This window comes from Mesorhizobium sp. M4B.F.Ca.ET.203.01.1.1, assembly GCF_004791025.1.
Lineage (GTDB): Bacteria > Pseudomonadota > Alphaproteobacteria > Rhizobiales > Rhizobiaceae > Mesorhizobium > Mesorhizobium abyssinicae.
Window position 1 is genome coordinate 576,717 of the sequence record NZ_SRUO01000001.1, and the last position, 56,138, is coordinate 632,854.

Annotated in this window: 53 protein-coding genes and 1 riboswitch (2 of these 54 cut by a window edge); of the genes, 19 read left to right on the top strand and 34 right to left on the bottom strand. The window is 65.2% G+C overall.

Annotated elements, in window-relative coordinates:
* Both EN846_RS02640 and EN846_RS02645 read right to left on the bottom strand, forming a co-directional pair.
* Nucleotides 1-684 carry the 5' portion of a tetratricopeptide repeat protein gene (locus EN846_RS02640; protein WP_127393431.1) on the bottom strand. It extends 639 nt beyond the left edge of the window, so only the first 684 of its 1,323 coding nucleotides appear in the window; it begins with the start codon at nt 682-684; the stop codon falls past the left edge of the window.
* Nucleotides 685-797: 113 nt separating this feature from the next.
* Nucleotides 798-1,421 (bottom strand): LysE family translocator, encoded by a 624-nt coding sequence (locus EN846_RS02645; protein ID WP_127393432.1) that lies wholly within the window; start codon nt 1,419-1,421, stop codon nt 798-800.
* Between the two features lie 299 nt (nt 1,422-1,720).
* Between EN846_RS02645 and EN846_RS02650 the strand changes: the two genes are divergently transcribed.
* From EN846_RS02650 to EN846_RS02675, 6 genes are all read left to right on the top strand, one after another.
* Nucleotides 1,721-2,407, top strand: coding sequence for a L,D-transpeptidase (locus EN846_RS02650; protein ID WP_187331357.1), 687 nt, complete (start codon nt 1,721-1,723; stop codon nt 2,405-2,407).
* A 121-nt stretch (nt 2,408-2,528) separates the two neighbouring features.
* A complete protein-coding gene (locus EN846_RS02655) occupies nt 2,529-3,695 on the top strand; it encodes a diphosphate--fructose-6-phosphate 1-phosphotransferase (RefSeq protein ID WP_127393434.1) in 1,167 nt (388 codons plus the stop codon).
* Entirely contained in the window at nt 3,695-4,429 is a 735-nt protein-coding gene (locus tag EN846_RS02660; RefSeq protein ID WP_128347077.1) for an MBL fold metallo-hydrolase, read from the top strand. Before EN846_RS02655 ends, EN846_RS02660 begins: the two co-directional genes overlap by 1 nt.
* A 197-nt stretch (nt 4,430-4,626) precedes the next feature.
* Nucleotides 4,627-6,171, top strand: a complete 1,545-nt coding sequence (locus EN846_RS02665) for a DegQ family serine endoprotease (RefSeq protein WP_135857934.1) — start codon at nt 4,627-4,629, stop codon at nt 6,169-6,171.
* Between the two features lie 122 nt (nt 6,172-6,293).
* Nucleotides 6,294-6,905, top strand: a complete 612-nt coding sequence (locus EN846_RS02670; protein WP_127392628.1) for a molybdopterin-dependent oxidoreductase — start codon at nt 6,294-6,296, stop codon at nt 6,903-6,905.
* A complete protein-coding gene (locus EN846_RS02675) occupies nt 6,902-7,648 on the top strand; it encodes a ferredoxin reductase (RefSeq protein WP_127392629.1) in 747 nt (248 codons plus the stop codon). The genes EN846_RS02670 and EN846_RS02675 overlap by 4 nt, the downstream gene beginning before the upstream one ends.
* Nucleotides 7,649-7,660: 12 nt before the next feature.
* Here EN846_RS02675 and EN846_RS02680 read toward each other — a convergent pair whose 3' ends face one another.
* From EN846_RS02680 to EN846_RS02710, 7 genes are all read right to left on the bottom strand, one after another.
* Complete coding sequence (locus EN846_RS02680) at nt 7,661-9,133, bottom strand: nucleotidyltransferase family protein (protein ID WP_187331349.1); 1,473 nt, start codon at nt 9,131-9,133, stop codon at nt 7,661-7,663.
* Entirely contained in the window at nt 9,133-9,810 is a 678-nt protein-coding gene (locus EN846_RS02685; RefSeq protein ID WP_127392631.1) for a glycosyltransferase family A protein, read from the bottom strand. Before EN846_RS02685 ends, EN846_RS02680 begins: the two co-directional genes overlap by 1 nt.
* Nucleotides 9,810-10,562 carry a glycosyltransferase family A protein gene (locus EN846_RS02690; protein WP_127392632.1) on the bottom strand — a complete coding sequence of 251 codons (753 nt, stop codon included), beginning with the start codon at nt 10,560-10,562 and terminating at the stop codon, nt 9,810-9,812. Before EN846_RS02690 ends, EN846_RS02685 begins: the two co-directional genes overlap by 1 nt.
* A complete protein-coding gene (locus EN846_RS02695) occupies nt 10,559-11,605 on the bottom strand; it encodes a serine kinase (RefSeq protein ID WP_127392633.1) in 1,047 nt (348 codons plus the stop codon). Before EN846_RS02695 ends, EN846_RS02690 begins: the two co-directional genes overlap by 4 nt.
* 36 nt (nt 11,606-11,641) lie before the next feature.
* Nucleotides 11,642-12,070, bottom strand: coding sequence for a PqqD family peptide modification chaperone (locus EN846_RS02700; protein ID WP_127392634.1), 429 nt, complete (start codon nt 12,068-12,070; stop codon nt 11,642-11,644).
* A 149-nt stretch (nt 12,071-12,219) separates the two neighbouring features.
* The gene (locus EN846_RS02705; RefSeq protein WP_127392635.1) at nt 12,220-13,320 is read right to left on the bottom strand and encodes a hybrid-cluster NAD(P)-dependent oxidoreductase; all 1,101 of its coding nucleotides are present in this window, start codon (nt 13,318-13,320) and stop codon (nt 12,220-12,222) included.
* Nucleotides 13,321-13,338: 18 nt separating this feature from the next.
* Entirely contained in the window at nt 13,339-14,586 is a 1,248-nt protein-coding gene (locus EN846_RS02710; protein WP_127392636.1) for an aromatic ring-hydroxylating dioxygenase subunit alpha, read from the bottom strand.
* Between the two features lie 121 nt (nt 14,587-14,707).
* Nucleotides 14,708-14,911, bottom strand: a riboswitch (cobalamin riboswitch).
* Between the two features lie 509 nt (nt 14,912-15,420).
* On the opposite strand from EN846_RS02710, the gene EN846_RS02715 reads away from it, so the two are divergent.
* The 3 genes from EN846_RS02715 to EN846_RS02725 all read left to right on the top strand — a co-directional run bounded on the left by EN846_RS02715 (nt 15,421) and on the right by EN846_RS02725 (nt 16,250).
* Nucleotides 15,421-15,627, top strand: coding sequence for a DUF680 domain-containing protein (locus tag EN846_RS02715; protein ID WP_127310075.1), 207 nt, complete (start codon nt 15,421-15,423; stop codon nt 15,625-15,627).
* Between the two features lie 68 nt (nt 15,628-15,695).
* Nucleotides 15,696-15,905 carry a DUF680 domain-containing protein gene (locus EN846_RS02720; protein WP_127392637.1) on the top strand — a complete coding sequence of 70 codons (210 nt, stop codon included), beginning with the start codon at nt 15,696-15,698 and terminating at the stop codon, nt 15,903-15,905.
* 105 nt (nt 15,906-16,010) lie between these two features.
* The gene (locus tag EN846_RS02725; protein ID WP_127283627.1) at nt 16,011-16,250 is read left to right on the top strand and encodes a DUF680 domain-containing protein; all 240 of its coding nucleotides are present in this window, start codon (nt 16,011-16,013) and stop codon (nt 16,248-16,250) included.
* 89 nt (nt 16,251-16,339) lie between these two features.
* Here the strand turns inward: EN846_RS02725 and ugpC are convergent, their stop codons facing one another.
* The 5 genes from ugpC to EN846_RS02750 all read right to left on the bottom strand — a co-directional run bounded on the left by ugpC (nt 16,340) and on the right by EN846_RS02750 (nt 22,975).
* Nucleotides 16,340-17,452 carry a sn-glycerol-3-phosphate ABC transporter ATP-binding protein UgpC gene (gene ugpC / locus EN846_RS02730; protein ID WP_127392527.1) on the bottom strand — a complete coding sequence of 371 codons (1,113 nt, stop codon included), beginning with the start codon at nt 17,450-17,452 and terminating at the stop codon, nt 16,340-16,342.
* 33 nt (nt 17,453-17,485) lie between these two features.
* The gene (locus tag EN846_RS02735) at nt 17,486-19,150 is read right to left on the bottom strand and encodes an alpha-glucosidase (protein ID WP_127392526.1); all 1,665 of its coding nucleotides are present in this window, start codon (nt 19,148-19,150) and stop codon (nt 17,486-17,488) included.
* A 4-nt stretch (nt 19,151-19,154) separates the two neighbouring features.
* Nucleotides 19,155-20,309, bottom strand: a complete 1,155-nt coding sequence (locus EN846_RS02740) for a carbohydrate ABC transporter permease (protein WP_127283624.1) — start codon at nt 20,307-20,309, stop codon at nt 19,155-19,157.
* Nucleotide 20,310: 1 nt separating this feature from the next.
* A complete protein-coding gene (locus tag EN846_RS02745; RefSeq protein ID WP_127283623.1) occupies nt 20,311-21,324 on the bottom strand; it encodes a sugar ABC transporter permease in 1,014 nt (337 codons plus the stop codon).
* Between the two features lie 295 nt (nt 21,325-21,619).
* Entirely contained in the window at nt 21,620-22,975 is a 1,356-nt protein-coding gene (locus tag EN846_RS02750) for an ABC transporter substrate-binding protein (RefSeq protein ID WP_127392524.1), read from the bottom strand.
* Nucleotides 22,976-23,337: 362 nt separating this feature from the next.
* Between EN846_RS02750 and EN846_RS02755 the strand changes: the two genes are divergently transcribed.
* A complete protein-coding gene (locus tag EN846_RS02755; protein ID WP_127392523.1) occupies nt 23,338-24,360 on the top strand; it encodes a substrate-binding domain-containing protein in 1,023 nt (340 codons plus the stop codon).
* 22 nt (nt 24,361-24,382) lie between these two features.
* On the opposite strand, the gene EN846_RS02760 is transcribed toward EN846_RS02755, so the two are convergent.
* The 16 genes from EN846_RS02760 to puuE all read right to left on the bottom strand — a co-directional run bounded on the left by EN846_RS02760 (nt 24,383) and on the right by puuE (nt 41,018).
* Nucleotides 24,383-25,213 carry an alpha/beta hydrolase gene (locus EN846_RS02760; RefSeq protein ID WP_127310073.1) on the bottom strand — a complete coding sequence of 277 codons (831 nt, stop codon included), beginning with the start codon at nt 25,211-25,213 and terminating at the stop codon, nt 24,383-24,385.
* 416 nt (nt 25,214-25,629) lie between these two features.
* Nucleotides 25,630-27,078: a S8 family serine peptidase gene (locus tag EN846_RS02770; RefSeq protein ID WP_127283618.1), complete on the bottom strand. Its 1,449-nt coding sequence runs from the start codon at nt 27,076-27,078 to the stop codon at nt 25,630-25,632.
* Nucleotides 27,068-27,736 (bottom strand): anti-sigma factor, encoded by a 669-nt coding sequence (locus EN846_RS02775; protein WP_128346217.1) that lies wholly within the window; start codon nt 27,734-27,736, stop codon nt 27,068-27,070. The genes EN846_RS02770 and EN846_RS02775 overlap by 11 nt, the downstream gene beginning before the upstream one ends.
* Nucleotides 27,733-28,299 (bottom strand): sigma-70 family RNA polymerase sigma factor, encoded by a 567-nt coding sequence (locus EN846_RS02780; protein ID WP_127310071.1) that lies wholly within the window; start codon nt 28,297-28,299, stop codon nt 27,733-27,735. Before EN846_RS02780 ends, EN846_RS02775 begins: the two co-directional genes overlap by 4 nt.
* Before the next feature lie 268 nt (nt 28,300-28,567).
* A complete protein-coding gene (locus EN846_RS02785; protein ID WP_127287200.1) occupies nt 28,568-29,407 on the bottom strand; it encodes an alkaline phosphatase family protein in 840 nt (279 codons plus the stop codon).
* 102 nt (nt 29,408-29,509) lie between these two features.
* Nucleotides 29,510-31,165 (bottom strand): ABC transporter ATP-binding protein, encoded by a 1,656-nt coding sequence (locus tag EN846_RS02790; protein ID WP_127311196.1) that lies wholly within the window; start codon nt 31,163-31,165, stop codon nt 29,510-29,512.
* Nucleotides 31,165-31,992 carry an ABC transporter permease gene (locus EN846_RS02795; protein WP_127285658.1) on the bottom strand — a complete coding sequence of 276 codons (828 nt, stop codon included), beginning with the start codon at nt 31,990-31,992 and terminating at the stop codon, nt 31,165-31,167. Before EN846_RS02795 ends, EN846_RS02790 begins: the two co-directional genes overlap by 1 nt.
* A gap of 13 nt (nt 31,993-32,005) precedes the next feature.
* A complete protein-coding gene (locus EN846_RS02800) occupies nt 32,006-32,965 on the bottom strand; it encodes an ABC transporter permease (RefSeq protein ID WP_127285657.1) in 960 nt (319 codons plus the stop codon).
* 16 nt (nt 32,966-32,981) lie between these two features.
* Nucleotides 32,982-34,568: an ABC transporter substrate-binding protein gene (locus tag EN846_RS02805; protein ID WP_127285656.1), complete on the bottom strand. Its 1,587-nt coding sequence runs from the start codon at nt 34,566-34,568 to the stop codon at nt 32,982-32,984.
* A gap of 149 nt (nt 34,569-34,717) precedes the next feature.
* Nucleotides 34,718-36,703, bottom strand: coding sequence for a CocE/NonD family hydrolase (locus EN846_RS02810; RefSeq protein WP_128346219.1), 1,986 nt, complete (start codon nt 36,701-36,703; stop codon nt 34,718-34,720).
* Nucleotides 36,704-36,782: 79 nt separating this feature from the next.
* Nucleotides 36,783-37,193, bottom strand: coding sequence for a type II toxin-antitoxin system MqsA family antitoxin (locus EN846_RS02815; protein WP_245493328.1), 411 nt, complete (start codon nt 37,191-37,193; stop codon nt 36,783-36,785).
* A 2-nt stretch (nt 37,194-37,195) separates the two neighbouring features.
* Complete coding sequence (locus EN846_RS02820) at nt 37,196-37,501, bottom strand: type II toxin-antitoxin system MqsR family toxin (RefSeq protein ID WP_127393540.1); 306 nt, start codon at nt 37,499-37,501, stop codon at nt 37,196-37,198.
* Nucleotides 37,502-37,563: 62 nt separating this feature from the next.
* Nucleotides 37,564-38,157, bottom strand: a complete 594-nt coding sequence (locus tag EN846_RS02825; RefSeq protein ID WP_127393539.1) for a nucleoside deaminase — start codon at nt 38,155-38,157, stop codon at nt 37,564-37,566.
* A 16-nt stretch (nt 38,158-38,173) separates the two neighbouring features.
* A complete protein-coding gene (locus EN846_RS02830) occupies nt 38,174-38,665 on the bottom strand; it encodes an ureidoglycolate lyase (protein WP_127285653.1) in 492 nt (163 codons plus the stop codon).
* Nucleotides 38,662-39,525: a bifunctional allantoicase/(S)-ureidoglycine aminohydrolase gene (locus tag EN846_RS02835; RefSeq protein WP_127311419.1), complete on the bottom strand. Its 864-nt coding sequence runs from the start codon at nt 39,523-39,525 to the stop codon at nt 38,662-38,664. The genes EN846_RS02830 and EN846_RS02835 overlap by 4 nt, the downstream gene beginning before the upstream one ends.
* Before the next feature lie 68 nt (nt 39,526-39,593).
* Nucleotides 39,594-41,018 (bottom strand): allantoinase PuuE, encoded by a 1,425-nt coding sequence (puuE, locus tag EN846_RS02840; RefSeq protein ID WP_127311420.1) that lies wholly within the window; start codon nt 41,016-41,018, stop codon nt 39,594-39,596.
* A gap of 175 nt (nt 41,019-41,193) precedes the next feature.
* Here puuE and uraH point away from each other — a divergent pair, with 175 nt between their 5' ends.
* From uraH to EN846_RS02865, 5 genes are all read left to right on the top strand, one after another.
* Nucleotides 41,194-41,568 (top strand): hydroxyisourate hydrolase, encoded by a 375-nt coding sequence (gene uraH, locus EN846_RS02845; RefSeq protein WP_127285650.1) that lies wholly within the window; start codon nt 41,194-41,196, stop codon nt 41,566-41,568.
* 3 nt (nt 41,569-41,571) lie between these two features.
* Nucleotides 41,572-43,053: a xanthine dehydrogenase small subunit gene (gene xdhA, locus EN846_RS02850; RefSeq protein ID WP_127311421.1), complete on the top strand. Its 1,482-nt coding sequence runs from the start codon at nt 41,572-41,574 to the stop codon at nt 43,051-43,053.
* Between the two features lie 190 nt (nt 43,054-43,243).
* Nucleotides 43,244-45,586: a xanthine dehydrogenase molybdopterin binding subunit gene (gene xdhB / locus EN846_RS02855; RefSeq protein ID WP_127391960.1), complete on the top strand. Its 2,343-nt coding sequence runs from the start codon at nt 43,244-43,246 to the stop codon at nt 45,584-45,586.
* A gap of 62 nt (nt 45,587-45,648) precedes the next feature.
* Nucleotides 45,649-46,677: a xanthine dehydrogenase accessory protein XdhC gene (gene xdhC / locus EN846_RS02860; protein ID WP_127391961.1), complete on the top strand. Its 1,029-nt coding sequence runs from the start codon at nt 45,649-45,651 to the stop codon at nt 46,675-46,677.
* A gap of 136 nt (nt 46,678-46,813) precedes the next feature.
* Entirely contained in the window at nt 46,814-47,650 is an 837-nt protein-coding gene (locus EN846_RS02865) for a PhzF family phenazine biosynthesis protein (protein WP_127311801.1), read from the top strand.
* On the opposite strand, the gene EN846_RS02870 is transcribed toward EN846_RS02865, so the two are convergent.
* The 3 genes from EN846_RS02870 to EN846_RS02880 all read right to left on the bottom strand — a co-directional run bounded on the left by EN846_RS02870 (nt 47,647) and on the right by EN846_RS02880 (nt 50,866).
* The gene (locus EN846_RS02870; RefSeq protein WP_127391962.1) at nt 47,647-48,915 is read right to left on the bottom strand and encodes an LLM class flavin-dependent oxidoreductase; all 1,269 of its coding nucleotides are present in this window, start codon (nt 48,913-48,915) and stop codon (nt 47,647-47,649) included. The genes EN846_RS02865 and EN846_RS02870 overlap by 4 nt on opposite strands.
* On the bottom strand, nt 48,912-49,868 hold the full coding sequence (locus EN846_RS02875; protein WP_127311315.1) for an LLM class flavin-dependent oxidoreductase: 957 nt from the start codon (nt 49,866-49,868) through the stop codon (nt 48,912-48,914). The genes EN846_RS02870 and EN846_RS02875 overlap by 4 nt, the downstream gene beginning before the upstream one ends.
* A 77-nt stretch (nt 49,869-49,945) precedes the next feature.
* Nucleotides 49,946-50,866, bottom strand: coding sequence for a LysR family transcriptional regulator (locus EN846_RS02880; RefSeq protein ID WP_127285407.1), 921 nt, complete (start codon nt 50,864-50,866; stop codon nt 49,946-49,948).
* A 285-nt stretch (nt 50,867-51,151) separates the two neighbouring features.
* Between EN846_RS02880 and EN846_RS02890 the strand changes: the two genes are divergently transcribed.
* The 4 genes from EN846_RS02890 to EN846_RS02905 all read left to right on the top strand — a co-directional run bounded on the left by EN846_RS02890 (nt 51,152) and on the right by EN846_RS02905 (nt 55,510).
* The gene (locus EN846_RS02890) at nt 51,152-52,369 is read left to right on the top strand and encodes a urate hydroxylase PuuD (RefSeq protein WP_127391963.1); all 1,218 of its coding nucleotides are present in this window, start codon (nt 51,152-51,154) and stop codon (nt 52,367-52,369) included.
* Between the two features lie 2 nt (nt 52,370-52,371).
* Nucleotides 52,372-53,685: a guanine deaminase gene (guaD, locus tag EN846_RS02895; protein ID WP_127391964.1), complete on the top strand. Its 1,314-nt coding sequence runs from the start codon at nt 52,372-52,374 to the stop codon at nt 53,683-53,685.
* 65 nt (nt 53,686-53,750) lie between these two features.
* Entirely contained in the window at nt 53,751-54,254 is a 504-nt protein-coding gene (locus EN846_RS02900; protein ID WP_127391965.1) for a heme-degrading domain-containing protein, read from the top strand.
* Nucleotides 54,251-55,510, top strand: coding sequence for a glycerate kinase (locus EN846_RS02905; RefSeq protein WP_127391966.1), 1,260 nt, complete (start codon nt 54,251-54,253; stop codon nt 55,508-55,510). The genes EN846_RS02900 and EN846_RS02905 overlap by 4 nt, the downstream gene beginning before the upstream one ends.
* Nucleotides 55,511-55,787: 277 nt before the next feature.
* On the opposite strand, the gene EN846_RS02915 is transcribed toward EN846_RS02905, so the two are convergent.
* Nucleotides 55,788-56,138: the 3' portion of a UdgX family uracil-DNA binding protein gene (locus EN846_RS02915; protein ID WP_127391967.1), read on the bottom strand. 312 nt of this gene lie beyond the right edge of the window; the window shows 351 of its 663 coding nt (coding positions 313-663); the start codon falls outside the window, past its right edge — the gene reads right to left on this strand; it ends in the stop codon at nt 55,788-55,790.

The window sequence follows — 56,138 nt, forward strand, 5'->3', positions numbered from 1 at the left end:
GCTTTCCCTGGTCCAGGCGTCGGGATTGGCGCGCATCCAGGCGATGCCGTCCTTTTGCCGGCTCTGCATCTCCATGACATGGGCGACGGCGTGCTGCGCCCAGCCGTCGCGCGGCTCGATCTCGACAGCCGTGCGGCCAAGCCGTTCGGCGCGCGCATAGTCGCCCATCTCCTCCAGCCCGAAGGCCTGCATGCCGAGGACCGCATGATAGCCGGGCATGTCGCTTCGCCAGGCCGGCAGGGCGCGGCCGATGCGGTCGCGCAGCATGCGGGCATTGCCGGTGAAGAAATCGATCTGATGCCCGGTCAGCAGCGCCACGAGATCGAGCGGATGGTCGATGGCGACATCCTCGAGGATGCGGGAGGCCTCGTGCCAGCGCCCCCAGGCGAGATGGCCGAGGGCCGCGACATGCGCCTGCTCGCGCGCCGTGGCGGCGAGCGGCAAGGCCGCCTCGTGGCATGCCCTGGCCACGAGCGTCGCCTCGCGCTCGGTGGCAAGCGCGAAGAGGTAGCCCTTGAACACGTGCGCCATGACGAAGCCGGGATCCTCGGCGATCGCGCGATCGGCGGAGCCGACCGGATCGCCGATGAAGCACTGAAGCTCACGCACAGCCCGACCATAGGCCGTCAATCCGGCTTCCGTCGCGCCGGACAAGGTCAGCCCGAAAGCGTCCCTGACTGCCATGGCTAGCCCTCCATCAGATGCCGGAACTGGCCCATCCTAGGTCAATAGCGGCTGGCACGCCAACCTCAGGTCGCGCATGTCGACGAGGCCAAGGCAGGCGAATTTCGCCCGCTTCAATTGCCCGAGCGCATCGCCATGGTGGCAATGCCGGCGCCGACCAGGAGCGTGCCGCCGGTGCGGTTGAAGATGCGAATCGCCTTCGGGTTGCGCACGACGTTGCGCGCCCGCGCCGCGATCAGCGCGTAGCCGAAGGCATTGGCGAAGGCGAGCGCCAGGAAGGTCGTCTCGAAGATCAGCATCTGCGGCCAGAAGTCGGCATGCCGGTCGAGGAACTGCGGCAGGAAGGCGACGAAGAAGGTGATGCTCTTCGGGTTGAGCGCGGTGACCAGCCAGGCATGCGCCATCATCTTGGCGGCGGACACCGCGTCGGTGCGCGGCTCGGCTTTCAGCGCCCCGCCGGCGCGGAACAGTTTGACGCCCAGATAGATCAGATAGCAGGCGCCGATCGCCTTCAGCACGGTGAATACGGTGGCCGATGCCGCCAGCAGCGCGCCGATGCCCAGCATCGACAGTGTCATGGCGGTGAAGTCGCCGAGCGCGACCCCGACCGCCATCGGCAGCGCGGTGCGCCAGCCCTGGCCGAGCGCATAGGAGACGACCAGAAGGATCGTCGGACCCGGGATGACGAGAAGGATGGTGGAGGCGGCGGCGAAGGCGGCCCAGTTCTCGAAGGACATTTCCTCACTCCTTGAGCACAAAGAAAAGGATAAATCCTCGGGTCGGCCGGAATGTAAAGAGGCATCTTCGAAATGTTTGGGCGGCTGGTTCAGCCCTGCCGGCGCGGCGACAGCCCTTAGGACCAAAGTCGGGTCCTTCACGCTTTTTCAACCATGATTGATGAAAATGCCTGTTATCCCGGCCGGACCGTGCTTCCCGCCGACAGCGTAGGGTCTGGTGCATGCGCGAGTTGCCGCAAAATCTGACGCCGCCGAATGGCGACGCAATCGAAACCGAAATTCAGCTCTCCCGCCGCGCCATGCTTTCCGGCGCCGGCGCCATGGCACTCATCGGCATGGCCGGCTGCAGCACCCAGACGCTCGAACTGCCGCAATTGCAGCTCGACGACGTCACCACCGGCTCGGTGCGGCCCATCCGCCCCGCCATCAGCGTCGACAAGAACATCACCGGTCCCGACGTCATGTACGCGTCGCTGAGCGATGGCGGCTTCGAGGTGCCGGCGGTGCCCTATCTGAAGGTCAAGCCGGAGTTCCGCCGCCAGATCGTCGTCGACAAGACCGGCGAGGCGCCCGGCACCATCGTCGTCCACCTGCAGGAGCGCATGCTCTACCTCGTGCAGCCTGGCGGCGAAGCCATCCGCTACGGCGTCGGCATCGGCAAGGACGGCTTCCGCTGGTCGGGCCGCGCCAACATCCAGTACGGCAAGGAGTGGCCGGTCTGGACGCCGCCGCCGGAGATGATCCAGCGCAAGCCGGAACTGGTGAAATGGCAGGGCGGCCAGCCCGGCGGCCTCACCAACCCGCTCGGGGCGCGAGCGCTCTACATCTTCCAGAACGGCAAGGACACCGGCTACCGCATCCACGGCTCGCCGGAATGGTGGAGCATCGGCCAGGCGATGTCGTCGGGCTGCGTGCGCCTGATCAACCAGGACATCATCGACCTCTACAGCCGCGTGTCGAAGAAGAACCCGGTGGTCGTGGTCTGATCTCCGGCCGCTGCCGGCGGCCGTTTTGGCGACTTGTTCCAGTGCGGTCTTTTCTCCCGTTGCGTCATCCCGCAAGACAGGCGAAGGTGCCTCAAAACCATCGCCCGGGAGAGAAGCAAGCATGGCCGGAACTTTCGTCATCGCGCAGGGCGGCGGCCCGACCGCCGTCATCAACCAGACGGTCGTCGGCGCCGCGCTGGAGATCCGCAAGCGCCATCCCGGGGCCAGGGTGCTGGGCTCGATCCACGGCGTGCGCGGCATCCGCGACGGCAACTATGCCGACCTCTCCGCCATCCCGGAAGAGCAGCTCAGGCTGATCGCGGCAACGCCGAGTGCTGCGCTCGGCTCGACGCGCGACAAGCCCGACGCCGCCTATTGCGAGGTGATCCTCAACGGGCTGAAAAAGATCGGCGCCGACGCCTTCATCTATATCGGCGGCAACGACACGTCGGGCACGCAGCAGATCCTGACCGACGCCGCCGGCGGCTCGATCGCCTTCGTGCACGCGCCGAAGACCATCGACAACGACCTCGAGGAGAACGACCACACGCCGGGCTTCATCTCGGCGGCCGAGTTCGTCGCCGGCGCCTTTCTCTCGGTCGATCTCGACTTCCGCGCTTTGCCCGGCATCTATGTCGGCATCGTCATGGGCCGGCATGCCGGCTTCCTGACCGCGGCCGCCGCCGCCTGGCAGATCGATCCCGACAGCGGCCCGCATCTGGTCTACGTGCCGGAGCGCGCCTTCTCGGCGAAGCGTTTCATCGACGACGTGCGGGCCACGCTCGACCGCCACAAGCGCTGCATCGTTGCCGTATCCGAAGGCGTCAGCACCGCCGACGGCAAGGCGCTGGTCGAGAGCCTGGTGCCGCCAGAGAAGCTCGAACGCGACCAGCACGGCAACGTCAAGCTGTCGGGCAGCGACCTGACGGCCGCGTTGGAACGCGCGCTGGCCGAAGGCCTGCCGGGCAAGCGGGCGCGGGTCGACGCGCTGGGCTACATGCCGCGCGGCTACATCGGCGCCATCAATGCCGTCGACGCCAAAGAGGCCTTCGACGCTGGCGCCTTCGCCGTCGAGGTCGCCGGGCAGGGCGGCGGCTCGGTGGCGCTGCAGTATGACGGTTCCAAAACCGTGCTGAAAAAGGTGCCGCTGAAGAATGTCGCAGGCAAGACGCGCCACATGCCCGACGATTTCATGCAGCCCGACGCCAACAAGCTCTCGGATGCCGGCATGGCCTACCTCAAGCGGCTGGTGCCGGAGAAATACAAGGTCGGGAAGCCCTTCGTCTGATGGGCGACCTGGTGGTCGGCGACTGGTTCGGCAAGGCCATCGTCGACGCCAGGACAACGATGCTGACCGAGCCGTTCGTGCACGATTTCGTGCGCGCCAACATCTGGCATCTCAAGGGCCGCGATGCCGACCTTCTGGTCGACACCGGCATGGGCATCCAGCCGCTGGCGCCCGAGATCGACACGCCAGCCGGCAAGCCGCTGATCGTCGTCGCCACGCATATCCATCTCGACCATGTCGGCTCGCTGCATGAGTTCCCGCTGCGGGCCGGGCCGAAGATGAGCGCGGCGCAGTTCGAGAGCATGGATGAGGCCGTCACCTATGCCTACATGTTCCACAATCTCGACGGCGCCGTTTCCAAATTGCCGGCGCCCGACTGGAAGGCGGCCGATTATCGGATTCCACCGGCGCCGCTGACGCGCGCGCTCGACGAGGATGACATCGTCGATCTCGGCGACCGGCAGTTCCGCGTCCTGCATCTGCCGGGACATTCGCCCGATTCGATCGCGCTGTTCGACGAGGCCGACGGGTTGTTGTTTGCCGGCGATGCCATCTATGACGGCATGCTGATCGACGATTTGCCGGATTCCGATCGCGCCGCCTATTGCCGCACCATGCGGCGCCTGCTCGACCTGCCGATCCGCATCGGCCATGGCGGTCATGGACCGAGCTTCGATGGCGCGCGGATGCGCGAGATCGCCTCGGCGTATCTGCGCCGCAGAGGCGCTGCGTGAGGTCTCCCTGATATTAAATCTTCGTAAGGTCGCGCCAAAACCCTAATTCGGGCCGATCCACGCCCTAGATGCAGGCGGTCGATCCGGCCGGCTGCCATGCATGGCGAGACAGGCAGTCCCGGTCGCCGACACGCCGACGGGCGCCTCGCTTGAGCCGCTCGCGGCGAGGCATCAACTCTCGCCCGGACAGAACGACCATGTCACCCCAGAGCATAATTCGTAGACATCGCGTCGCGGCCCTGCTGGGCGCTGCGCTGATCATCTCCCCCTTCGTCGTGTCCTTCGCCCAAAGCGCGAGCGGCATCGGCGCGAGCAACACCGTCGCCACGACCCAGACCCCGGTTGCCGGAATCACGGCGCCCAACGGCTCGTTTGCGCCGATCGTGGCTGCCGACAAGCCGGCGGTGGTGACCGTCACCACCGTCATGAAGGCGCAGCCGGAGACGATGAGCGAGGACCAGCCCTTCGACGGCGGCTCGCCCTTCGACGACTATTTCCGCCAGTTCTTCGGCGACCAGGGCGTGCCGATGCCCAAGGCGCCGCCGCAGCAGTCACAGCGCGCCGAGGCGCTGGGGTCGGGCTTCATCGTCGGCGCCGACGGCACCATCGTCACCAACAACCATGTCATCGACGGCGCCACGTCGATCAAGGTGACGCTGGATGACGGCACCGAGCTTCCCGCCAAGCTGGTCGGCCGCGACGCCAAGAACGACCTCGCCGTGCTCAAGGTCAAGGCCGCCAAGCCGCTGCCGACAGTCAAATGGGGCGATTCCGACAAGCTCATGCCGGGTGACCAGATCCTCGCCTTCGGCAACCCGTTCGGCATCGGCACCACGGTCACCGCCGGCATCGTGTCGGCGCGCGGCCGCGACCTCAACAGCGGTCCGTTCGACGATTTCATCCAGATCGACGCGCCGATCAACCACGGCAATTCCGGCGGCCCGCTGGTCGATGTCGGCGGCAATGTCGTCGGCATCAACACCGCCATCTTCTCGCCCAATGGCGGCAGCGTCGGCGTCGGCTTCGCCATTCCGTCCGACCAGGCGCAGAAGGTGGTCGCCAAGCTGATGAAGGGCGGCGACATCGAGTACGGCTATCTCGGCGTGCAGATCCAGCCGGTGACGCAGGACGTGGCGAGCGCCATGGGCCTCGACCATCCGGGCGGCGCGCTGGTCGCCGCGGTCACCGAAGGGTCGCCCGCGGCCAAGGCCGGCATTGCGACCGGCGACGTCATCACCGGCTTTGCCGGCGAGGCGATAAAGGATCCGAAGGACCTGTCGCGTGCCGTCGCCGACGTCTCGCCCGGCGCCAAGGAAACGCTCGATGTCTGGCGCAACGGCAAGACCATGCAGATTTCCGCCGATGTCGGCCGCAATGCGGAAGACACCCAGACCGCAGCCAATGACGAGGGCGGCAAGCCGTCGGCCGGCGAAGGCCTGCGCGTGCCGTCTCTCGGCCTTGGCCTCACCGATATCACGCCCGATGTCCGCGAGGAGTTGAACCTGGCCGACAATCAGCGCGGCGCTTTGGTCGAGCGCGTCAATCCGGACAAGGCGGCTTCGGCCGCCGGCCTCGAGCCGGGCGATGTCATCGTCGCCGTCGACCGGACGCCGGTGAAGAGCGCCAGGCAGGCGAACCAGGCGATCGCCGAGGCCGGCAAGTCCGGCCGCAAGTCGGTGCTGCTGCTCGTCGACCGCGGCGACGCGCAGATCTTCGTCGCCGTGCCCTTCGCCGCCGGCTGAGGCCTGGCGCCGGCGACAGGCCAGCCACAAGGCCTGCCGCCGGCATTTTTCTGTTGCCCGCCGCGACATCTTCGAGAACATTGCGCTGGGCCGGCAGGCGGCCGACGCAAAGGGATGTGCTGATGGTCACCCGTGGTTTCGGTTCCGGACGGCGTCCCCCCACGGACCATGACGCGCGCATCCCGCCGGGCCAGTATCTCGAGCAGGGCTTCCCGGTGCTGTCGGCCGGGCCGACGCCGCGTGTGCGCACCGAGGACTGGTCGTTCACCCTCAAGCACGGCCCTCGCCCGATCAAGAAATGGAAGTGGACCGAGTTCAACGCGCTGCCGCTGACCAGGATGACGCGCGACATCCATTGCGTGACCGCCTGGACCAAGTTCGACACCGCCTGGCAAGGCGTGCTGGTCGACGACATCCTCGCCGATGCCGGCATCGCGCCGCCGACCGCCTACACGCTGGCGCTATCGTTCGACGGCTACACCACCAATGTGCCGGCCAAGGATCTCCTCGACGGCAAGGCGATGGTGGCGCTGCTCTACGAGGGCAAGCCGATCACGCCGGACCATGGCGGACCGGCCCGGCTTCTCGTGCCGCATCTCTATTTCTGGAAGTCGGCGAAATGGCTGAACGGACTGCAGTTCACCGAGCGCGACGAGCCAGGCTTCTGGGAATTGCGCGGCTACCATATCTATGGCGACCCGTGGCGCGAGCAGCGCTATTCGGGCGATCCATGAGCCAGGCATCGGCCGCGCAATCGCCCTGGCAGACGGCGAGGATCGTGCGCATCGAGAAACGCACGCCGCGTGTCACGAGCTTCTTCTTCAAGCTGTCGCGGCCTTTCGTCCACCAGGCCGGGCAGCATGTCGACGTCAGGCTGACGGCGCCGGACGGCTATCAGGCGCGCCGCTCCTACTCCATCGCCTCGGCGCCGGAGAGCCGCGGGACGATCGAGTTGGCGATCGAGAGGCTCGAGGATGGCGAGGTGTCGCCCTTCTTCCACGAGGTGGCGGCGATCGGCGACGAGATCGAATTGCGCGGGCCGCTCGGCGGCCATTTCATCTGGTCGGCCAGCGATGGCGGGCCGATCCTTTTGGTCGGCGGCGGCTCCGGCGTGGTGCCGCTGATGGCGATGGTGCGCCACCGCGCCCTGCAGAAATCGGCTGCGCCGGCGGCGCTCGTGTTTTCGGCGCGGGTCTGGGACGAGGTGATCTTCCGCGACGAGCTGATCCGCCTCGACGACCGGCGCGACGGTTTCGACCTTGTGCTGACGCTGACGCGCGAGCCGGCCCAGCGGCCGTCGGACTATTCCCGGCGCGTCGACGCAGCGATGATGGTGCAGGCCATGGAGCGGTTGCCCAAGGCGCCGACGCTCGCCTTCGTCTGCGGTTCGAATGCCTTCGTCTCGGCCGCCGCCCAGGCGCTGATCGATGCCGACATGCCGGCCGACCTCATCCGCACCGAGCGCTACGGGGTGTGAGAGCCCGGTGCCTCAGTCGGCGGGGGAGAATTTTGCCGAAATGAGCTGGAACGGCAGCGCGCCATAGGTGGCGACGGCCTGCTCGTTGTCCCAGACGCGGAACTGTCGCGACGGTCGCGCCTCGAGGACCAGACCCTGCCCCGTCTGGTCGAGCTTCACCTTGCCGCGAAAGCGCAAGGTCCGTTCGCCACCGGCGCGGCTGATCGCCATCGAGCGCAACCGCGCGACATGACGGTCGGCCGAATTGATCTCCATTTCGATACGCCGCCGCACCGGCGGCACGGCAATCCGCACGACGACGTCCAGCATCATTTCCCGCGCGGCGCCCGGCGGACCGGCTATGCCCTGCGAAAGCACGAAGGGAGCGGCCTGGGTGGTTTTTCCTGCTGTCGTGGCTTTGCCGCGCCAGACGACGTCGGGCTCTGCCTGCCGCAATCTTCCCTTCTTGCGCTGCAGCCGAAGCTGCTTGGCAAATCCGCGCGACAGCCAGGTCAGCCCGCCGAAGTCGGTGCGCGGCTTGGCCTGCAGGACGGACGACCAGCGCGACATACCGCGGCGGTCGGCCATCTCCATCACCCGTGCCAGCACTTCGTCCGGCACCGCAATGCCGATCTCCAGCGCGAGATAGGACAGCGCCACCGCGGCGGCGACCGCCAGGCCGCGCCTGGCGGCAATGTCGAGGAACACGTCCCAGTCGACGTCGGCGCCTTCGATGGCCACCGCGCAGTCGACCAGCCAGTCGCTGTGGGTGTGGGCGTCGAGGCCGCCATGCGCGATGGCGAGCGCAATGCGGTCGGCGGGCGACGGCACCAGCGCGGCGACGCCGCTGAACTCGGCCGGGACCGCCCGCCGCCAGATCGCGAGGTCGTCCTCGGCGCTCTGCTGCGAGCCGTCATAGGCGAGCTGGTGCAGGTCGATGTCGCCGTAATTGCCCTTGTAGAAATTCATCGAGCGCAGCGATGCAAGCCTGGTCCTGAGATATTGCGGGCTGACGCCAGTGGCGATCTGCCAGTCGCGGCCACGCAACGCGTCGAAGGCAATTTCCATGTCTTGCGGACGCACCAGTATGTCGATGTCGTGCGCGACGCGGCCGCGCTGCGCCGAGACGTTGACGGCAATGCGGCTGGCGCCCTTGATCAGCATGACGGCGCAACCGGCATCGGCCATCGCCTTTAGCACCGGCTCGGCCTCGCGCATCGCCATGCGCGACTTGGTCCACAGCATCTTCTGCAGGCCGACGAGCCGCGGATAGGCGGCGTGGCCGGCGAGCTTGCGGCCGAACCGGTCGGAGATCGCCGCGAGCAGCCGATGCTCCCTGAACGAGACATGGTCGATGTCGTTGTCGTCAAGCCAGCCTGCCGCGCGATCGCGGGCGGCATTCTCGTCGTGAAGCAGAGCCGCCTTGAGCAGCTGGTCGAGCCCGCCTGTGGGCCAGGACCAGCCATAGTCGGGAAAGCGGCGGCCGATAGCGCGGATCCTGGCCATCAGCCGGAGCCCTGCCTGTTTTGCGCCCGGCGCAGCATCGCCGCTCGCACCACCTCCAGATAGCCGCGATCGCGCGCGGCATCGCGCCCATAGGACAGGCTGCCCGGCCTGATACGCCTGAGCGCCAGCACCTCATCCAGCATGTCGAGGGCGAAGCCCGCTTCGCGCACCCGGGCGATCCAGTCGATCATCTCGCCGCGGCCGCCCGGCGGGTCGACGATCGGCCCGACGGCCTCAGTGACCTCGCGGCGGATCACCATCGTCGTGCGCGACCAGCCAGGCGTCGCGGGCGGGTCGGGCAGATCGGGCTGGTCATGACGGAAATTGCGCTGATGGGTGAAGACGCCCGCAGTTTGCGGAGACCGTTCGAGATAGGCGAGCTGCGCCTCGATCTTGGTCGGCAGCCACAGATCGTCGGCGTCGAGCGTGGCGACAAACGGCGTCGACAGCGCCGCGATGCCTCGGGTGGTTGCGCTGCCTGGCCCGGCATTGTCCTGCCGCAACAGCTTGACCGGAAGATCGGCGCCGACGATCGCGGAAGCGAGGTCATCGGTCGACCCGTCGTCGACGATCACGACCAGTTCCGCCCGAACGGTCTGCGCCGCCACCGATTGCAGCGTCTCGGCTATTGTGGTGCTGGCATTGAAGGCCGGAATGACGACGCCATATCCGCTCATCACATGAACCGCCAGTCGGTCAGCTTGTCGAGTTCGAAGATGCCCTCGATCGGCCGTAGAGACGGGTTGGCCCTGCGCCGCTTCATCGATTTGTATATGGCGCGCAGGAACTCGCGCGACTGGACATCTTCCTGCTTGGTCATGTTGCCGGGATGCCGGCGGTAATAGAGCGCCACCGTTTCCGGGAGCACATAACGGGGGCCGATCTCGAAACCGCGAAGCAGATAGTCCGTGTCTTCGGCCTGGGCGAACTCCTCGTCGAACCAGCCAATGCGCTCGACCAGGCGGCGCGAGAAGATCGCCGAGGACAGGTGGATGCCGCGGACGGTGATGCGGTAGCTGTCTGCGGCCGGCTCCAGCCGCTCGTCATCGATCTTGTCGACCAGCATCATTCTCGAATAGCTGAGCTCAAGGCCGGGATCTTTCCGGAACAGCTCGACATCGGCCTCGAAACGCCCGGCCGGCGAGATGTCGTCGGAATCGAGGAAAGAAACCAGCTCCGTGTCCGGCTTGAGCAGCCTGAGCCCGGTGTTGCGGGCTCGGGTCACGCCCGCGTTCTGTTGCTGGAACAGGCGGATGCAGGGGCTCTCGCCACTCATCGAGCGCACGGCGTCGGCTGAACCGTCGGTCGAGCCGTCGTCGATGACGATGATGTCGAGATCGGCGGCGTCGCGTTGCCTGAGCAGCGAACGCAATGCCGGGACGACATAGCGCTCGCGGTTGTAGACGGGCATGATCACGCTCAGTTTCACGAAGCGCCCCGCGCGAGGAAATCCGCAATGGTGCCGGCGATCTCGCCGGGATCAGTGCCCAGGGACAGACGGTAGCACGGCAGCAGTCGGGTAAGATCGCTGAAGAAGCGAAAGCCGCTTTCCCGCTCGCCCGGCATCTGCGCGATCCCCGACGGCGCCAGCGCAATCATGGCGTCCCTGCGCGACATCGGCATGATCGAGCTTGTCCCACCAGCGCCGATATGTGGCACCATCAGCGCAACGATGTCCAGCGTGCCGGGGATCGGCCTGGAGGCGATGTCGCCGATGTGGAAAGCATGCTTGCCTTGCCAGTTGAGCGGCATGTCGCTGCCCAGTCGGTCTTTCAGTCCTAGCCGGGCAAATCCCTTGGGGTCCTGCTTGAGCACCGAAAATAGCGGCCGAGCGATCACGCTGCTCGAAAGATCGACCAGCACATAGTCGTCGCCGACACTGTCGAGCCCGTTGAGCAGCCCGGCTACGACCGTGCCTGATTTTCCGGCGCCGCCGGCGCCGGCGAGCAGCACGCCGCTGCCGTCGGCACCGAGCGTGCCGGCATGGGCGAGCCGCATGCCGCGCGCGCCGTATTCCCAGTGCAGGAAGGCGCGCAGCGGCGAGCCCGTCTCCCACGGCGGAAAGGCATCCGCCGCGCGCATCAACTGCGCGCCAATGCGCCGCTGCGGATCGTAGACTTGCCAGAAATCGAGATCGTGAAAGTAGTGGCCGCGCAAACCGGCGCCGGCGAGACGCTGCGCGAAACCGTGTTCGGTGAAATGCGCGTCCCCCCATCGTGCCGGCTCGGGCATGCCGCCAATGCCGGGATGGCCTACGAAAATGCGGCAAGCGGGCAATCCCGGCTGATCGTCCCCGGCCTCGACAAAGGCATGGCCAAGCGCTTCGGCCAGCGCGCCGGGCTCGAGATGCACGGTCAGTTCAAGGGCGGGCAGGCGGACTTTGCGCGTGACCGGAAAGAGCGCCGCGTCTTCGGCGGCCGCGATGAGATAGCGGGCGTAGTCCGGCAGTGTCTCAAGGGTCACACGCGGCATGGTCTATCCCGGCTCGGCCGACGTGCTGCCGATCTCTCAGGATGCCTGCTTGACCGCCGGCCAGCCGAGAGGCTCCTCGACCTCGTGGATCGGGTCGACGATGATGAGGTCGGCGAGATCGTCATGGACGCTCACATTGAGCGGCTCGTTTGCCGCCGCAAGTTCGGCAGCCAGTTCGTCCGGCAGCGGCTGCGCCGTGCCATCGGAAGGCACCAGCAGCCCGAGCTCGACCAATTGCGCAATGAAGGCGTCAAGCCCGGTCGCGCCGGTCGCCGCTGCGCCGGCTATCGATCCGGCCAGCGCCTGCGCACCGACGCCCGAACACAGCGCCTGCCAGACCCGGCTGCCCGAATCGGAGAAGCCGAAATATTTCCCGCTCGCCAGATCAAGCACGACAGCTTCGCCGTCGAAGGATTCGAAAACAATATCCTTGCTCGCGACTGCGTAGACATTGGCTTGTGGCATTGGTCCCTGCCCCACTTCATGGCTCGCGCAAGCAACCGCCTTTGCGGCGGCCGCTCTCCCTGAGGAAGGCCTGTAAACACTCGGTTCTGGCTTGGCAAGACGACGGACACGGCAGGCCGCTTGCCATTTTTGGGGTCGACGTGGCGGAATCAGGCCTCGATTTCCAGCCGCGTCAGCGGCCTCGAGCAGCAGGCAAGGATGAAGCCGTCGTCGATCTCGTGATCGAGAATGCCGCCATTGTGGCTCATCGCGACCTCGCCAGAGACTTTCTTGACCTTGCATGTGCCGCAGAGGCCGAACTCGCAGGCGGCCGGGATCCTGACGCCCGAGGCGCGCGCCGTCTGCAGCACGGTCTGTCCGGCAAGGCATTCGGCGTCGACGTCGGAAAGCGAGAAGCGCACCGGCGTCGCGGCCTCGACGGGGGTCTCGACGCCGCCGTCGCCCGGCAGCGCGAACGGCGCCGGCACTTCCTCCACCGCCGGCGCGGCAAAGCTTTCCTGGTGATACCTGGCCATGTCGAAGCCCGCCGCCTCCAACATCTGCCGCACCGCGCGCATGAACGGGTCGGGGCCGCAGCAGAATATCTCGCGCTCGCGGAAGTCGGGAGCGAGCAGCGGCAGGCGAATGGCGTCGATGCGGCCCATATGACCGAACCAGCCCTCGCGGCTGGAGCGTTCCTCGATCATGAAGCCGAGCGACAGGCCGGGCATGCGGCTGCCCAGCAATTCAAGCTCCTTGCGAAAAATGATCTCTTCCGCCCTGCGCGCGCAGTTGACGAAACCGACATCGGTCCAGGGCGCGCAGTCGTTCAGCCAGCGAAGCATCGACATCATCGGCGTTACGCCGGAGCCGGCCGAGATGAACAGGTACTTGGCCGCCGGATGGCTGTGCAGCGAGAAATCGCCGACCGGGCCATAGGCCTTCACATGGGCGCCGGGCTTGAGATTGTCGAACATCCAGCGCGTGCCGATGCTGCCGGCCTGCGCCTTCACCGTCACCGCGATCGAGAACGGCCGCGAGGGCGATGAGGACAGCGTGTAGGTGCGCATCAGCGGTCCGTCGGCGGTCGGCAGTTCCAGCGTCACGAACTGGCCGGGCTTGTAGCGGAACCAGGTCTGGTTGTCGGAGCGGAAGGTGAAGGTCTTGACGTCCGGCGCCTCGTCGCTGACGCCGATCACCTCCAGCACCTGCAGCCGGTCGTTCCAGGGCGCCATCTCGTCGAGATGGCGATAGAGGGCGAGATCCGTCATCGCGTTCATCCCTTCACCTCAAGCAACGCTGCGCAGCGCCGGCCGGCCGCCTTCGGCAAGGCGCGGCCCGATGAAGGAGGCGTACCATTCGACGAACTGGATGACGCCGCCCTCATGCTGCTCCGAATAGGGGCCGGGCTCATAGGCCGGCGACAGGATGCCGAAAGCATTTTCCTCGACGATGCGGCGATCCTGGTCGTTGGTCTCGGTCCAGACATGGGTGAGTTCGGCAAGATCGTAATCGACGCCTTCCACCGCATCCTTGTGGACCAGCCATTTCGTCGTCACCGCGGTTTCGGTGGCGCTGATCGGCAGCACCCGGAAGGTGACGGCATGGTCGATCAGGATATGGTTCCAGGTGGTCGGATAGTGGTAGTGCATCAGCGTGCCGATGCGGTCCGCCGAGACGCTCGTGGAAAGGTTCTTCCTCACCGCGCGCTTGCCGCTCATCGTGTAACTGACGGCGTCGCGCAAGAGCGGCGCGCGGGTGGCGCGATACTGTCCCGCCGGGTCGATGCGGAACTTGCTCGGCAGGCCCGCCACCTCGCATTTCGCCCAATGCGCCTGCATCTCGGGATCGCTTTCGGCACCATGCACGCCGGTCACCGTCGGCGCCTCGGGGAAGGTCTTGCAGAGTTCGGGATGGTTGCCGGCGCAGTGGTAGCACTCGCGGTTGTTTTCCCAGACCAGCTTCCAGTTGCCCTTCTCGACGATGGTCGATTCGAAAGCGACCTTCGCTTCGCTCAACCGATGCGGCAGGAGATAGGGTTCGATCATGGCGCGCATCGGCGCGAAATCGGCCGGCTCTTTCGCCAGGCAGATGAAGATGTAGCCGCCGACGCTTTCGCAGGCGACCGGCTTCAGGCCGAACTGGTTCTTGTCGAAACCATCCGCCATCTGGCGGGCGAACAGCAGCCTGCCGTCGAGCTCGTAGGTCCATTGATGATAGGGGCAGACGAGCTTCGCCGCCGTGCCCTTCTCGGCGTTGCAGACGCGGCTGCCGCGATGGCGGCAGGAGTTATGGAAGGCATTGACCCTGCCTTGCTGGTCACGAACCAGGACCACCGGATAGTCGCCGACCTGCGCGGTGATGTAGCTGCCCGGCTTCGGCAATTCGCAATCGTGGCCGATGAACAGCCAGTCGCGGTACCAGATCAGCTCCATGTCGAGCTTGAAATAGTCCGGGTCGGTATAGAAAGGCTGCTCCAGCGAAAAGCCCGGCCTGCGGCCGTGCAGCAGCCTCAGCATGTCGTTGCGCGCATCCATGTCCTGTCCTCGCGTTTGTCGCACCGCTTCAAGGACTGAACTGGTGGTGATTGAGAAGAACGACCGCCGCCGGCATGGCCGGGCACGCACCATCCGCCTCTTGACCGCCCACCGCGATCAGTCGAGTTCAAGTATCCCTGGCTGGTTTCCGGGCTCTGGAGTGCCCTGGCGGGCGGTCGCGGCACCTTCCCAGGCCGATGGCCCAGTGGTCTCCCGTCGCGACTTTGAACTCCACCACCGTTGCGGGGGCAGCGCCGGGTTCTGACCGGCTTCCCAATTCTCCGTCCCGTCGTCACGGAGCGGCACCTGAGATGGTCTGATCTTAATCACGACAGCCGCCGCGCCATCGGCATGAAAACGACATCGCATCCATGCGGCGCGACACGACCCATGAAGCTGATATTGGCCCTGCAAGGCGACCGATGTCACACGCTGCCGGCATGCGAATCGAGGCGGAGAAAACCGTGTTCGAATCGGCCCTGGGCGGCTCTGAATTGGTTAACAGTATAGAAAAGTGACTATTAGGAGATTCTAAAATCGAACCGAACGGTTCGTTTCTGTTGACAATGCGTGCAGGACGGTGTGAACGCAGATCTTCGGAATCGTCACTTGGCTCGATGGGCGATTCAAACAACCACTTGATATTGCTCCGCAATTCATTGCGTGTAGATGGCCTTGGTACAATTTCAAGGTGCAGATTCATAGGCCAGACGGAAAAACTTCGTGATTGGAAAGCGGCCGATAGCTCTCCCACATCGGGGCTGTCCGAACGACGCGATTTCCTCCCAAGACACGCCGCTAGACGGACGGAAAAAATATACTGGAGTACCAAAAATGAAAAAGATTGCTCTTACTGCCGCCGCCCTTCTGGCCATTTCCGGCAGCGCCTTTGCTGGTGGCAGCGACAATTACGGTTCCAACGGTGCCAATCAGCCCGCCGCTGCCGTCGACAGCTCGTACACGGCTTCGATCGAGAAGTCGGAACCGGCCGCTCAGACACCGGCGCACGGCTCGGACCGAAACCTGTTCGGCAACAACTAGCACACGATCCCTGACCGCGGTGGGCGATGCCTGCCGCTCGGGATCGTCAGAAATTCAGGAGCACTAAAATGAAGAAGATCATCCTTGCCACAGCGGCCCTTCTGGCCATCTCGGGCGGCGCTTTCGCATCCGGCAGCGACAATTACGGTTCCCACGGTGCCAATCAGCCCGCTGCTGCCGTCGACAGCTCGTACACGGCATCGATCAAGAAGTCGGAACCGGCCGCCGAGCAGCCCGCCAACCAGGGCAGCGACCGTAACCTCTTCGGCAACAACTAAACCGACCGGACCGCGATCCCGGACCTCCGGTTCGGGTCGTGGCCAAACGGAAGCCGGACGCGGCGGCTGGCCCGCCGCTCCGACGCAAATCCAGGAGTACCCAAAATGAAGAAGATTGCTCTTACTGCCGCCGCACTTTTGATCGCCGCCGGTAGCGCCTATGCCCGGAACGACAATGTCGGCGGGACCGACATCAACAGTCAGCGGCCGGCCGCCAACGTCGACACCACGCAGACGTCGTCGACGCGCGACACCAGCTCGCCGGTCTACAAGCTGCTGAACTCGTCGGGCGATGTCGAGAAGTCCGCGCCTCAGGGCAGCGACCGCAACCTGTTCGGGCGCTAACAGCCGTCCATCCCGGATCGGGATGGACCGGGCCATAATGCCAAGAGCGGCGGGCACAGCCCGCCGCTCTTTTTTGTCTCACGTGAAAGTCAGGCCGCCTTGGCTTCGGCCATATGCAGCGTGAAGGAGTGGCCGTCGGCGTCGAAGATGTGCAGGTCGCCGGGATCAGCGTTGAGCCGCAGCACAGCACCGCGCTTGACCTCGACATTGCCCGGCAGTTTCGTCACCAGCGGCAGGTCGGCGCGGCCGATGTCGACATAGACGAGCTGGACCTCGCCGAGTTGCTCGACATAGTCCACCGTTCCCTCGAACAAATACTCGGTGCCGGTGGCGATCGCCAGGTCTTCCGGCCGCACGCCGAAACTCACCGCCGCACCATTCGCCGAGGCGGGTGTGGCGATCGGCACCGTCGCCTTGCGGCCGCCGACATGGCTGATGACGGTCGGGTCGCCGGCCTTTTCGATCTTGGCCGGCAGGATGTTCATGGCCGGCGAGCCGATGAACTGGGCAACGAACAGATTGCCGGGCCGCTTGTAGAGCTCCATCGGGGTGCCGACCTGCTCGATGCGGCCTTCCTTCAGCACCACGATGCGATCGGCCAGCGTCATCGCCTCGACCTGGTCGTGGGTGACATAGATCATCGTCGTGTTCGGCATCGATTCCTTGAGCTTGGCGATCTCGATGCGGGTGGCGACGCGAAGTGCCGCGTCGAGGTTGGACAGCGGCTCGTCGAACAGGAACACCTTCGGGTTACGCACGATGGCGCGGCCGATGGCGACGCGCTGGCGCTGGCCGCCCGACATCGCCTTGGGCAGCCGGTCGAGATATTTGGTCAATTGCAGGATCTCGGCCGCCTGCCGCACCCGCTTGTCGATCTCGGCCTTGCTTTCCTTTCCGATCTTCATCGAGAAAGCCATGTTGTCGTAGACGGTCATGTGCGGATAGAGCGCGTAGGACTGGAACACCATGGCGATGCCGCGCTTCGACGGCGGCACGTCGTTCACCACGTCGCCGGCGATCTTGAGTTCGCCCGAGGTGATCTCCTCCAGCCCGGCGATGGACCTCAGCAAGGTCGACTTGCCGCAGCCGGACGGGCCGACGAAGACGATGAACTCGCCCGACTTAATGTCGAGGTCGATGCCGTGCAGGATGTTGAGATTGCCGTACGACTTCTTGACTTGCCTCAGCGTGACATCGGCCATGATTGTCCTCCCAGTGACGTCCGTTTCAAAAACTCAGTCGATGCGCCCGAACCAGGCGCCGTAGCCGCCAAGGCGGATGGAGCCGGCGCCAGCTTGGCCCGAAAAGCCGTGCCCGGGCAAGGGCTGCAGCGAGCCTCCGCCGAGATCGACCTCGGCCGGCTTGCTGCCCAGGTTGAAGACGCAGGCGACACGCTCATTGCCCTCGCGGCGGGTGAAGGCGACGGTGTCGCCCGCGCTTTCGATGAAGTCGATGTCGCCCTTGGCCAGCGCCGGATGCTGGCGGCGGAAGGCGAGGAAGCGCCGGTAGTGCTCGAGCAGCGAGCTTGCATCGCCCTGTTGCACGTTCACCGCCTGCGAAAGATGCTTGCCAGGCACCGGCAGCCACGGCTTGGCCGCCGAGAAGCCGCCATTCTTGGCTGAGGCATCCCACACCATCGGCGTGCGGCAGCCGTCGCGGCCCTTGAATTCGGGCCAGAAGCGGATGCCGTAGGGGTCCTGCAGGTCCTCGAAGCTGAGATCCGCCTCGCCGAGGCCGAGCTCCTCGCCCTGATAGAGGCAGACCGAGCCGCGCAGCGACATCAGCAGCGCCGAGATCACTTTGAGATAGGCGGTCGGATCGGCCTCGCTGGCGGCCCAGCGCGAGGCCGGCCGCATCACGTCGTGATTGGAGAAGGCCCAGCACGACCAGCCGTCGCTGGCCACCTTGCCGAAGGCTTCCAGCACCGTGCGCACCTTGGCGGCGCTGATCTTCTCGGGCGCCAGGAAGTCGAAGGAATAGCACATGTGGACGCGCTTGCCGCCGGCGGTGTAGGCGGCCACCACTTCCAGGCCGCGCTGCGAATCGCCGACTTCGCCGACCGCTGCCTGCGCCGGATATTCGTCGAGCAGGGCGCGGAAGCGTTCGAGGAAGCCGAGGTTCTCCGGCCGGCTCTTGTCGTAGATATGGTCCTGGTAGTTGTAGGGGTTGACGGCCGGAGCCGTCTGGTCGTTGCGCTCCTCGGGCGGCAGCGGCGGATTGTTCTCCAGCCCCTGGCTGTGGAAATAGAAATTGATCGTGTCGAGGCGGAAGCCGTCGACGCCGCGCTCCAGCCAGAAACGGGTGACGTCGAGCAGCGCGTCCTGGACCTCCGCGTTGTGGAAGTTGAGGTCGGGCTGCTCGGCGAGGAAATTGTGCAGGTAGTATTGCTGGCGGCTGGTGTCCCATTGCCACGCCGAGCCGCCGAAGATCGACAGCCAGTTGTTGGGCGGCGTGCCGTCCGGCCGGGCGTCGGCCCACACATACCAGTCGGCCTTCGGATTGCTGCGACTCGAACGGCTTTCCTTGAACCAGGGATGGATGTCGGCGGTATGCGACAGCACCTCGTCGATCATCACCTTGAGGCCAAGCCGATGCGCTTCCGCCACCAGCGCATCGAAATCGACGAGCGTGCCGAACATCGGGTCGACGTCGCAATAGTCCGATACGTCGTAGCCGAAGTCCTTCATCGGCGACTTGAAGAAGGGCGATATCCAGATGGCGTCGACGCCGAGCGAGGCGATGTAGGGCAGCCTGCGGACGATGCCCTTGAGGTCGCCTATGCCGTCATCGTTGGAGTCCTGATAGGAGCGCGGATAGATCTGGTAGATCACCGCGCCCCGCCACCAGTCGCGATCGACGGCGGGGTCGGGCCTCGACGTCGCCTTCAAAGCCGATTGCATTATCTCAACCTCCTTTCACCGAGCCGGCAAGCAGCCCGCGTACGAAATAGCGCTGCAGCGAGAAGAACACGATCAGCGGCACGATGATGGTCACGAACGCCGATGTCGTCAGGATCTCCCAGTCGCCGCCGCGCGAGCCGAGCAGCGCGTTCAGCTTGGCGGTCAGCACGATCTGGTCGGCCTCTGTACCGAGGAAAACCATCGCCACCAACAGATCGTTCCATACCCACAGGAATTGGAAGATGGCGAAGGATGCGAGCACCGGGAAGGACAGCGGCAGCACGATCTTGACGAAGATCTCGAAATCGCTGGCGCCGTCGATGCGCGCCGATTCCATGATCTCGCGCGGCAGCCCGGCAATGTAGCTCCTCAGCAGATAGATGGCGAAGGGCAGACCGAAGCCGGTATGCGCCAGCCAGATGCCGAGATAGGTCTTCGACGGCACGCCGAAGAACGAACCGACGCCGTTGTAGAGCTTGAGCAACGGGATCAGCGACATCTGCAGCGGCACGACGAGCAGGCCGATGATGACCGCGATCAGCAGGGCCCGGCCGGGAAAGCGCATCCAGGCCAGCGCGTAGGCGGCAAAGGCGGCGATCAGGATCGGGATCACGGTCGCCGGGATGGTGACGGTCAGCGAGTTCATGAAGGAGCGGCCGATGCCCTCCGAAAACAGCACCGTCTTGTAGTTGTCGGTGGTGAATTTCGGCGGCGCCGACGAGGCAAAGTAGACGCGCTGGCCGCGGTCGCCCTCGAAAGCCTTGGGCGAGGCAAGCACGAAGCTGCCGTCGGCATTGACCTGCAGGGTCACGCCGTCGCCGAGATCGGCGGTCGAGCCGGCCGGGTATTGCGTGGGCGCCGCCGACTTGACGCCGAAGGCGGAGATATCGCGCTTGGCGCCGTCGCCGAAGATGTTGCCCGCGATGACGAACTTGCCATCCTTCTCGACCTGCGCCGAGGCGGCTGGCAGCCGGCCGGCTCCGGTCTGGCTGGAACTGGCGAACGAGTTCCACCAGCCGGAGGCGATGATCTGGTCCTTGTCGCGCAGCGAGGAGACCAGGATGCCGAGCGTCGGCACGGTCCAGATGGCGACGAAGATCAGCACCGCGATGTGGACGCCGAAACGGCTGGCGAAGGACTTTCCGGTCGAGGCGGCCATTTCAGTGTCCTCCCGTCTCTTTGTTGGCCTGGCGGATGTTCCAGACCATGATCGGGATGACCGCGATCATGATGATGATGGCGATCGTTGCGCCGCGACCGAAATCGCCGCCGCCGCGGAACATCCAGTCGAACATCAGATTGGCCAACACCTGGCTGTTCCACTGGCCGTTGGTCATGGTCAGCACGATGTCGAAGACCTTCAGCACCAGGATGGTGATGGTGGTCCAGACCACGGCGATGGTGCCCCAGATCTGCGGCACCATGATCTTCCAGAAGATCTGGAACGGGTTGGCGCCGTCGATCACCGCGGCCTCGATCGTCTCCTCGGGAATGCCGCGCAGCGCCGACGACAGGATCACCATGGCAAAGCCGGTCTGGATCCAGATCAGGATGACCATCAGGAAGAAATTGTTCCAGAACGGCAGCGATATCCAGACCTGCGGCTGGCCGCCGAAATACTGGATGATGGCGTTGAGCAGGCCGATCTGGACCTGGCCCTCACCGCGATATTCGTAGATGAATTTCCAGATCACGCTGGCGCCGACGAAGGAAATCGCCAGCGGCAGGAAGATCAGGCTCTTGGCGATGGTGCCCCACCAGATCTTGTCGGTGAGCACGGCGATGATCAGGCCAAGGAACGTGCAGGCCGCCGGCACCACCGCCAGCCAGACGATGTTGTTGAGGATCGAGTTGCGGAATTCGCGGTCGCCGAACGCCCATTCGTAGTTGGCGAAGCCGACGAAGCTCGCGCCGCCGCGGTCGAGGAAGGATAGCCTCAGCGTCTCGACCACCGGATAGATCAGATAGATGGTGAGGATGATCATGGCCGGGCCGACGAACAGCCAGGGACGGATCAGCCCCTGCCGGCGCAGATTGTCGACGGCGGCTGAGCCGCTGACGCCGCGCGAGGGGAAGATGGTGTCGAGCGCCTTGTTGGCACCCCAGAAATAGGCGACGCAGCCGCCGACGCCGACGATAATGACGAATATGGCCGAGAAAATCTGAGCCGCCATGGGTCCCTCTCCCCTGCGCAGGATCGGCCAGGCCTGAAACGACCCTGGCGATCAGTTCGTGCGCTGTTCTCGTTGTTGGAGCGCGAACGGGACATGAAAGCGGACTTGTCCGCTTCCGCCGGCCGCGCCGCATGCCGGAATGTCTACGCTTTCACGACTGGGCTTCGACTGGAACCTGGTCCATCCCGGCCCTACCGGGATGAGATGCTGCGATGGGCCAGCCGGATCCGGGCGCGAAAGGCCCGGATCCGCTTGGGAGGAGGAAGCAAGAGCTTCCGGCCGCGGGAACGATCGCCTACTTGATCGCGTCCCAGCTCTTCTGGATGTCGGTGGCGACATCCTGGGCGGACTTGCCGCCGACGAGATCGATCATGCCGGTCCAGAAGGAGCCGGCGCCGATCTTGCCCGGCATCAGGTCGGAACCGTCGAAGCGGAAGGTCGAGGCGTTGGCGAGGATCTCGCCCTGCTTCTTCAGCGCGTCGCTGGCATAGGCGTCCTTGTTGACCGCCTTGAACGGCGTCACGAAACCGCCCTGGGCCATCCAGATCTCATGCGCAAGCGGCATCTTCAGGAATTCGATGAAGGCGCGGGCCGCTTTCGAATCCTTGGTGATCATGGCCAGCGTGCCGGCGCCGAGCACCGGGGTGCCAAGGTCGGGCTTCGAGGCATAGGGCGGGAAGTAGAAGAAGTCGGCATCCTGGCCGAGCTTCGTGCCCTCCGGGAAGAAGGTCGGGATGAACGAGGCCTGATGGTGCAGGTAGCACTTCGGCGGCACCGAGAAGAGTCCCTTCGGGCTGTCGCGGAAGTCGGTCGCGGCAACCGCCTTGGCGCCGCCGTCGACCATCTTGTCGTCGGTCGCGATCTTGCCGAAGATGTCGATGGCGTTGACCACGGCCGGATCGTTGAACGGGATCTCGTTCTTCACCCACTTGTCGTAGACATCGGGGGTCTGCGTGCGCAGCATGATGTCCTCGACCCAGTCGGTCGCCGGCCAGCCGGTGGCGCCGCCGGAGCCGAGACCGATGCACCACGGCTTGCCGCCGTCGGCGATGATCTTCTTCTCGAGCTCGGCGAGCTCTTCCTGCGTCTTCGGGACCTTGTAGCCGGCTTCCTCGAAATTATCCGGCGAATACCAGACCAGCGACTTCACATCCGCCTTGTACGGGAAGGCGAAGAAGCCCGGCTTGCCGTCCTTGTCCTTGAAGGTGCCGAGGTCGACCCAGGACTGGCCGGCGCCGTAATTGTCCTTGACCCATTTGGCGGTGTCGTCGCCAAGCGGCGTCAAAAGGCCCTTGGAAGCCAGGTCCTGAATCAGGCCCGGCTGCGGCAGCACGGCGATGTTGGGCGGGCTGCCGGCCTGGGTGTCGATGACGATCTGCTGTTCGTAATTCTCCGACGAGGAGTACTTGATCTCGACGCCGGTCGCTTCCTGGAAATATTCGAGAACGGTGCGCACAAGGCCTTCGTCCTCGCCGCGCCATGGCCCGAAGATGGTCAGCGTCTCGCCCTTGAGGTCGACCTTCTTGAGATCCTCGTAGTTCTGCCAGTTGAAGCGCGGGTCCTCGCCCGGCTTGAACTTCAGTTCGGCTTGCGCCGGCAGGCTCAAGGCGAGCGTAGCGAACGCGGCGCCCAGCAGAAGCATCTTCTTCATCGGTATTCCTCCCAGTGGTCACAAACAATCGGACGGAACCTCCATTCCGTCCGCCGACGCCGCAGGACTGTGACTCAGTCAGAAAGGAACCGCAACCTTTCGAAGAGTCTTCCAAAGCGCTTTGGTCGTTTTGATCTCGCCATTGAATCGAGCGGGAGTCAAGAGGGGCAGAAGGCTAATCGATTTAATTTCTGCAAATAGGTGCGTAGAAAGTGCGCTGCAGCACGTTTTTTTGGCGCTGCAGCAGCAAATTTTGCTTCAAACCCATCTGAACGGTGCTTATGGTCGACCCGTTGGACGTCACCAGCGTTGGTTGTCGTTTTGACTCAAATTAAAAGCGCTTTGAGGCTTGGAGGCCTCCGGTGAACCTTAAACAGCTCGCTCACATGCTGGCGCTCTCGCAGACCACGGTGAGCCGGGCGCTGAACGGCTACCCCGAGGTCAACGAGGAAACGCGGCGGCGGGTGATGGACGCGGCCAAGCGCCATGGCTACCGCCCCAATCCGAGCGCGCGGCGACTGGCGACCGGAAAGACCGGGATGATCGGCTATGTGCTGCCGACCGGCGCCGCCGTCGACATCGATCCGCACTTCGTCGAGTTCCTGTCCGGCCTCGGCGACTATGCCCGCTCGCACGAGCTCGACCTGGTGCTGTCGCCGGCGGACGCCGACGACCAGGAGACAACCTACCGGCGCATCGTCGCCAACCGGCAGGTCGACGCGGTCTACATCTCCTCGCCGCGGCCGGCCGACCGGCGGGTGGCGCTGCTCAACACGCTCGGCATTCCCTTCATCGTTCATGGCCGCAGCGAGGGCTTCGACTTCGACTATGCCTTCCTCGACATCGACAACGAGGGCGCCTTCCACGAGGCGGCGCGGCTGCTGATCCAGCTCGGCCACAGGCGGCTTGCGCTGATCAACGGCGACGACCGCGAGACTTTCGCCATCCATCGCGAGCGCGGCATGCGCCGCGCACTCGCCACGACTGGCCTCGTGCTTGGCGAGCGCCATATCTGTTCGCTCACCATGACCGAGGAGAACGGCTACCGCGCCGCCAGGCGCCTGCTCGAGCAGAGCGAGCCGCCGACGGCGATCGCCTGCTCCAGCCTGATCATGTCGCTCGGCGTGGTGCGCGCGGTGCGCGACCTTGGCCTCTCCATTCCCGGCGACCTCTCCTTGATCGCGCATGACGACGTCTTTCCCTGGCTGAAGCCGGAGAATTTCCCGGTGCCGCTGTCGACGACGCGCTCGTCGATCCGCCTCGCAGGCGCCCGCGTCGCCGAGCGTCTCGCGGCGCGCATATCGGGACTGGAAGAGGGCGCCCGCGGCGAGGTCTGGCCGGTGGATCTGGTGGTGCGGGGGTCTGTGGCCGGGGCGCCTACGTAGGATCAAACTCAAACCATGCGGATCAGCCTTCGGGTTCGCGTGACAAGAACCTGTTCAGCCGCCCCAGCACCAGATCTGGCGCTTCGAGCTGAGGAAGATGGCCGACGCCGGGCAGTGTTTCGAACGATGCCTGCTGGATGAGTGCGTGAAGCGCTTTGCCTCGCTCCAGCGGTATCCATGGGTCGTCCTCGCCCCAGATGATCTCTACCGGACAGCGTATATCTTTGAACATCGGCTCGACCTCGGCGGTGTATCTTTCATCGGCTTGCGCGAATTGCCGATAGAAGCTCACCCTTCCCTCCTCGGACAGCCACGGCTCCACAAGCTTGTCGAAATCTCCAGGATCGATCTCATTGACGATCGCTCCCTTGACGTAAGCCGCCACGACGGCTTCATGGATGTGCGCCGGCAAGCCCAGGAAGGCATCCACGTGACGGCCGACATGGTCGAAGAACTCCGATCCCCAGGGGCGCATGGCGACGACATTCATCAAAACGTAGCGGTCGAAATCACAGCCGTGCAGCAGATGCGCCCGCAACGTCGTCGCGCCTCCCATGTCGTGGGCAACAACCATGGGCCGCTGGAGGCGCCAATGGGCAAGCATCTCTGCAAAGACCTTGCCTTGCACATCGAGCGAGGTGCGCTGGTCCGCGGCTTTGTCGGATCGCCCGTATCCGGGCATGTCGTACCAATGGACATGGTATCGCCGCGCCAGGGCCGGAATGATCCGGTGCCATGAGAACGAGGACCACGGCCAGCCATGGGCAAGCACGAGCGATGGCCCGTTGCCAGCCCGACCCGCCGCCACCGCGCCCGCAGACGTTTGCGCGGTTTCATCCAGTTTCCACGACATCGAGATTCTCCAAGCACTCCGGACACCGCGGCGAGGTCTGGCCGGTGGATCTGGTGGTGCGGGGTTCTGTGGCCGGGGCGCCGGGGTAGAAGGCCCAGAGCAATAGAGTTGAACCTACCGCGGACGGCCGCAACTAGTCGTCCGATCGCCGTTGCGCCAACTTAATCTGATAGACGCTTCTCGGATGCCTCCTCCGTCGCCATATGTTGAGAGTATAAATTAGAGTAATGTATCCAACTACTGCGATGAGGGTCCATGAAATACCAAGTGCGTCGGTCGAAATAATAATAGCTATAGATGCGACTCCGAACACGATGTAATATAAAACCGATGACCAGAAGTATATCTCCATTTGAGAGCTTCTCATTTATCGAACCTTCAGGAATTTCGATTCACATTCGCATACTGGCGACGGACTATTCCTTCGCCGTCTCGGCCGCCTTGGTATCCAGCAGCCCATAGCCGAAATCATTGTCTCGCCCTTTCGGGCCGAGATCCTTGGCGGTGGCGGCGAGCGCCTTCTCGATGTCGTCGGCCGAGCGGTCCGGCGCGGCGTGGATCAAATTGGCGATGGCGCCGCTGACGATCGCGGCGGCGAAGGAGGTGCCGGTCACCACGTCCGAGCCGGCGCCGCTCGGCGCCACCACCTCGACGCCGGGAGCGGAGATGAAGACATAGGCGCCGCGATTGGCCTGCGGCATCAGCCCGTCCTTGGCGTCGGTGGCGGTCACCGCGATGACGCCGTCGAAGGCGGCCGGGTAGCCATAGGGAGCCTTCGGGCCGTTGTTGCCGGCGGCGGCGACCAGGACGATGCCCAGCGCGCGGGCATTGCGGCAGGCAATGCCGAGCAGGTCGTTCTTCGGGCCGACGAAGCTCATATTGATGATGCGCACATCCTGCTCTGCCGCCCAGTCGAGCGCCGACAGGATGACGTCCATGGTCGACTTGCCGCCCTCGAAGGCGCGGGCATGGTAGATCTTCGCGCCAGGCGCCATGCCCTTGAGCGCGCCGACGCCGGCGATCAGGCCATCGATCGAGGTGCCGTGGTCGCGCTTTTCGACCGCCACGGCGGGCATGGCGTCGAACTGGTCGGCGATGACGCCCGACAGCGCCGGGTTGGTGTCGTCGATGCCGGTGTCGATGACGGCGACGCGGACATTCTCGCCGCTCGCCTGGTCAGCATCGAGCGCGATGCGGTCGAAGGCATAGTTGACGATGCCGGCCGCCTGCTGCAGCGAATAGACATGGTTGGGCTCGCGGCGCCTGGTGCGGCCGTCGGCGGCCAGTTGCGCCAGCACGACGCCGACCGGGCGGCCGTCGGGAATGCCGAAGCGCGCCAGCGTGGTGCCGAGCAGGCGCGACTGCCGCTCGGAGCGCACTTCGAGCCCGAAGGAAGCGGCGATCTGCTGCACGGTGGCGGCATCGCCGTCGACCGTCACCAGCACCTCGTCCGGCACGAAATCGCCGACGATGGCGCGCTGCGGCTCGGTGGCGATGAGGTCGGTCGGCGAAATGATCGGACCGCCAAGCGCCGGCGCTTGCACGGGCGGCGCGGGCTGGGCCGGCGGCGGCAGCGAGCTGGCCGGATCGCGACGCGGATCGGGCGTCGGCACCGGCGTCGCGCCGCCGGGAGGATTGGGGAACAGGTCGACGATCAGGGCAGGCAGAAAGACGGCGCCTGCAGGGCCGGCACCAGGCGTACCGCCGCCATCATCCTTGGCGCAGTCGGCGCCGGCGGCGTTTGTCCCGTCGGGACACCCGGTCTTGGCCGGCGGCTGGTCCTCGCTCTGGGCAAAAACGGGCATGGCGGCGATTGTCATCGCCGCCAGCAGGAACCCAAACGCGATGACCGGTTTAGCCGCCACTGGCCGGTTTCCTTCCCTCGATCACAGCATCGGCGAAAGGCTGGGCGGCAATAAGGCCGAGCAGCTTCTTGTAATCGTCTCCGGTCTCGGCCGGGATGGCGATGCGGAAGACGCCGTCGGCGGTCGGCCCGCCGGCGATTTTCAGCCTGTTCCGATCGAGGAAGGCGGCGATATCAGCCATCTTCGCCTCCGGCTTGAACTTGACCAGCGCGAACGGCAGCTTCGCCAGCTCGTCCTCGGCGCCGGCGATCTCGAAATCGTTGCCCTTGCCGCCGGGCTCAACGAAGGATTGCACCACCACCAGCGCCAGCAGGGCCGCCGCAGCCGCCCAGGCGACGGTGGCGGGCACCGCCATGAAGCGATTGAGGGCCTGCGTGAGCCATGACGGGCTGGCCGGCGCACGCGCCGGACCGGCCTCGGCTTCGAGGGCGCGGGCGAAGCGGCTCAGCGCATCGGCCGGCGGGCGGATCGCCTCGTTGGCGGCGGCGGTGCCGGAGAATTCGGCCTCGGCCTCGCCGAGCGCGGCAAGTGCGGCCGGATCGTTCGCCAGCCATTCCTCGACGGCTTCCAGCTCGGCGCCTTCCAGCGAGCCGTTCAGGTAGAACGGCAGCAGCGTTTCCATCTCGTCGCGGCGCGACATCTTTTCAGCGGCGCTCATGGCCACCCCCTGTCGTAACCGGCAGCCTTGAGGGCCTCGCCGAGTTTCTTGCGGGCGTAGAACATCCTGGTCTTGACGGTGGCGACGGGAATGCCGAGCACCTCGCCGATCTCGGTCACCGACTGTCCGTGGTAATAGGCGAGGTCGATCACCGTGCGATGCTCCTCCGGCAGGGCGTCGACGAAGCGCCGCAGGGCGGCGCCCTTGTCTTCCTTCATGGTGACGACTTCCGGCGTGTCGGCGCTGTCGGGGACCTGGGCCGCGTCATCGTCGTCGATCCAGTCCTCCTTCTTCTTGCGCAGCGAGGACAGCGCCTTGAAGCGGGCGATGCCGAGCAGCCATGTCGAGACTTCCGAGCGCCCTTCGAAGCTGGGCGCCTGGCGCCACAGTTCGAGGAACACCTCGTTCGCGATATCGTCGGCCATCATTTCCGATCCCGTCTGGCGCACCACGAAACGGTAGACCCGCGCATGGTGACGCATGAACAGGAGCCGCACGGCAGCCCGGTCGCCCTTCGCGACCCGGTCGACAAGCGCGCGATCGGTCTCCATCGCCGCCGTCATGGCCGGTCGAGCCGCCTGGCTCCTCGTAGCTCTGTCGCCGATCGGTCCAAAAAGGTTCATCCTTCCGCCAAGGAATTTTCGGGAGGCTAACCGAAGAGCGGGGACGTTGCCAGAGTATCTGCCTTCTCCCCGTCACTATACGGGGAGAAGCTGCCGGCAGGCGGATGAGGGGCGGCGCCGGCGTCGGCAATTGTCGATGTTGGCGCTGCCCCTCACCCTTACCCTCTCCCCGTATAGTGACGGGGAGAGGGGGCGCCAACGCCGCGTTTCACCCCAAAAACGGCTTCGCCTTCATCGTCTCTGGCACGGGCACGCCGAGGCGCTTCAGCACCGTCGGCGCCAGCTGCAACTGGTCGAGCAGCGTGTCTGGCTCGGGACCTTTGCCCGGGCCGAAATAGTATAGGGCGAAATCCTGCATCTCGTCGTCATGGCCGCCGTGGTGGCCGCGGTCGGTCTGGCCATGGTCGGCGGTGACGATCACCTCGTAGCCGGCTTGCCGCCAGAGCGGCAGGAAGCCGGCGAGCATGGCATCCATCGCATAGACGGCATGGTCCATCTCATGGCAGTCATGGCCGAAGCGATGCCCCATCGAATCCAGCGTGCAGGTGTGGAGGATGCCGTAGTCGATGCCGTGGCGCCTGGCCAGCATGGTCAGCGTGGCGAACAGGTCGGCATCGCTGGGCGTCATCTGGTTCCTGGCATTGTAGCCGGTCATGGTGTGGAAGCGGCCATGGGTGATCGGCCCGCCCGGCTCGTCGAACTCCATGTCCTCGACGAGGTCGAACGGATAGGAGCGGAAGAATTCCGACCAGTAGGAATGGGTGACCGCGCCCGTCCTGCCGCCGGCCTTGCTGACCTCGGAGAAGATGTCCGGCTGCTCGACCCTGAACCGGTTCTCATTGGACAGGATGCCATGCACCTGCGGCGCAACGCCGGTGTGGATCGAGGCATAGCAGCAGGCCGAGGTCGACGGGAGCACCGAGCGCATCTTCCAGACCCGCGCCTCGCCCGACTGGACCCAGCCTTCGAGATTACCCATGAGCCGGCGCCAGTTCCGGTAGGGCACGCCGTCGAGGATGATAAGCAGAAGCTTTGTCGCGAGCGCCACCGGCGGCTCCATTCCAATGTCCTTTGAAATCGGAACGCCGCGGGTCTCTCGGACACGCGGCGCCCACACCCGTGAAACGGGCAGGCCGATGCTTCCTGGGCCCTAGTTGCCCGCGCTCGCCATGCGACGACCCGCGATCGCCTTCTCCAGCCAGCCGATCTCCATTTCGGGAACCGAGGACAGCAAGAGATCGGTGTAGGCATCGAAGGGCGGTGCCAGCACCTTGCTCTTGGCGCCGTAGCGCACCACCTCGCCGCGATACATCACCGCGATCGAATCGGCGATCGACTTCACCGTGGCGAGATCGTGGGTGATGAACAGATAGGCGACGCCTTCCTCCTTCTGCAGGCCGAGCAGCAGTTCGAGGATGCCATGCGCGACCAGCGGGTCGAGCGCCGACGTCACCTCGTCGCAGATGATCAGCTTCGGCTTGGCGGCGAGCGAGCGGGCGATGCAGACGCGCTGCTTCTGGCCGCCGGAGAGCTCGGCCGGGTAGCGGTCGACGAAACCCTTGCCCATCTCGATCTTGTCGAGCAGCTCGGCGACGCGCCGGTCGCGCTCGCTGCCGCGTATGCCGAAATAGAATTCGAGCGGCCGACCGATGATGGTGCCGACCGTCTGGCGCGGATTCATCGCCACGTCGGCCATCTGGTAGATCATCTGCAGCTGGCGCAGATCCTCCTTCGGCCGGTCGACGAGCTTGTTGCCGAGCGTGCGGCCATCGAAGACGACGCTGCCCTGCTCGGGCGGCAGCAAGCCGGTGATGGCGCGCGCCAGCGTCGACTTGCCCGAACCGGACTCGCCGACGACGGCCAGCGTCTGGCCCGGAAAGATGTCGACCGAAACGTTTTTCAGCACCTTGATGTGGCTGCGGCCATAGGCGGCGGTCACGTTCTTCACCGACAGCACCGGCGTCGTGCCGGGCGTTTGCTCCTGGTGCGCGATCTCGTGCACCGAGACCAGCGCGTTGGTGTATTCCTGGCGCGGTTCCTTGATGATCTGGCGGGTGCCGCCCCATTCGACCAGCCGGCCGTGGCGCAGCACCATGATCTCGTCCGACACCTGGGCGACGACGGCAAGGTCATGGGTGATGTAGAGCGCCGCGACATGCGTGTCGCGGATGGCGTCCTTGATCGCCGCCAGCACGTCGATCTGCGTCGTCACGTCGAGCGCGGTGGTCGGCTCGTCGAAGACGATCAGGTCGGGTTCGGAGCACAGCGCCATCGCCGTCATGACGCGCTGCAGCTGACCACCGGAGACCTGGTGCGGGAAGCGTTCGCCAATGGTTTCCGGGTTGGGGAGGCTGAGTTTCTTGAACAGCGCGACGGCACGTTTCTCGGCCTCGGCCCGGGTCGCCGTGCCGTGCAGAAGGGCTGCCTCCACCACCTGATCCATCAGCCTGTGGGCGGGATTGAAGGCGGCGGCCGCCGACTGCGCGACATAGCAGACCTCGCGGCCGCGCAACCTGCGGAAGCCTTCCTTGCCGCCCTTCAGGATGTCGCGGCCGTTGAGGATGACCTCGCCGCCGGTGATGCGCACGCCGCCGCGGCCATAGCCCATCGACGACAGGCCGATGGTCGACTTGCCGGCGCCGGACTCGCCGATCAGGCCGAGCACCTTGCCCTTTTCCAGCGTCAGCGAGACGTCGTGCACCAGCGTGATGGTCTTCGGCTGCTCGCCGGGCGGATAGACGGTCGCTTCGATGCGCAGGTTGCGGATGTCGAGCAGCATGCCGGGCTTCGCTTTGGTGTCAGCCATCACCCGCGCCCTCCCTTCAGGCTTGCCGTCCGGTTGAGCACCCAGTCGGCGACGAGATTGACGGAGATGGCAAGCGCCGCGATCGCCGCGGCCGGGATCAGCGCCGCCGCGATGCCGAAGACGATGCCGTCCTTGTTTTCCTTCACCATGCCGCCCCAGTCGGCGTCCGGCGGCTGCACGCCGAGGCCGAGGAAGGAGAGCGTCGACAAAAACAGCACCGCATAGATGAAACGCAGGCCAAGCTCCGAGACCAGCGGCGACAGCGCATTGGGCAGGATCTCGCGGAAGATGATCCAGGCGCTGCCTTCGCCGCGCAGCTTGGCGGCTTCGACATAATCCATGACGTTGATGTCGACGGCGACCGCGCGCGACAGCCGGTAGACGCGGGTGGAGTCGAGAACGCCCATCACCAGGATCAGCGTCACCACGTTGGAGGGGAGCACCGAAAGCACGACGAGGGCCATGATCAGCGTCGGGATCGACATCAGCAGGTCGATGAGGCGCGACAGGATGGTGTCGTACCAGCCGCCGAACACCGCGGCCGAAAAACCGAGTATGGCGCCGAGCGAGAAGGACAGCGCGGTGGCCAGCACCGCGATGAACAGGGTGATGCGGGCGCCGTAGATCATGCGTGACAGCAGGTCGCGGCCGAGATTGTCGGTGCCCAGCCAGTGCGCCGATGACATCGGCTCCCAAGGGACGTCGCTGACAATCTCGGCATTGCCGTGCGGCGCGATCCACGGCGCGAAGATCGCTGCCAGCACGAACAGCGAGGTCAGCACGATACCGATCAATGCCGGTAGGGGGATGCGTGCAATATTCAGCATGTCCCGCTACCTCCTACTTCGGATGCCTGAGGCGCGGATTGGCGACGATCGCCGCAATGTCCGCGATGATGTTGAGGCTGATATAGACGGCGGCGAAGATCAGGCCGACCGCCTGAACGACCGGCACGTCGCGCTTGGTGACGTGGTCGACCAGATACTGTCCCATGCCGGGATAGACGAAGATCACCTCGACCACGACGACGCCGACGACGAGATAGGCGAGGTTGAGCATGACGACGTTGATGATCGGCGCGATGGCGTTCGGGAACGCATGCTTGCGGATGACGGCGAAGGCCGACAGACCCTTCAACTCGGCCGTCTCGACATAGGCCGACTGCATGACGTTGAGGATCGCCGCGCGCGTCATGCGCATCATGTGGGCCAGAACCACCAACGTCAGCGCCGCCGCAGGCAAGGCGATGGCCTGCATGCGCTCACCGAACGGCATACCCTCATAGACGGTGGAGATGGCCGGGAACCATTGGTGCTGCACTGCGAAGTAGAAGACGAGCACATAGCCGATGAAGAATTCCGGGAACGAGGTCGAGGCCAGCGCCACGCCGGAGATCAGCTTGTCGACCCAGCCGTTGCGGTAACGCACCGCGATCAGACCGAGGATGATCGCCAGCGGCACGGCGACGATCGCCGCCCAGAAGGCGAGGAACAGCGTGTTCCACAGCCGGTCCTTGATCGATGTCGCAATGTCCTGCCCGCTCGACATGGCGGTGCCGAGATCGCCGGTGAGCACGCCGCCCAGCCAGTGGAAGTAGCGGAGATAGGCAGGCTGGTTGAGCCCGAGCTGCTCGCGCAGATTGGCGAGCGACTCCGGCGTCGCCGATTGTCCGAGAATGGCTTGCGCGACGTCGCCGGGCAGGATCTGGGTGCCGGCGAAGATCAGGACCGAAACGGCCAACAAGAGGAGGATGCCCAGCGCAACGCGCTGGGCCACCAGTTTCACGATGGGTGAGGACATCTCCGCAAGGCCGAACTCAGGCTTCGAGCCAGCACTTCGCCAGAGCGTAGCCGTTCATCAGCTCCTGATGCGGATCGTCGACCCAGCCGCCGACCTTGGCGCCGGTGGCATCGATGAACTGATTGAACATCGGCAGGATCAGACCGCCCTCGTCGCGCACCATGACGGCCATGTCATGGTACATCGCCTTGCGCTTGGCTTCGTCCAGCTCGGCGCGCGCGGCCAGCACCATCTTGTCGAAGTCCGGACGCTTGAAGCGCGTGTCGTTCCAGTCGGCCGTCGACAGATAGGCGGTCGAGTACATCTGGTCCTGGGTCGAGCGGCCGCCCCAATACGAGGCGCAGAAGGGCTGCTTGTTCCAGACCTCGTTCCAGTAGCCGTCGCCCGGCTCGCGCTTGATCTCGAGCTTGATGCCGGCCTTGGCCGCGCTCTGCTGGTAGAGCTGCGCGGCATCGACGGCGCCGGGGAAGGCGACATCGGAGGTCCTGAGCAGCACCGAGCCGTCATGGCCGGACTTCTTGTAGTGGAACTTGGCCTTGTCCGGATCGTACTTGCGCTGCTCGATCTCGGTGAACAGCGGGTAGGCCGCGTTGATCGGGAAGTCGTTGCCAAGCGAGCCGTAGCCGCGCAGCACCTTGTTCAGCATCTCCTCGCGGTCGATGGCCAGCTTCAGCGCCATCCTGAGATCGTTGTTGTCGAACGGCGCCGTGTTGCAATGCATGATGAACACGTAGTGGCCGGGGCCCGCATGGTTGCGGATGGTGACGCCCGGCACGCGCTTGATCAGGTCGACGATCTTCGGCTCGACGCGGTTGATCATGTTGACCTGGCCGCCCTGCAGGGCCGCGGTGCGCGCCGTCGCGTCGTTGATGACAACCACTTCGATCTGGTCGGCATGGCCCATCTTGTCGCCCTGCCAGTAGTTGGCGAAGCGCTCGCCTACATGGCGCACGCCGGGCTCGTTGGTCTTGACCACATAGGGGCCCGCCGAGATGCCGGCATCGGGCTTGTCCTTGCCGCCGTTCGGCTGGACGATCAGGTGATAGTCGCTCAGCAGGTAGGGAAGGTCGGCATTGGCCTCCTTCAGCGTCAGCACCACTTCCTTGCCGCTGGCCTTGATGCTCTCGATGCCCTTCATGTAGCCGAGAGCGCCGGATTTCGACTTCTCGTCGGAGTGACGTTCGAGCGTGGCGGCGACGTCCTCGGCGGTCACGGTCTTGCCGTTGTGGAATTCGACACCGTCGCGAATCTTCAGCGTCCAGACCTTGGCATCATCGGAGGAGCCGATCTCCTCGGCGATGCGGTTCTCGAGCTTGCCGTCAGGCGACAGCTCGACGATCATTTCGCCCCAGCACTTGCCGAAGGCGAACGGCACCTGGGTCATCATCAGCGCCGGATCGAGGCTGTTGGTGGATTCACCACCGACGAGGCCGGCCTTCAGCGTGCCGCCCTTGACCGGACCGGCGGCGCGGGCCGCGCTCGAAAGCAGCGAATTGGCGAAGGGAGCGGAGATGCCGAGCGCGGCGGCGCGGCCGAGAAAGTCGCGACGGCTGAGCTTGCCGGCGGCGACACGACGGCTGAGATAGTCCAGTTCGTTAGACATTGCAGGTTCCTCACTCTGATGGTTCGACCTTGCGGCCGTTTCTTGTTTCTTGTGAGGATAATGAGCGCAACGGAAAGCTGTAAGCAAGACCGAATGCGACATGCCGTGGCGTAAATGGCGCGTCGCAATTGGACCAATCCTGCCAGCTCTCAGACGAGAGCGCGTGGAATCTTCTGTTCGAAGTCGCGTTCGAAGACGCGGTTTTCGCCCTCATAGGCCTCGATTCTGGCGCTCAGCACGAAGTTTTGCGGGTCGGAATGGATCGCCGCGAAGGTCTCGGTGCGCACCGACCATCCATTTCGCGACAAAGTCTGTGTCCAGTGGGTTTTTCCTGAGGCTGACGACGGATCGTCGGGATGGATCGCCCAGACCTCCCTGACGATGCTGCCATTGGCGAGACCATGCGCGAGGTCGCGCACAGCGCCGAAATCATCGGTGATGGAAAGCGTGACGATGCCGGTCTTCTCGTCGCGGTCGACATGGCGCTCGGAACTGGCGGGGCGGATCGTCTCGGTCTGCCAGGGCGTGGCGCCCTCGGGGGCGGGGAACGAAACTTCGTCGCCTGTCGCCAGCGGCCGGACCGGCAGGTTGAGCGTGGCCTTCGACAGGTCGAGGCGGACCGGCTCCGGCGAGGGCCAGATCATCGGCCAGTAGGCGTTTGAAACGGCAATGCGCAGCCGGTGGCCGGCCGGCACGCGGTAGGAGCACTGGTCGAGCACGACACGGGCCGAGACACTCTCGCCCGGCAGCAGCGCCTCGGGGAATTCATGCGAATTGCGGTGCGTCAGGTTGAGCACGCCGTAGGAGATCAGTTCCGAGGCGCCGTCGGGATGGACGTCACAGAGCCTGACAGCGATGTTGGCCTGGGGCCGGTCGGAGGCGACCCTGACCAGGAGCTCCGGCGCACCGACAATGTCAATCGCCCGATCAAGCACCGGCCGGTCGAAACACACCGACAGGGCATCGTCGGGGCGCTGGTCGCCCGGCAGTTCCGGCCCGAAGGTGAAGGGGAAATATTCGCCGCCGGCAAGGCCGCAGCTTTGCGGCGTGGCGACGATGGCAGGCTTGGCGCCTTCCGGAATCAGCTCGATCGCTTCTACCTTGACGTTGGACGACGGCCATTCCTGCTCGGCCACCCAGCGGCCTGGCCGCTCCGGGTGCCAGCGTGCCGGCCGCACGCTGTCCATCACATAGGCGCGGTAGTCGGGATCGGCCTCGACGCCGGTCTCGGCCCCCTTCAGCCAGCGGTCCCACCAGCGCAGGGCCTCCTGGAGGAAGCCGATTGCCGGCCTGGGTCCGGCGTAGTGTGGGTATTTGTGGATCCACGGGCCGACGATGCCCTTGACCGGCGCCTCGATGTTGGTGACCAGGTGCGAGATGGTGTTGCGGTAGCCGTCATGCCAGCCGCCGATCGACAGCACCGCCGCCTTGACGGCGGAGAAATCCTCGCAGATCGAGCCGCGCTTCCAATAGGCGTCGCGATGCTGATGGCTGAGCCAGAGCGGCGCCAGGAAGGACTGGTTCTCCAGCCGGTCGAGCCACAAATCGCGCCAGCGGTTGCCGCCGGCGATCAGTGGATCCGGCGGCCGCGACGAGTAAGAGAGCATGGTCGAGGCCCAGCCGAAATTCTCGATCAGCAGGCAGCCGCCCTTGTAATGGATGTCGTCGGCATAGCGGTCGACGGTCGAGCACAGGCTGATTACCGCCTTCAGGGCCGGCGGCTGTTTGGCCGCGACCTGCAGGCAGTTGAAGCCGCCCCAGGAAATGCCCATCATGCCGACATTGCCGTTGCACCAGGGCTGGGCCGCCGCCCAGGCGATGACGTCGCAGGCATCCTGCAGTTCCTGCTCGGAATATTCGTCGTCCATCAGCCCTTCGGAATCGCCATTGCCGCGCATGTCGACACGGATCGAGGCGTAGCCGTGGCCGGCGAAATAGGGATGCGTCAGCTGATCGCGGAAGATGGTGCCGTCACGCTTGCGGTAGGGGAGATGCTCGAGGATCGCCGGCACCGGATCGTCGGCGGCGTCCTCCGGCATCCAGATGCGCGCCGACAGCCGGCAGCCATCCGGCATGACGATGCCCATGTCGGGAAATTCGACGACCCTGCGGGGAAATTCGGTGACGGTTTTCATGGCGGGCATAACGCTCCGCAGCGTGGCGACTTTCAATCGCCATTCGCGACTGGAGCATCAAAAAATGCGACCTGGGCCGCTAACGCAATTCATCCAGAAGTTCGGGATGCTTTTCGAGAAGCGTCATCAGTTGGATGGTCGGGCCGCTGGGCTCGATCAAGCCCCGCTCATATTTGTCGAAGGCGTTCTCGCCGACTCTGAACAGAGAGCCAGCCTCGCGTTGTGAAAGCTTGAGCCTCGTTCGCATGCGCCGAATAGTTGCCGGCGCTGGCACACCGTCAACCTTCTCCTTGAGTACGCGGAGGGCGGCATCAACGGCCGCCATATCGTCCCCGACATGCACGCCTTCGCCTTCGGATGCAGGATAGTAACCCGGCAGGTCGACCACCATGCTCTCGCCTTTGTAGGCCACATTGAATGGGCGCACGCCGCGGGTAAGTGTCTCTCCGGTTTCGGGAGAGATCATGGTTGCAGTTGTTTCCTTCGCCATGGTCATTTCTCCTTGAACGCCATGACCGTGAATTCGGTCACGACATCCGCCTGGAATTTCACGTAGAGAAGCACGTCGCGCGCCGGCACATGATAGACATCCTGCCAGACCCGGTGATCCGCGAAGGTCGTCATCGATTTCACGAACATCTTCCGCGTCATGCTGCCAACCACCTCAACAATTCCGGCGCGATCGAACCCGAGGCCAACAGCACCCCTTAGTGCGGATGTTGTGATTGCCAGAGTATCGACAGACCGAAACGTCGCCTTGATCGCATCAAGATCGTATGTCGGCCTGCGTTTCTCCATAGCCTACTATGCCACCATAAAGGTGGCAACTCAAGAGGCTGGCGGATTTGAGCGGAAAGAGATCAGTTCAGCGGAATGTCGTTGTCGGCCTTGCTTTCCTGATAGGCGCCGGACAGTTCGTCGTAGCGCGCGGAAATCTTGCCGATACGCGCTTCCAGCCGGCTGCGCTCAGCTTCCGGCAGCGCCCGCGCCAGCCTGCGGATGGAAAAGCTCTTCCAGTAGGCGTTCTCGGCATTGTAGCTGCCTGGGTCGAGGGTGAAGACCTCCTTCAGGATCTTCAGGTCATGCGGGATGGCGAAGCTGTCGCGCGAATCCTCATGGCTGAAGAGGTAGTAGAAATTATCGAAGCCGGTCCAGGTGATGGCCGACAGGCAGAGCGAGCAGGGCTCGTGCGTGGCGAGAAAGATCGCGTCGCCGGTTTCGACGCGCTCGGCCTTCGGCATTTCGTAGAAGCGCTTCAGGCAATGCACTTCGCCGTGCCAGAGCGGGTTTTCGATCTCGTTGTTGGTCTCGGCAAGCACCAGCGAGCGGTCGTCCTTCCTCAGGATCGCGGCGCCGAACAGCTTATTGCCATGGGCGACGCCCGCGGCCGTCTTCGGCACGATGTCGTGCTCGATGACGTCGAGCAGGCGGTCGATCAGCGAAATGTCGGTCATGATGGGGTCTCGGTACTCAGGGAAGGTGAATCTCGTAGGGGTGCGAGAAATGGCACTCTTCGAGGTTGGAGCCGTCGCCGCCGCGGTCGACGATCAGGAAGTCCTGCGCCTCGCCGATCGGCGTCAGCACGCCGTGCCAGAGGTTGCGGCGGTAGTTGATGCCCTGGCCGGGCGCGGTGATGAAGGCATGCGGCTCGCCGGGGCCGTCCTTGCCGTCATGGCAGACGACGACCAGGAAAGGGCGCGGCGACAGCGGGATGAAGGCCTGGCTGCCGAAAGGATGGCGCTCGACCATGGTCAGCTTGAGCGGCATCTCATAGGGCGTGCCGCGCACCATCGAGATCAGCACCCTGGCGTTCGGCCCGGCGGCTTCGGCGGTGGCGAGGTCGTGGTAGCGCTCGGCCTTGCCGGCATTGATCGGGTAGTGATTGTCGCCGCCCATGTCGATGACGTCGCCGAACGGGGCGAAGTTCTCGCGCGTCAGCGGCCGGGCGACGATGCGGGTCACCGCGCGCGGCCTCCGAGGCCGGCGCCGCCGAGCTTGGCGTGACGGTTGACGTCCTTGTAGAGCAGATAGCGGAATTTTCCCGGGCCGCCGGCATAGCAGGCCTGCGGGCAGAAGGCGCGCAGCCACATATAGTCGCCGGCCTCGACCTCCACCCAGTCCTGGTTGAGCCGGTAGACGGCCTTGCCTTCCAGCACGTACAGGCCATGCTCCATGACATGGGTCTCGGCGAAGGGGATGACGGCGCCCGGCTCCAGCGTGACGATGGTGACATGCATGTCGTGGCGCAGGTCGGCGGGGTCGACGAAGCGGGTCGTCGCCCAGCGGCCTGCGGTGCCGGGCATCGGGCTCGGCGCGATGTCCTGCTCGTTGGCGAAGAAGGGCGGTGGCGTATCGAGCCCGTCCACCGGCTCATAGGCCTTGCGCACCCAGTGGAAGCGAACGGCGGCCTTGCTTTCGTTGCGCACCGTCCAGCCGCTCGCCGGCGGCAGGAAGGCGAAGCCGCCGGGGCGAAGCACGTGCTTCTTGCCGGCGAGCGAAACGCTGAGCTCGCCCTCGACCACGAACAGCACGCCCTCGGCGCCGGCATCCGGCTCCGGCCGCTCGCTGCCGCCGCCGGGCTCGACCTCGACGATGTATTGCGAGAAGGTCTCGGCAAAGCCCGACAGCGGCCGCGCGATGATCCAGACCCTAGTCTTGTCCCAGAAAGGCAAGGCGCTGGTGACGATGTCCTGCATCACCCCCTTGGGGATGACGGCATAGGCCTCGGTAAAGACGGCGCGACCGGTCAGCAGCTCGCTTTGGCCGGGATGGCCGCCATGCGGTGCGTAGTAGGTGCGCTCGGGCGTCTTGATCATGTCCATAGTCCTGATCCTCAGAGCAAATCCAGTGTGTGACGGTGTTTCGTCCGGAGTTGCGTAAAACCAAACATTTAGAGCGGCAGCATGTCTTTCAGCCGAAGCAGCGCGATGCGCTCGACCTGTTTGCAGGCGGTTTCGAACTCGGTGGCGCGGCTGTTGCCGATGCGCCGCTCGAACTCCGCCAGGATATGGTCCTTGCTCTTGCCCTTGACGGCGATGATGAAGGGGAAGCCGAAAGTGGTGACGTAGGCGGCGTTGAGCTTGGAGAACAGCTCGCGTTCCTTGTCGGTCAGCGCGTCGAGCCCGGCGGAGGCCTGCTCCCTGGCCGATTCCGCCGTCAGCCGCCTGGCCTTCGCCAGCTTGCCGGCAAGGTCGGGATGGGCGTTGAGCACGGACAGCCGCTCGGCCTCGGTTGCGGCGCGGAAGACGCGGCAGAGCGCGTTGTGCACGCCGCCGGCGCTGTCATGCGCCGGGCCGAGTTCCAGCTCGTAGGCGCGCTCTGCGATCCAGGGCGAATGCTCGAAGACGCTGCCGAAGGCATGGACGAAGGCCTCGAACTCCATCCGCGACGGACGCAGCGCCGGCGCCTGGTAAGGATGCGTCTCGCGCCAGTGGCTGGCGATATCGATGCGCCGCGCCAGCCAGACCCGGTCATGCGATTTGACATAATCGACGAAGCGCTTCAGCGCCGCCACGCGGCCCGGACGACCGACCAGCCGGCAATGCAGGCCGATATTCATCATGCGCGGCCGCCCGTCCCTGCCCTCGGCATAGAGCGTGTCGAAACTGTCCTTCAGATAGGCGAAGAACTGGTCGCCGGAATTGAAGCCTTGCGGCGTAGCGAAGCGCATGTCGTTGGCGTCGAGCGTATAGGGGATGACGAGCTGCGGCTTCTCCAGGCCGCCGCGGTCGAACCAGTAGGGCAATTCGTCGTCATAGGTATCGGAGACGTAGTCGAAACCGCCCTCCTCGGCGACCAGCCGCAGCGTGTTGACCGAGGTGCGGCCGGTGTACCAGCCGGTCGGCCGGGCGCCGGTCACCTCGTAATGCAGCCGGATCGCCTCTTCGAGGTCGCGCTTCTCGTCTTCGGGCGAATGATCGCGGTAGTCGATCCATTTCAGCCCGTGCGAGGCGATCTCCCAGCCGGCCTGCTGCATGGCCGCCACCTGGTCGGGCGAGCGCGCGAGCGCAGTGGCGACGCCGTAGCAGGTCACCGGCACTTGCGCTTCGGTGAACAGCCGGTGGAGCCTCCAGAAGCCGGCGCGGGCGCCATATTCGTAGATCGATTCCATGTTCCAGTGGCGCTGGCCGAGCCAGGGCGCGGCGCCGACGATCTCCGACAGGAAGGCTTCCGAAGCCTTGTCGCCGTGCAGCACGCAGTTCTCGCCGCCCTCTTCGTAATTGACGACGAACTGCACCGCCACATGTGCGCCGCCGGGCCATTTCGGATCGGGCGGATTGGCCCCATAGCCGCGCATGTCCCGTTCGTAACGCATTGTCACTCCTGCCGGATCGTTGAGGTGAAGATATCGAAAGGAGTGCTCGTGCATTCCCCCGAAAATTTTTGAAAGTGCTTTTTGTCACGCTCCGCTCGACCGGGACTTATGCATCGCCTTTAATGGGCGCACAATTGACCAGAAACGTTCGACAGTACGGGGATGGGAGACGGCAGTGGCAGAAACGTCGAAAGCCGATGGCGGGCGCCTGACGACCCATGTGCTCGACACCGCGACCGGCAGGCCGGCCAAGGGCCTGTCGATCGAGCTGTTCCGCATCGAGCGGCAGACGCGGGCGCATCTGAAAACGGTGGTCACCAACGACGATGGCCGCTGTGATGCGCCGCTGCTTGCCGGCGCCGATTTCCGCACCGGCGAATACGAACTGGTGTTCGCCGCCGGCGACTATCTGCGCCGGCAAGGGACCAGCCTGCCGGAGCCGGCCTTCCTCGACATCGTGCCGATCCGCTTCGGCATGGCGGAAGCGCGCCACTACCATGTGCCGCTGCTGATCTCGCCCTATGGCTATTCGACCTATCGGGGAAGTTGAGAGATGGCCAAGGTCAAGACCCGCAACGAAATCCGCTTCATCCTCAACGGCGAGGACATCGCGCTGGCCGATGTCGCGCCCGATGCGACCCTGCTCGACTGGCTGCGGCTCGACCGGACGCTGCGCGGCACCAAGGAAGGCTGCGCCGAGGGCGACTGCGGCGCCTGCACGGTGCTGGTCGGCAGGCTTTCCGCCGGCCGGCTGGTCTATGAAAGCGTCAACGCCTGCATCCGCTTCCTCGGCTCGCTCGACGCCACTCACGTCGTCACCGTCGAGCATCTGCGCGGCACCGGCGAAAACCTGCATCCGGTGCAGCGAGCGATGGTCGATTTCCACGGCTCGCAATGCGGCTTCTGCACGCCGGGCTTCGTGATGTCGCTCTACGCGCTGTGGATGCGCTCGCCCGACCCGTCGGACGCGGCGATCGAGAAGGCGCTGCAGGGCAATCTCTGCCGCTGCACCGGCTATGAGGCGATCATGCGCGCGGCGCGGGCCATTTCCCGCTACGGCAAGGCGGCGAAAGACCCGCTGGCGGCCGAGCGCAAGTCGATCACCGCAAGGCTTGCGGCGCTGAAGGACGGCGCGCGGGTGGAGATCGGCGCGGGCAAGGCGCGGCTGATCGTGCCCGCCGACGCCGACGATCTGGCCAAGCTGCTCGACAAGGAGCCGGGCGCGACGCTGGTTGCCGGTTCCACCGATGTCGGGCTTTGGGTGACCAAGCATATGCGCGACATCGGGCCGGCGGTCTTCATCGGCAATCTCGACGGGCTGTGCACGATATCCGAGGACAAGGGCGTGATCTCGATCGGCGCCGGCATCACCTACAGTGAAGCCTTCGCGACGCTGTCGAAGCGCCTTCCGGCGCTCGGGCCGCTGTTCGACCGCATCGGCGGCGAGCAGGTGCGCAACATGGGCACGATCGGCGGCAACATCGCCAATGGCTCGCCGATCGGCGACACGCCGCCGCCGCTGATCGCGCTCGGCGCGCGGCTGACGCTGCGCCGCGGCGGCAAGCGGCGCACGATCCCGCTCGAAGATTTCTTCGTCGCCTATGGCAAGCAGGACCGGCGGCCGGGCGAGTTCGTCGAGGCCGTGCATGTGCCGGTGCCGGCCAAGGCGGCAAAGTTCGCCGTCTACAAGATCACCAAGCGCCGCGACGAGGACATCACCGCCGCCCTCGGCGCCTTCCACCTCACCCTTGCCAGGAACGGCACCGTCGCCGATATCCGCATCGCCTATGGCGGCATGGCGGCGACGCCGAAGCGGGCTTTCGCGGTGGAGAAGGCGCTGCTCGGCAAGCCGTGGACAGAGGAAACCGTGGAGGCCGCGATGGCCGAGTACGCCAGCGATTTCACGCCGCTCACCGATATGCGGGCAAGCGCCGAATATCGGGCGCTGGCGGGGAAGAACCTTCTGCTGCGCTTCTACATCGAAACAATGGGAACGAAGGCGCCGTTCCAAGTGTCACGTGACGAGGCGGCCTGATGCAAGCCAACGCGAGCGGACGGACAGCGTCCTTCTCCCCGTTCACGGGGAGAAGATGCCGGCAGGCAGATGAGGGGCGGCGCTACCGTCGGCCACTTTTCGCAAAATCATTAATGTCGGCGCTGCCCCTCATCCGGCCCTTCGGGCCACCTTCTCCCCGTGAACGGGGAGAAGGCAAAGGAGGCGCCCAATGACCAAGCACGTTCCCAACCTGAAGGCGCAGAAGATCCAGGGCGGCGTCGCCAGCGACCAGCGCCACGATTCCGCGCACAAACATGTCAGCGGCACGGCGGTCTATATCGACGACATGCCGGAGCCGGCGGGCACGCTGCATGGCTGCCTCGGCCTTTCGGCAGCAACGCATGCCACCATCACCCGGATGGACCTGTCGGCGGTGCGCGCGGCGCCGGGCGTCGTCGACGTGCTGACGGCAAAGGACGTGCCCGGCGAGAACGACATCTCGCCGACCGGCCGCCATGACGAGCCGGTGCTCGCCGACGGCAAGGTCGAGTTCTACGGCCAGCCGATCTTCTGCGTCATCGCCGAGACGCGCGAACAGGCGCGCCGCGCCACCCGGCTGGCCAAGGTCGAATACAAGCAATTGCCCTTCGTCACCGACATCGGCGAGCTAAACCCAAGGAAAGACAAGCTGGTCACGCCGCCGCTGACGCTGAAGCGCGGCGACGCGGAGGCGGCGATCAAGGCAGCGCCGCGCAAGCTCAAGGGAAAAATGCGCGTCGGCGGCCAGGAGCATTTCTACCTGGAAGGCCATATCGCCATGGCCGTCCCCGGCGAGGACGAGGATGTCACCATCTATTCCTCTACCCAGCATCCGAGCGAAGTCCAGCATATGGTCAGCCACGCGCTGGGGGTGCCGAGCAACGCCATCACGGTGGAGATTCGCCGCATGGGCGGTGGCTTCGGCGGCAAGGAGACGCAAGGCAACCAATTTGCCGCGCTGGCGGCGATCGCAGCGAAACGGCACCACCGCGCGGTGAAAATCCGGCCCGACCGCGACGACGACATGACCGCCACCGGCAAGCGCCACGACTTCGTCGTCGATTACGAGGTCGGCTTCGACGACGACGGCAACATACTCGGCGTCGACTTCATGTTCGCGGCGCGCTGCGGCTTCTCCTCGGACCTGTCGGGCCCGGTGACCGACCGCGCGCTGTTCCATTGCGACAACACCTATTTCTGGCCAGCGGTGCATGCGCAGTCGGCGCCGCTCTACACCAACACGGTGTCGAACACCGCCTTCCGCGGTTTCGGCGGGCCGCAGGGCATGGTCGGCGCCGAGCGCGTCATCGACGAGGTCGCCTTTGCCGTCGGCAAGGATCCGCTCGAGATCCGCAAGAAGAATTTCTACGGCACCAGCGACCGCAACGTCACGCCCTACCATCAGACGGTCGAGGACAACATCATCCACCGCATCATTGCCGAGCTGGAGGCGAGCTCGAACTATGAGCGGCGCCGGCGTGAAATCAGGGCCTTCAACGCCAACAGCCGCTTCATCAAGCGCGGCCTGGCGCTGACACCGGTGAAGTTCGGCATCTCGTTCACTGCCACGCATTACAACCAGGCCGGCGCGCTGGTGCACGTCTATACCGACGGCTCGGTGCATCTGAACCATGGCGGCACCGAGATGGGGCAAGGCCTCTATCTCAAGGTCGCGCAAGTGGTGGCGGAAGAGTTCCAGATCGACCTCGACCAGGTCAAGATCACCGCCACGACAACCGGCAAGGTGCCGAACACGTCGGCCACCGCGGCGTCGTCCGGCTCCGACCTCAACGGCATGGCGGCGCAGAACGGCGCCCGCCAGATCAAGGACCGGCTGACCAATTTCGCGGCCGAGAAATACCAGGTGCCGCGCGACCAGGTGCTGTTCCTGCCCAACCGGGTTCGCATCGGCAACCAGGAGATCGCCTTCGCCGACCTCGTCAAGCAGGCCTATATGGCGCGCATCCAGCTCTCGGCAGCCGGCTTCTACAAAACACCGAAGATCCACTGGAACCGCGACAAGGGCGAGGGTCGCCCCTTCTACTACTTCGCCTATGGCGCATCGTGCTCGGAAGTGTCGGTCGACACGCTGACCGGCGAATACGTGGTCGAGCGCACCGACATACTGCACGAGACCGGCCGCTCGCTGAACCGTGCCATCGACCTCGGCCAGATCGAGGGCGGCTTCATCCAGGGCATGGGCTGGCTGACCACCGAGGAACTGTGGTGGGACGAGAAGGGCCGGCTGCGCACGCACGCGCCGTCGACCTACAAGATCCCGCTGGCGTCGGACCGGCCGAAGATCTTCAACGTCACGCTGGCCGACTGGCCGGAGGCGCATGAGCCGACCGTGCACCGCTCCAAGGCGGTCGGCGAGCCGCCCTTCCCGCTCGGCATGTCGGTGCTGCACGCGCTGTCGGACGCGGTGGCGAGCGTCGCCGACCACAGGATCTGCCCGCGCCTCGACGCGCCGGCGACGCCAGAGCGGGTGCTGATGGCGATCGAACGGCTGAGAGCCGCAAGACCGGCTTGAACTGGGCCAAAGGTGCAATTCGGGCCGAAAAACTCTATATTTCCGTATCGGGAATGCAGACGATGAACTCGAAGGTGCAAAGCCTGAAGGATTTTCTCGGCCAAACGGGCCGGGCCGCGCTGGTCGAGGTCGCGGCAACCAAGGGCTCGACCCCGCGCGAGACCGGCGCCTTCATGCTGGTCTCGGCCTCGGCGATTTACGGCACGATCGGCGGCGGCCAGCTCGAATATATGGCGATCGACAAGGCGCGGCAGATGCTGGGCTCTTTACGCCCTGCACCTCTCGGGGAATTTGCCGACGTCGCCGCCGCCCCTCATCCGCCTGCCGGCACCTTCTCCCCGTATAGTGACGGGGAGAAGGGAGATAGTCGCAACGCTGGCGACCCCCTCTCCCCGTCCTTACGGGGAGAGGGTAAGGGTGAGGGGCTGCGCGACGCCGGCAAGATGTTCGCCACGCTCGACGTTCCGCTCGGGCCTGAAATCGGCCAGTGCTGCGGCGGACGCGTCGAGGTGCTGATCCGCCCGGTCGATGCGGCACTCGAACAAGAGCTGATCGCCAAAGCCGAGGTCGAGGAGGCGCATCTGCCTCACGTCTATCTCTTCGGCGGCGGCCATGTCGGCCAGGCGCTGGCGTCGGCGCTGGCGCTGCTGCCCATCCATGCCGTCGTCGTCGAGACGCGCGCCGAAGCGCTCGAAGGGATGCCGGAAACGGTCGAAACCAGACTGACGCCGATGCCCGAGGCCGTGGTGCGCGATGCGCCGGCGGGAGCCGCCTTCGCCATCCTCACCCACGACCATGCGCTCGATTTCCTGATCGTCGCCGAAGCGTTGAAGCGGGGCGACGCCGCCTATGTCGGCATGATCGGCTCGAAGACCAAGAAGGCGACCTTCAAGAACTGGTTCCTCAAATCGGCGGATGGCAGCGAGGCGGAGTTCAACCGCCTGGTCTCGCCGATCGGCGGCAATGCGGTGAAGGACAAGCGCCCGCCGGTCATCGCGGCGCTCGCCGCCGCGGAGATCATGACGGCGCTGGTCTCGCATGCCACTGAGGCGACTGCCTCAAGCACGCCCGAGAAGGCGATGGCCGACTGAGCCCAGTCGCCGGGGCGCCGGCGGCGACGCTGCTGGGATATGACCAGCGCTCACAGCTGCTCGTCGCTTTCTTCATTTCCCAAATCTTTCGGGAAAGTGTTTTCTGCGCGCCTCACAAGCACGAGGCGGACCCCTGATGGACGTATTGAGAATTGCGGCGTTTTCGGATGGCGACAACGGCGGCAACCCGGCCGGCGTGGTGATCGGCACGGTCTTGGACGATGCCATCGAAATGCAGCGCGTCGCGGCCGAAGTCGGGTTTTCGGAAACCGCCTTTGCGGCGCCGGAAGGCGATGGCTGGCGGGTCCGCTATTTCTCTCCGGAAAGCGAAGTGCCGTTCTGCGGCCATGCCACGATCGCGCTTGGAGCTGCGCTGGTGCGGCAGTTCGGCGACGGGATTTTTGCGCTCACCCTCAATCAGGCAACGATCACCGTCGAAGGGTTTCGCGACGGCGCCAACATCGTCGCGGCGCTGCAGTCGCCGCCGACGCGCAGCCGGCCGGCCCCACCAGAGCTCCTCGCGGAGACGCTGGCGCTGTTCGGCTATCAGGCAAACGATCTCGATCCGGCCATTCCGCCGGCGCTGATCCATGGCGGTGCCGACCATCTCGCGCTGGCGCTGAAGTCGCGCGAGGCGCTGGCTGCAATGGCCTATGACCTGAAGCGCGGGCAGGCGCTGATGCGGCGCGAAGGGCTGGTGACGATCCTGCTCGCCTATGCCGAAGCGCCCGCCCTGTTCCACACGCGCAATCCGTTCGCGTCGGGCGGCGTCTACGAGGATCCGGCGACAGGAGCCTCGACCGCCGCCTTCGCCGGCTATCTGCGCGACCTCGGCTGGCCGCATGGCGGCGCGATCGACATCGTGCAGGGCGAGGACATGGGCATGCGCTCGCGGCTGCATGCCGACATCCCGCCCCAGCCAGGCAGCTCGATCAGGGTGTCAGGCACGGCCCGGATGATGGACGCCGGCTAAGCATCCGATGCCGGCCGCTTCAGGCCGAGATGTTCGCGCAGGGTGCGGCCTTCATAGTCGGTGCGGAACAGGCCGCGCCGCTGCAGTTCCGGCACGACGAGGGCACAGAAGGCGTCGAGCTCGCCGGGGAACCAGGACGGCATGACGTTGAAGCCGTCGGCGGCGCCGCCCTCGAAGCGCGCCTGCAATTCGTCGGCGATCTGCGCGGGCGTGCCGACGATCCGCCAATGCCCGCGCGCGCCGGCGAAATGGCGGGCAAGCTGACGGATGGACAGGCCGTCGCGGCGCGACTGCTCGACGACCAGCGCCTGCCGGCTCTTCATGCCTTCGCTCTCCGGCAGTTCGGGCAGCGGCCCGTCGATCGGATGGCGCCAGAGATCGGAGATGCTGAGATAGCTGGAGAGCAGCGCCACGCCGACCTCGTCGGGGATAAGCTCCTGCAATTCCTCATGCTTTTGCCGGGCCTCCGCCTCTGTGGCGGCGACGACCGGCGCGACGCCGGGCATGATCTTGACGTCTTCCGGCTCTCGCCCGTAGGCGGCGAGCCGTCGCTTGACGTCGTCGTAGAAGGCCTTCGCTTCTTCGAAGGTCTGCGCCGCGCTGAACACGACGTCGGCGGTCCTGGCGGCAAGGTCCTTGCCGTCCTCCGAGGCTCCAGCCTGCACCATGACCGGCGCGCCCTGCGGCGAGCGCGGCAGGTCGAGCGCGTCCCTGACCGAAAAGCTCTGGCCGTCATGGTTGAGGCCGCCATTGCCGTCGCCGCGCCAGAGGTCGGCGACCACCTGGGCGAATTCGCGCGCCCGCTCGTAACGGTCGGCATGCGGACGCAGGCCCGTCGAGCCGAAATTGGCGGCCTCGATGTGGCTGGCCGAGGTGACCAGGTTCCAGCCGGCGCGGCCGCCGCTCAGATGGTCGAGCGAGGCGAAGGTTCGCGCCAGCCCGTAGGGCTCGTTGTAGCTGGTCGAGGCCGTGGAGACGAGGCCGATGCGCTCGGTCTGCACGGCGATCGCCGAAAGCAGGCTGATCGGCTCGAAACCGATCGAGCGCGAGGTCTGGCTGGCGATCTGGACGTTGGCCTCGCGCAGGCCGGCAGCATCCTCGCAGAAGATCATGTCGAGCTTCGCCGCTTCGGCCGTGCGGGCGAGTTGTATGTAATGGTCGATGTCGATACCGGCCGTGACATGCGCATCGGGATGGCGCCAGGCGGCGATGTGGTGGCCTGTCGCCCACAGGAAGGCGCCGAGCTTCATCTGACGCGCGCTCATGGTTTGCCTCCCGCCTCAAGTCCGAGATGCTGGCGCAACGTCGCGCCCGCACGTGCGGATTGAGCCAGGCCGCGACGTTGCAGCTCCGGCAGCACACGATCGGCAAAGGCCTCAAGCGCAGGAGGATCCGCCGGCAAAGTAAAGTTGAGGCCGTCGCAGCCGTTCGGGCCGACTTCGGCCTTCAGTTCGGGATCCCCGGCGACAGTCATCAGAACCTTCATGGCATCCGGCTCGCGGCCGGCGGCAAGCGCGCGACCTCTCAGGTCGTCACAAGCAGCCCTTGTCGCTTCCGGCGATCCTTCGGCGATCAGGACGACGTCCGCGACGCGGACGGCGAAGTCGAGGTCGGCCTCGGACAGGCCGGACATGACCAGCACCGGCGCGTCCTGCGGCGAGCGCGCCACGTTGAGCGGCCCGCGCACCGAAAAGAACCCGCCCTTGTGGTCAAGCAGATGCATCTTCTGCGGGTCGTGGAAACGGCCGCCGGCCTTGTCGAACAAAAGCGCATCGGCGTCCCAGCCTCTCCACAGGCCTTGCACGATGCCGATGAATTCTTCGGCGCGGCGACGGAAATCATCGTCCGAAAAACCTTCAGGCCGGCTGAAATTGGCGGCCTGGCGGGGATCCTGGACCATCGTCGCGCTCCAGCCGGCGCGGCCGTGGCTGATGATGTCGAGCGAAGCGAAGCGCCGCGCCAGATTGTACGGCTGGTGCGCGAGCGTCGAGGCGCTGGCGACGAGGCCTATTTTATCGGTAACGGTCGCCAGAGCTGCCAATAGCGTCGTTGCCTCGAATGGGCTGGTCGATCGAGCGCCGCTGGGGGCGGCATCGGAGACGACGACCAGGTCGATCCCGGCCGCTTCCATTTTCCGCACGAAGCCGGCTATGCGGCGGAAGTCCAGGCCGGCCTGTCCGTCGGTGGCGGCAATGTCGAGCGAAATGGCGAGATGCATGACGCGAACCTAAGTCCGCCTTCGCGCAAGGCAAGCCTGTGGAGTGGGCCAGCGGGCCGTCACTTGCCGGCCAGCCCCTATTTGCCCGCCAGAATATCCTTGATCAGCCGCTGGCAGCGCTCTGCCATGAAGTCGAGCAGCAGCCGTACCTTCGGGTCCTGCAGCTTCTTGTGCGGATAGACGGCGGCGAACTGCACCGGCGTCGGCGGTGTCTTGGCGAGTATCACCTTCAGCCGCTCGTCGCGAATGAAGGGCTCGACCTCGAAGCGCGGCTTGTTGATGATGCCGCGACCCGACAGCGCCCAGCCGGTCAGCACGTCACCGTCGTCGGTGTCATAGGGTCCATGCACCTCGAATTTCTGCGGGCCGGCCGGCGTCTGCAGCGTCCAGACATATTCGCGCGCGCCGGCATAGCGCAGCATCAGGCAGTCGTGCTTCTTGCCGATCAGTTCCTGCGGCTCGGCCGGCTCGCCGCGCGCCTCCAGATATTTCGGCGCCGCCACCAGCACGCGCTCGCATTCCATGATGCCGCGCATCCTGAGGCTGGAATCCTCGATGATGCCCAGCCGGAAGGCGACGTCGATGCCTTCTTTCATGATGTCGACATTGTGATCCGAAAGCCTGAGCCGCACCTCGATATCAGGGTATTTGTCGTGAAAGTCCGGGATGCCGGAGGCGACCAGCCGGCGGCCGAGGCCGAGCGGCGCCGTCACCTTGATCGTGCCGCGCGGCTGGCCGGACAATGCCGAGACGGCGGCCTCGGCCTCGGTTATCGCCTCCAGCACCTGCTTGGCGCCGGTGTAGAATACCGTGCCGTGCTCGGTCGGCATCAGCTGCCTGGTCGTGCGGTTGAACAGGCGGACGCCGAGGTGCTTCTCCAGCTCCTTGATGCGGTTGGAAGCGACCGCCGGCGAAATACGCATATCGCGCCCCGCCGCCGATAGATTGCCGAGCTCGACGACACGGACGAAGACGGCGATGTTGTCGAGATAGGCCATGCGTGGCTCTCAAACGGCTGCGTCAAGCTGTGTCGATTTTCAGGTTATGCCGGCCTGCAAACGGTGGGTTCCTGCGCTTCCGGTGCTCACGTGCTTCAAGCACGCTCCGCTCCGGTTCTCGGAACCCGCCGTTTTCGGCTCGGCCTGACCTGAATCTCAACACAGCTTGCAACCTAGTATTTTTTATTTTTTTTTGAAAGTCATCGCGCACCTCGCCTCTTTTCGTTTTGGCGCCAGACCGTAAAGTCGGGCAATCGGCAGGGACGACTTCCCAAGGGCAACACGATGCTGGATTTCGCGATTTTCTGGGACTGGCTGAGCTTCGCCGTCCGCTGGCTGCATGTCATCACCGGCATCGCCTGGATTGGCTCGTCCTTCTATTTCGTCGCGCTCGACCTCGGGCTGCGCCAGCGCCCCGGCCTGCCGGTCGGCGCCTTCGGCGAGGAATGGCAGGTGCATGGCGGCGGCTTCTATCACATCCAGAAGTATCTGGTGGCGCCGGCCGAGATGCCGGAGCACCTGACCTGGTTCAAATGGGAGTCCTACGCCACATGGCTGTCGGGCTTCGCCATGCTGTGCGTGGTCTACTATGCCGGCGCCGACCTGTTCCTGATCGATCCCAATGTGCTGCCGATGGCGGTGCCGGTCGGCATCCTTTTGTCGATGGCGACCATCGGCGTCGGCTGGGTTGTGTATGATCTGCTTTGCCGCTCGCCGCTGGGCAAGAGCGACACCGGCCTGATGCTGGTGCTCTATGGCGTGCTGGTGTTCATCGCCTGGGGACTCACCCACCTGTTCACCGGTCGCGCCGCCTTCCTGCATCTTGGCGCCATCACCGCCACGATCATGTCGGCCAACGTCTTCATGGTCATCATCCCGAACCAGAAGATCGTCGTCGCCGACCTGATCGCCGGCCGCAAGCCGGACCCGAAATACGGCAAGATCGCCAAGCAGCGCTCGCTGCACAACAACTACCTGACGCTGCCGGTGCTGTTCCTGATGCTGTCGAACCACTATCCGCTGGCGTTCGGCACCGAGTTCAACTGGGTGATCGCCTCGCTGGTGTTCATCATCGGCGTCTTGATCCGGCACTATTTCAACAGCGTCCATGCCCGCAAGGGCAATCCGACCTGGACGTGGCTCGGCGCCGCCGTGCTGTTCGTCATCATCATGTGGCTGTCGACGGCGCCGAAGGTCCTGACCGGCGAACCCAAGGCTTCCGCCGCGGCCGAGACCTATATCGCCTCGGCGCATTTCCAGGCCGTGCGCGACACGGTGCTTGGCCGCTGCTCGATGTGCCATGCCGAGGAGCCGGCCTATGAAGGCATCTACCACGCGCCGAAGGGCGTGATGCTCGACACCGACGCGCGCATCGCCGAGCATGCGCGCGAGATCTACCTGCAGGCCGGCCGCAGCCACGCTATGCCGCCCGCCAACGTCACCCAGATCAGCGACAAGGAGCGGGCGCTGCTGGTCGCCTGGTTCGAAGGCGCGGGAAAGTAAGCATGACCTCGACTCTTCTGCGCGGCCGCACGCTGACCTTCCTGCGCTGGCCGGAAACGATCGACGACCATTCCGCCTGGCGCTACGAGGAGGATGGCGGCCTGCTGATCAGCGACGGCCGGATCGTCGCCTCAGGCGCCTATGCCGATATCGAGAAGCAGGCCGGCGACGGGGCAAGACGGATCGACCATCGCCCGCATCTCATCCTGCCGGGCTTCATCGACGCGCATGTGCATTTCCCGCAGATGCAGATCATCGCCTCCTACGGCGCCGAGCTGCTCGACTGGCTGAACAAATACACCTTTCCCGAGGAGACGAAATTCCGCGACGCCCAGCACGGCCGCCGCATCGCCAGACTGTTCCTCGACGAGATGGTGCGGCATGGCACGACGACGGTCGCCGCCTACTGCTCGGTGCACAAGGCCTCGGCCGAGGCCTTCTTCGCCGAATCGCACGACCGCAACATGCTCAACATCGCCGGCAAGGTGATGATGGACCGCAACGCGCCGGACGGCCTGCTCGACACACCGCAATCAGGCTATGACGACAGCAAGGCGCTGATTGCGGAATGGCACGGCAAGGGGCGCCAGCACTACGCCATCACGCCGCGCTTCGCCATCACCTCGACACCGGATCAGATGGAGATGGCCGGCGCGCTCTGCCGCGAGCATCCCGAACTACACATGCAGACGCACCTCTCGGAAAACCATGCCGAGATCGCCTTCACCCAAGAACTCTATCCCTGGTCGCGCGACTATACCGACGTCTACGAGCATTATGGGCTGCTCGGGAAAAAGAGCCTGTTCGGCCACTGCATCCATCTCTCCGAACGCGAGGCGGATGCGCTGTCGGGCTCCGGCTCGGTGGCGGTGTTCTGCCCGACCTCGAACCTCTTCCTCGGCTCCGGCCTGTTCGACTACCAGCGCTACCGCCGGCGCGAAAAACCGCTCCGGATCGCGGCCGCCACCGATGTCGGCGGCGGCACCAACTATTCCATGCTGCGCACCATGGACGAGGGTTACAAGGTGATCGCGCTGAACGGCGAGAAGCTCAACCCGTTCCAGTCCTTCTGGCAATTGACGCGCGGCAATGCCGAGGCACTGTCGGTCGCCGACAAGGTCGGCACGCTGGATGCCGGCACCGACGCCGACATCGTTGTGCTCGACGCCCGCGTCACGCCGGCGATGCGGCTCAGGATGGAGACGGTCGGCGCGCTGGCCGAGGAACTGTTTCTCCTGCAGACGCTGGGCGACGACCGCGCCGTGCGCGAGGTCTATGTCGCTGGCCGGCCGGCGAAGAGCGCGATCGCGATCTAGCATTCCGGCTTGACCCCACGGCAACCATCGGCCAAAGCGTGCGGCGACATCGACAGGGGAACGACATGGCCGTTGCCGACGACATCGCTCTGATCAAGAAACAGGAAGCCACGCTGGTCTTTCCTGCCTTCGACGAGGCCGTCGCCTTCGAGATCGGCTCGGCGATCCGCAAGCGGGCGCTGGCCGAGAACCTGCCGATCATCGTCGACATCAGAACCTTCGACCGGCCGCTGTTCTATGCCGCGATGCCGGGTTCGAACGCCTCCAATCCCGACTGGGCGCGGCGCAAGATCAATGTGGTGAAGCGGTTCCTGAAAAGCACCTACCGCATGGTGCTGGAGCAGCAGCGCCCCGACCGCACCTTCAAGGTCGGCGAGGGGCTGGATGTCGCCGACTACGTGCTGGCCGGCGGCGGCTTTCCGGTCACCGTCAACGGCGCCGGCGTGATCGGCGTGATCGCCGTTTCGGGCCTGCCGGAGCGCGAGGACCACGGCGTGGTGGTCGACGCGCTGTGCGCGCATCTGGGCGCCGACCGCAAGCAATTGGCCCTGGCGCCGGAAGCACAATGACAGACCCCAAATCCTTCCTGACGTCGATCTTCAACGCCGCGGTCGCCGCCGCCGATCCCGAAAAGACGATCCGCGATCATCTGCCGGCAAGGCCGAAGGGCCGCACTATCGTCATCGGCGCCGGCAAGGGCTCGGCGCAGATGGCCGCCGCCTTCGAGAAGGTGTGGGACGGCCCGATCGACGGGCTGGTCGTCACCCGCTACGGCTATGGCGCGAAATGCGAGCGCATAGAGATCATCGAGGCGGCGCATCCGGTGCCGGATGCAGCCGGCCTCGAGGCCTCGCGCCGGCTGCTGGACAAGGTGCGCGGGCTGACGGCGGACGATCTGGTGGTGGCGCTGATCTCCGGCGGCGGTTCGGCGCTTTTGCCCTCGCCTGCTCCCGGCCTGACACTGGCCGACGAGATCGCCGTCAACGAGGCGCTGCTCGCCTCCGGCGCGCCGATCGCGGCGATGAACACGATCCGCAAGCATGTCTCGACCATCAAGGGCGGCCGGCTCGCGGCCGCCGCACATCCCGCCAGGGTGGTGTCGCTGGTCGTTTCCGACATTCCCGGCGACAACCCGGCCCTCGTCGCGTCCGGCCCGACCGTTCCCGACACCGGCAGCCGCGAGGATGCGCTGGCATCGATATCAGCCTACGGCATGAAGCTGCCGGCCTCGGTCATGGCGCACATCAATTCGCCGGCTGCGGACGCGCCGCGCCCGGACGATCCGGTCTTCGCCGGCAATGAAGTGCATCTGATCGCGTCGGCCGGCGTGTCGCTGGAAGCCGCCGCCGCCGAGGCAAAGCGGCAGGGAATAGAAGCCGTCATCCTCTCCGATTCCATCGAGGGGGAGGCGCGCGAGGTGGGCGGCGTTCATGCCGCCATCGCGCGCGAGGTGGCGACGCGCGAGCGTCCGTTCGCCAAGCCGGTGCTGATCCTGTCGGGCGGCGAGACGACGGTGACGCTGCGAGCAAAAGGCAAGGGCGGCCGCAATTCGGAATTTCTGCTCGCCTTTGCGATCGCCATTGGCGGCGTGGACGGCATTCACGCGCTGGCGGCCGACACCGACGGCATCGACGGCTCGGAAGACAATGCCGGCGCCTTCGCCGACGGCTCGACGGTGTCGCGCATGCGCGCCGCCGGCATCGACGCCAAGGCGATGCTCGCCGGCAACAATGCCTGGACGGCCTTCAATGCGGTCGGGGATCTGTTTGTGCCGGGGCCGACGGGCACGAATGTCAATGATTTGAGAGCGATTCTCGTCCGTTAACGTTGCCGCATTGCCCTTGCGCAAGCGTCGGCGCTGCCCCTCATCCGCCTGCCGGCACCTTCTCCCCGTATAGTGACGGGGAGAAGGCAACTGGCTGCGAACGTCTGCGCTAATTCAGCTATATGGGTGGTTGGCGAAATCATGCGCGGCAGCGCCTTTCTCCCCGTCACTATACGGGGAGAAATGCCCGGTAGGGCAATGAGGGGCGGCGCGAACTTGTCGGTGGTTGTTAATCAATGTTGAGGGCATCCGAAGAGGCGCACCGAAGCATAATTGATCAAACCGCCATCAGCCGCTTCACCTTTCTCATGTCCTTGAGGAATCGTTCCCGCTCGGCTTGCTTGTCCTCCTGTTCGCGGATGCGCAGAATGAAGGAGGGATGGATGGTGATGAAGATGCGCAGGCCGTCCTCGCGCTCGATCACCTCGCCGCGCATTTTAGTCACCGGCACGGCCTTGCCGAGCAGCGACTGCGCCGCCGTGGCGCCGAGCGCCACCACCAGATTTGGCTTGATCAGATCGAGTTCACTGTCCAGCCACCAGCGGCAGGCCTGGACCTCGCCGGCATTCGGCTTGGAATGGATTCGGCGCTTGCCGCGCGGCTCGAATTTGAAGTGTTTGACTGCGTT

Excerpts from the sequence above, each read along its gene's own strand:
- EN846_RS02880 (WP_127285407.1), bottom strand. The coding sequence starts at position 50,866 with ATGGCCTATCTCGACAACATCGCCGTCTTCGTCCGTGTCGTCGAGCTC.
- EN846_RS02705 (WP_127392635.1), bottom strand. The coding sequence starts at position 13,320 with ATGACGGATCTCGCCCTCTATCGCCATCTCGACGAGATGGCGCCCTGG.
- EN846_RS02740 (WP_127283624.1), bottom strand. The coding sequence starts at position 20,309 with ATGGCCGCCTCGACCGGAAAGTCCTTCGCCAGCCGTTTCGGCGTCCAC.
- xdhC (WP_127391961.1), top strand. The coding sequence starts at position 45,649 with ATGAACTCGAAGGTGCAAAGCCTGAAGGATTTTCTCGGCCAAACGGGC.
- EN846_RS02875 (WP_127311315.1), bottom strand. The coding sequence starts at position 49,868 with ATGCATCTCGCCATTTCGCTCGACATTGCCGCCACCGACGGACAGGCC.
- EN846_RS02665 (WP_135857934.1), top strand. The coding sequence starts at position 4,627 with ATGTCACCCCAGAGCATAATTCGTAGACATCGCGTCGCGGCCCTGCTG.
- EN846_RS02680 (WP_187331349.1), bottom strand. The coding sequence starts at position 9,133 with ATGGCCAGGATCCGCGCTATCGGCCGCCGCTTTCCCGACTATGGCTGG.
- EN846_RS02890 (WP_127391963.1), top strand. The coding sequence starts at position 51,152 with ATGCTGGATTTCGCGATTTTCTGGGACTGGCTGAGCTTCGCCGTCCGC.
- xdhA (WP_127311421.1), top strand. The coding sequence starts at position 41,572 with ATGGCCAAGGTCAAGACCCGCAACGAAATCCGCTTCATCCTCAACGGC.
- EN846_RS02745 (WP_127283623.1), bottom strand. The coding sequence starts at position 21,324 with ATGGCGGCTCAGATTTTCTCGGCCATATTCGTCATTATCGTCGGCGTC.
- EN846_RS02750 (WP_127392524.1), bottom strand. The coding sequence starts at position 22,975 with ATGAAGAAGATGCTTCTGCTGGGCGCCGCGTTCGCTACGCTCGCCTTG.
- EN846_RS02645 (WP_127393432.1), bottom strand. The coding sequence starts at position 1,421 with ATGTCCTTCGAGAACTGGGCCGCCTTCGCCGCCGCCTCCACCATCCTT.
- puuE (WP_127311420.1), bottom strand. The coding sequence starts at position 41,018 with ATGCGTTACGAACGGGACATGCGCGGCTATGGGGCCAATCCGCCCGAT.
- EN846_RS02790 (WP_127311196.1), bottom strand. The coding sequence starts at position 31,165 with ATGGCTGACACCAAAGCGAAGCCCGGCATGCTGCTCGACATCCGCAAC.
- ugpC (WP_127392527.1), bottom strand. The coding sequence starts at position 17,452 with ATGGCCGATGTCACGCTGAGGCAAGTCAAGAAGTCGTACGGCAATCTC.
- guaD (WP_127391964.1), top strand. The coding sequence starts at position 52,372 with ATGACCTCGACTCTTCTGCGCGGCCGCACGCTGACCTTCCTGCGCTGG.
- EN846_RS02720 (WP_127392637.1), top strand. The coding sequence starts at position 15,696 with ATGAAGAAGATCATCCTTGCCACAGCGGCCCTTCTGGCCATCTCGGGC.
- EN846_RS02835 (WP_127311419.1), bottom strand. The coding sequence starts at position 39,525 with ATGGACATGATCAAGACGCCCGAGCGCACCTACTACGCACCGCATGGC.
- EN846_RS02825 (WP_127393539.1), bottom strand. The coding sequence starts at position 38,157 with ATGACCGACATTTCGCTGATCGACCGCCTGCTCGACGTCATCGAGCAC.
- EN846_RS02810 (WP_128346219.1), bottom strand. The coding sequence starts at position 36,703 with ATGAAAACCGTCACCGAATTTCCCCGCAGGGTCGTCGAATTTCCCGAC.
- EN846_RS02650 (WP_187331357.1), top strand. The coding sequence starts at position 1,721 with ATGCTTTCCGGCGCCGGCGCCATGGCACTCATCGGCATGGCCGGCTGC.
- EN846_RS02870 (WP_127391962.1), bottom strand. The coding sequence starts at position 48,915 with ATGAGCGCGCGTCAGATGAAGCTCGGCGCCTTCCTGTGGGCGACAGGC.
- EN846_RS02710 (WP_127392636.1), bottom strand. The coding sequence starts at position 14,586 with ATGGATGCGCGCAACGACATGCTGAGGCTGCTGCACGGCCGCAGGCCG.
- EN846_RS02700 (WP_127392634.1), bottom strand. The coding sequence starts at position 12,070 with ATGCCACAAGCCAATGTCTACGCAGTCGCGAGCAAGGATATTGTTTTC.
- EN846_RS02865 (WP_127311801.1), top strand. The coding sequence starts at position 46,814 with ATGGACGTATTGAGAATTGCGGCGTTTTCGGATGGCGACAACGGCGGC.
- EN846_RS02685 (WP_127392631.1), bottom strand. The coding sequence starts at position 9,810 with ATGAGCGGATATGGCGTCGTCATTCCGGCCTTCAATGCCAGCACCACA.
- EN846_RS02820 (WP_127393540.1), bottom strand. The coding sequence starts at position 37,501 with ATGGAGAAACGCAGGCCGACATACGATCTTGATGCGATCAAGGCGACG.
- EN846_RS02725 (WP_127283627.1), top strand. The coding sequence starts at position 16,011 with ATGAAGAAGATTGCTCTTACTGCCGCCGCACTTTTGATCGCCGCCGGT.
- EN846_RS02670 (WP_127392628.1), top strand. The coding sequence starts at position 6,294 with ATGGTCACCCGTGGTTTCGGTTCCGGACGGCGTCCCCCCACGGACCAT.
- EN846_RS02815 (WP_245493328.1), bottom strand. The coding sequence starts at position 37,193 with ATGGCGAAGGAAACAACTGCAACCATGATCTCTCCCGAAACCGGAGAG.
- EN846_RS02655 (WP_127393434.1), top strand. The coding sequence starts at position 2,529 with ATGGCCGGAACTTTCGTCATCGCGCAGGGCGGCGGCCCGACCGCCGTC.
- EN846_RS02805 (WP_127285656.1), bottom strand. The coding sequence starts at position 34,568 with ATGTCTAACGAACTGGACTATCTCAGCCGTCGTGTCGCCGCCGGCAAG.
- EN846_RS02905 (WP_127391966.1), top strand. The coding sequence starts at position 54,251 with ATGACAGACCCCAAATCCTTCCTGACGTCGATCTTCAACGCCGCGGTC.
- EN846_RS02900 (WP_127391965.1), top strand. The coding sequence starts at position 53,751 with ATGGCCGTTGCCGACGACATCGCTCTGATCAAGAAACAGGAAGCCACG.
- EN846_RS02735 (WP_127392526.1), bottom strand. The coding sequence starts at position 19,150 with ATGCAATCGGCTTTGAAGGCGACGTCGAGGCCCGACCCCGCCGTCGAT.
- EN846_RS02675 (WP_127392629.1), top strand. The coding sequence starts at position 6,902 with ATGAGCCAGGCATCGGCCGCGCAATCGCCCTGGCAGACGGCGAGGATC.
- xdhB (WP_127391960.1), top strand. The coding sequence starts at position 43,244 with ATGACCAAGCACGTTCCCAACCTGAAGGCGCAGAAGATCCAGGGCGGC.
- EN846_RS02715 (WP_127310075.1), top strand. The coding sequence starts at position 15,421 with ATGAAAAAGATTGCTCTTACTGCCGCCGCCCTTCTGGCCATTTCCGGC.
- EN846_RS02775 (WP_128346217.1), bottom strand. The coding sequence starts at position 27,736 with ATGAGCGCCGCTGAAAAGATGTCGCGCCGCGACGAGATGGAAACGCTG.
- EN846_RS02695 (WP_127392633.1), bottom strand. The coding sequence starts at position 11,605 with ATGCCGCGTGTGACCCTTGAGACACTGCCGGACTACGCCCGCTATCTC.
- EN846_RS02660 (WP_128347077.1), top strand. The coding sequence starts at position 3,695 with ATGGGCGACCTGGTGGTCGGCGACTGGTTCGGCAAGGCCATCGTCGAC.
- EN846_RS02795 (WP_127285658.1), bottom strand. The coding sequence starts at position 31,992 with ATGCTGAATATTGCACGCATCCCCCTACCGGCATTGATCGGTATCGTG.
- EN846_RS02780 (WP_127310071.1), bottom strand. The coding sequence starts at position 28,299 with ATGACGGCGGCGATGGAGACCGATCGCGCGCTTGTCGACCGGGTCGCG.
- EN846_RS02760 (WP_127310073.1), bottom strand. The coding sequence starts at position 25,213 with ATGTCGTGGAAACTGGATGAAACCGCGCAAACGTCTGCGGGCGCGGTG.
- EN846_RS02800 (WP_127285657.1), bottom strand. The coding sequence starts at position 32,965 with ATGTCCTCACCCATCGTGAAACTGGTGGCCCAGCGCGTTGCGCTGGGC.